The sequence below is a fragment of the Candidatus Karelsulcia muelleri genome, from assembly GCF_002243425.1.
GTDB classification, from domain to species: Bacteria; Bacteroidota; Bacteroidia; order Flavobacteriales; family Blattabacteriaceae; genus Karelsulcia; species Karelsulcia muelleri_E.
The window spans coordinates 1-57,671 of record NZ_CP021172.1 but is presented as its reverse complement, the minus strand read 5'-3'; the positions used below and the strand labels follow the sequence as shown (position 1 = coordinate 57,671).

Here is a 57,671-nt window from a genome sequence, read left to right as displayed (position 1 = left end):
ACAGCAATTATTATAAATAATTTTAAAAAATTATATTCTTTAAAGAAAGAATATTTAAAAGCAGCTTATATAGAAAATAAGTTATATTTAGGGGATAGATCATTAAATGATTTAATCAATCTTAAATCAAAGAATGATCTATTAATAGAAATCTTTTTTTTAATAAAAAAAAATATAATTAATATTATAAAAAATTTAAAAACCATGAAAGAAATAAAAGAGATCAAAAATACAGATACAGCTAAAATAGCAAATTTAGCAAAAGAATTAGTAAATTTAACTGTGACAGAAGTTAATGAATTAACAATTATTTTGAAAAAAGATTATGGATTAGAATCTGATAATTCTGTCAAAAAGATAACAGAAACCGATTCTATAAATCAAGAACAAAAAAAAGAAAATAGAAAATATAATGTGATTCTTAAATCATCAGGCCCCTCAAAACTAGCAGTAGTTAAATTAATAAAAGAAATTACTGGAAGAGGACTTAAAGATTCTAAAGAATTAGTAGATTCTGTTCCAACAACTATAAAAGAATCTCTAAATAAAGAAGAAGCAGAATTATTTAAGAAAAAATTTGAAGAAATAGGTGCTGAAATTGAATTATTTTAATTGTGAAAAAAATAATAAAAATTATTAAATTCCCTTTCCCTAAGGAAAAAACTATAAATTTTGCTTCAGTTAGAAATAAAATTTCATCTCCGGATTTTTTAGATATTCAAATCAAATCTTTTACTAATTTTTTTTGTATAAATTCTTCTTATAAAAAGATAAGTAATAAAGGTTTTTATAAAGTTTTTATAGAATATTTTCCTATTTCAGATGCAAAAAATAAATTGATTATAGATTTTATATCTTATAAGATATACGATCCTATTTATTCAATAGAAGAATGTCTAAAAAGAGGATTAACATATAATGTCTATATAAGAGCAAGATTCAAAATATATCGTACAAGAAAAAGAAAAGTAACAAGAGAAAATAAAAGAACAAAATTTTTTGAAACAATATATCAAGATGTGTATTTTGGAACATGTCCGTATATGACGCCATCAGGGTCTTTTATTTTTAATGGATCGGAGAGAGTAATTGTTTCTCAATTACATAGATCTCCTGGTGTGTTTTTTGGACAATATGATATACCAAATCTAAAAAAAATATCTTATGCAAGGATTATTCCCTTAATCGGAGCTTGGATAGAATTGTCAACAGACATTAATAATGTTATGTACATTTATTTAGATATAAAAAAAAGATTACCGATAACTACTTTACTTAGAGCATTAGGTTATACTAGGGATATTGATATATTAAATATATTTAATATAGCAGAAGAAGTAAATATAAATAAAGTAAATTATAAAAATTTCTTAGGAAGAACTCTTGCAGCTAGAATATTTAAAACTTCGTCTGAAAAAGTAGATATTCTCTTAGAAAGAGATATAAAATTAAAAAAATATCATATAGATATAATACTTTCTTATAAGATAAAAGTTATTAGTTTATATAAAAAAAATGAAAATAATTTTTATTATTCAATAATCCATAACACTTTAAAAAAAGATCCTACAAATTCTCAAAAAGAAGCTAATATATATATATATAAAGAATTAAAAGATTCATTTCCTAAAAATGATAAAAAAGCAAAATTATTTATAAATAAGTTTTTTTTTTCTGAAACTAACTTAGGTGAAGTTGGAAGATATAGATTAAATAAAACTCTGAAATTAGATTTTCCATTAAAGAATAAAATTCTAAATATAGAAGACATAATTTCTATTATAGAAAATTTAATTGCATTATGTAATAATAAAAAAGAAGTAGATGATATAGATAATTTAGCTAATCGTAGGGTTAAAACAGTAGGAGAACAATTATATACACAATATACAATAGGAATAGCAAGAGTATCAAGAATAATAAAAGAAAGAATTAATGTAAAAGATAATGAAACTTTAACTCCTATAGAGTTAATAAATTCAAAAACTTTAACATCTGTTATTAATTCTTTTTTTGGTACCGATGAATTATCTCAATTTATGGATCAAACTAACCCATTAGCTGAAATGACACATAAAAGAAGAATATCTTCTTTAGGTCCTGGGGGCTTGTCAAGAGAAAGAGCTGGATTTGAAATACGCGATGTTAATTATTCTCATTATGGTAGATTATGTCCTATAGAAACACCAGAAGGTCCGAATATTGGATTAATATCTTCTTTATGTGTTTTTGCAAGAATTAATTCTATGGGGTTTATAGAAACTCCTTATTTCAAAGTTAAAAAAGGAAAAGTAGTTATAAATGAAGCACCAATATATATTAGTAGTGACCAAGAATATGGTAAATTCATAACACAAGCTAATGCTATATTAAATTATAAAACAGGTGTATTAAAAAATAACATTATAGTTCGTGTAAATGCTGATTTTCCTATGGTTAATTATAAAAAAATAAATTATATAGATGTTTCTACTAATCAAATAGCATCTATATCAGCATCTTTAATTCCATTTCTTGAACATGATGATGCCAATAGGGCCTTAATGGGATCAAATATGATGCGTCAAGCTGTACCTTTATTAAATCCTAAAGCTCCTATAGTGGAGACTGGATTAGAAAAACATTTAGCACAATATGTAAATGCATTAATATATGCAGAAGGAGATGGTATAGTTGAATCAGTAGATGCAAATAATATTAAAGTTAAATATTTTAATTCTGAAAAAGAAAAATTACTTTCTTTTGAAAAGAGAAGAAAAACTTATAAATTAATAAAATTTAGAAAAACTAATCAAAATACTTGTATTAATATAAGACCAATAGTAAAAAAAGGAATGTATGTTACTAAAGGTCAAGTTTTATGTGAAGGATTTGCAACTAAAAATGGAAAATTAGCATTAGGTAGAAATATAAAAGTTGCTTTTATGCCTTTCAGAGGATATAATTTTGAAGATGCTATAGTAATTTCTGAAAAAGTAGTACGTGAGGATTGGTTTACATCAATTCATATAGATGAATATTCATTAGAAGTACGTGAGACTAAATTAGGAATGGAAGAATTCACATTTGATATACCGAATATTAATGATGAAAATAAAAAAAAATTAGATAAAGATGGAATTATCAAAATAGGGTCTGAAGTTAAACCTGGAGATGTACTTATAGGAAGAATAACTCCTAAAAAAGAAGGATATCCTTCTTCAGAAGAAAACTTTTTAAAAGCAATTTTTGGAAAGAAAGTAGGAACTATTAAAAATACTTCTTTAAAAGCTGATTCCTCTTTATTTGGAGTAGTAATAGATACAAAAATTTATTCAAAAGAATATGAACAAAAACAATTTAAAATAAAAAAATTAAAGATAAAAGAATTAAATAATCAATTTATTCAAAATTTAAAAATATTAAGAAAATTATTAATTAATAAACTAATTCTTGTATTAGAAGGTTCAGTATCTGAAGGAATATTAAATTCTTCTTATAAAGAAATAATACCAAAAGGTAAAATTTTTAATAAATTAAATATAAAAAAATTATTAAAAAATAAAGAGATTATATATCAAAATTGGGTAAATAATAAATATAAAAATAATTTAGTATTTAAAATCATAAAACTTTATTATTTAAAAATAAATGAATTAAAAATGAAGTTAAAACGTAAAAAAAATAGATTATTAATAGGAGATGAAATGACATCAGGGATTATTAAAATCGCTAAAGTTTTGATTGCTAAAAAAAGGAAATTAAAAGTAGGTGATAAAATGTCTGGAAGACATGGAAATAAAGGAATTGTAGCACGTATTGTTAAAGAAGAGGATATGCCATATTTAGAAGATGGAACTTCGGTAGATTTAGTTTTAAATCCATTAGGTGTCCCTTCCCGTATGAATCTAGGCCAAATTTATGAAACAATTTTAGGTTGGGCAGGAGAAAAACTGGGAATAAATTTTTCAACACCAATATTTGATGGAGCTTCTATAGAAGAAATATCAAAATATACTGATATAGCTAATCTCCCTCTTTTTGGAAATACTTATTTATTTGATGGAGAAACAGGAGAAAAATTTTATCAACCTGTTACAGTAGGGGTAATTTATATGTTAAAATTAAACCATATGGTTGATGATAAAATGCATGCTAGATCAATTGGTCCATATTCATTAATTACTCAACAACCTTTAGGAGGAAAATCTAAATTTGGAGGACAAAGATTGGGTGAAATGGAAGTTTGGGCTTTAGAAGCTTTTGGAGCAGCAAATATTTTACGTGAAATACTTACTGTAAAATCTGATGATGTAAAAGGCCGTACAAAAACTTATGAAGCTATAGTAAAAAGGGAAACAATTCCCAATCCAGGAATACCTGAATCATTTCATGTATTGTTAAAGGAATTAAAAGGATTAGGTTTAAGTCTTAAATTAGAAGTAATAAAAAAAAAAGAAAAAAAAAATCAAAAAATCAAAGTAAGAATAGAGATTAAGGAAAAGGATATAATAAAATATAAAAAAAAAGTTAAAGAAATAAAACTAAAAAAACTTAAAGAAAAGCTAAGTAATAAAACTAAGTAATAAAAAAAAACTAAGCAAATGAAAACTAAGCAAATGAAAATAAAAAACCCAATGAATCTGAGGAATCAAATTCAAATATTGAAAGTTATTAATTTTATTAATAAAATGAGTAAAAAACAATATAAAATTAGTCATTTTATGACTACTAAAATTAGTCTTAGGATTTCTTCCCCTGAAGATATTTTAAAAGATTCATATGGAGAAATAAGAAAACCTGAAACAATAAATTATCGTACTAATAAACCTGAAAGAAATGGTTTGTTTTGTGAGAAAATTTTTGGACCAATAAAAGATTATGAATGTTTTTGTGGCAAATATAAAAAAAAACTTTATAAAGAAATAATCCGTTTAAGAAAATTAAACAAAGACTTAAAAGGATTATTCTGTAATAGATGTGGCGTAGAAATAACAAAAAACACAGTTCGTAGAACCAGAATGGGGCATATTAATTTAGTAGTACCTATAGTACATATCTGGGGATTTAGATCTACTTCTACTCCAAATAAAATCGGTTCTATTTTAGGATTATCATCTCAACAACTTGATCTGATCATTTATTATGAACGTTATGTAGTAATTCAACCAGGAATTGCTAATAGTTATAAGAATTTATCTATAAAAAAATTAGATTTCTTAACTGAAGAAGAATATACATATATCTTAAATAAGATTCCAATAGGAAATAAATATTTATATGATAATGACCCCAACAAATTTATAGCTAAAATGGGAGCTGAATGTTTAGAAGAATTATTAATACGTGTTGATTTAGAAGTTTTATTATCTGATTTAAAAAAAGAAATTACAAATGAGGAATCAAAACAAAGAAAAATTGAATTATTTAAAAGATTAAATGTAGTAGAATGTTTTATAGAAGGTAAAAAAAAAGGAAACAAAATTGAATCTATTATTTTAAAAGTTCTTCCTGTTATTCCTCCAGAATTACGTCCTTTAGTTCCTTTAGCTGGAGGAGGGTATGCTAGTTCTGATTTAAATGATTTTTATAGAAGAATATTAATTCGTAATAATAGATTAAAAAGATTAATACATATTTCAGCTCCTGAAATAATATTACGTAATGAAAAAAGAATGTTACAAGAAGCTGTAGATTCCCTTTTGGATAATTCTAAAAAAATTTTAGCAGTAAGATCAGAATCTAATAGACCATTAAAATCTTTATCTGATTCATTGAAAGGAAAACAAGGTCGTTTTAGACAAAACCTTTTAGGGAAAAGAGTAGATTATTCAGCAAGATCAGTAATAGTAGTAGGTCCAAAATTAAAATTACATGAATGTGGATTACCTAAAGAAATAGCAGCTGAAATTTATAAACCTTTTCTTATTAGAAAACTTCTTGAAAGAAAAATTGTAAGAACAGTAAAATCAGCTAAAAAACTGATATCTAAAAAAGATCCTATTATTTGGGATATATTAAAATATCTTTTAAGAGGTCATCCTGTCTTATTAAATAGAGCCCCCACACTTCATAGATTAGGAATTCAATCATTTCAACCTAAACTTATTGAAGGAAAAGCGATACTATTACATCCATTAGTTTGTTCGGCATTTAATGCTGATTTTGATGGAGATCAAATGGCAGTCCATTTACCATTATCAAATGAAGCAATTTTAGAAGCTAAATTATTAATGTTAGCATCACAAAATATTTTAAATCCTGCTAATGGATATCCTATTACAGTTCCATCACAAGATATGGTTTTAGGTTTATATTATATGACTAAAGAATTAAAATCTACTTATGAAAGTAAAATTAAAGGAGAAGGAATGTGTTTTTCTTCTCTTGAAGAAGTTGAAATAGCTTATAATAATAAAGTTGTAGAAATTCATGCAATAATAAAAGTAAAAGTTAAAATATTAGAAAATATTGGATTAATATCAAAAATTATAAAAACAACAGTAGGTAGAGTATTATTTAATAAAGTGGTTCCACAAAAAGTAGGTTATATAAATAAATTATTAACAAATCAATCTTTAAGAGAAATAATAAATTATATTTTATATAAAACAAATATACCTACTACAGCAAAATTTTTAGATAAAATCAAAGATTTAGGATATTATCATGCCTTTAAAGGAGGTTTATCATTTAATTTAAATGATATAAGTATTCCAAAAGAAAAAAAATCTCTTGTAAAAAGAGCTATTGAAAAAGTCTCTTTGGTAAAAGACGATTATAATATGGGATTAATAACTAATAATGAACGTTATAATAAAATTATAGATATATGGACTAATACTAATGTTAGTTTAACAGAAAAAGTTATTAATTATATGCGAAAAAGTAAACAAGGATTTAATTCAGTATATATGATGCTTGATTCTGGAGCTAGAAGTTCAAAAGAGCAAATACGTCAATTATCTGGAATGAGAGGACTTATGGCTAAACCTCAAAAAACTAGTTCATTAGGTGCAGAAATTATAGAAAATCCAATTTTATCTAATTTCTTAGAAGGATTATCTATATTGGAATATTTTATATCCACTCATGGAGCAAGAAAAGGATTAGCTGATACTGCTTTAAAAACAGCAGATGCTGGATATTTAACAAGACGTTTAGTAGATTCAGCACAAGATGTAATTATACAAGAAGATGATTGTAAAACTTTACTAGGAATAAAAATATCTGCAGTAAAAAAAAAAGAAAAAATAATAGAAACATTATCATCCAGGGTTTTAGGTCGTATAGCTCTAAATCATATTTATGATCCTACTAATAATAAGGTTTTAATAAAATCATCTCAAATGATAGATGAAAAAAATATTAATCTTCTAGAAAAGGCTTCAATAGATACTATTGAAGTAAGATCTCCTCTTACCTGTAAATCTAAAACAGGTATTTGTATAAAATGTTATGGAAGAAATCTTGCGAACGGTTTAATGATTCAAAAAGGAGAAGCAATAGGAGTAATAGCTGCACAATCAATTGGTGAACCAGGTACACAACTTACACTTCGTACTTTTCATGTTGGAGGTACAGCTGGTAATATATATGAATATTCAAAAATAAAAGCTAAATATGATGGAATAATAGAATATGAAGATATTCAAGTAGTTAAAAATCTAGTGATTTCTAGATCATCTGAAATTAGATTATTAAATAATAATAAAGAGAAAGTGATTTTAATGAAAAAAAAAATTCCATATGGAGCTAAATTATATGTTTATAATAAACAATTAGTTAAAAAAAATGATATTATCTGTAGTTGGGATCCATATAATGCTGTTATAATAGCAGAATTTACAGGAAAAATAATATATGAAAATCTTGAAAAAGACGAACAAACTGGTTTTAAAGAAAAAGTAATATCGGAAGGAAAAACACCTACTTTAAAAATAGTAAATAAAAAAAATGAAATATTAAAAAGTTACAAGATCCCTGTAGGTGCACATTTAGTAGTAAATGATGGAGACATTATAAATGAAGGAAGTATTTTAATAAAAATACCTCTAAAAGATTTAAAATCAGGAGATATAACAGGTGGATTACCCCGTTTATCCGAATTATTTGAAGCAAGAAATGATGATGAATATGATTCAAATGATTATAATTCACATAATGCACATGCACATTATAATGCACATTATAATGCACATGCACATTCAAATGCACATTATTCTTCAAATGATAATAATTCTTCTGATGATGATTATTATTATGATTCTTCTGATGATTCTTCTGATGATGGAGATATAAATGAGATTTTAGACATAAAAGGATTAAGAGCTGCTCAAAAAAAATTTATTAATGAAATACAAGAAGTCTATCGTTCACAAGGTGTAAAAATTAATGATAAACATTTTGAAGTTATAGTAAGACAAATGACGCAAAAAGTAGAAATTATAAAATCAGGAGATACTTCTTTTTTAGAAGGTAATATTGAATATACAGATGTCTTTTTAGAAGAAAATAAAAGAATTTTGAACATGAAATTTATTGAAGAATCAGGTGATTCTAAAAAATTTTTTAAAGGTCAATTAGTTAATTTTCATGAATTAAAAAAAGAAAATTATTTATTAAAACTTTCAAATAAAAATCAAATCTTATTTAGAGATGTAATTACTGCTATATCTAAACCAATAATTCAAGGTATAACTAAAGCTGCTTTACAAACTAAATCTTTTCTTTCTGCTGCGTCTTTTCAAGAAACTACAAAAGTTTTATACGAGGCAGCTATAAGTAATAAAACAGATTATTTAAATGGATTAAAAGAAAATGTTATATTAGGCAATAAAATTCCTGCAGGAACTGGATTAAAAAAATCTTCTTATGAAGAAATTATAATTGGTGATGGTAATCAAAAACTTAAAAAAAAATATTCAGAAATTAATAAAAAACTTAAAATAAATAAATATTTAATGGATAATTAATTTTTGTTAAAAACAGACCTTTTGCTGGTGCAGAAATTCCTGCAAAATTTCTATCTTTAGCATATAAAATGTTAATAAAATCTTTTATTGTTATTTTTCCTATTCCTAACTCAATTAAAGTACCTACTATAGATCTTACCATATTTCTTAAATATCTATTTGCTTCAATATTAAAATATAATATATTATTTTTTATATGCCATTTAGCATTAAATATATTACATATATATGTTTTATAATTACATTTGTTTTTACAAAAACTAGTATAGTCTTTAGATTTTTTAAGTATTTTTGCACCTTGATTTAAAGTATTTAATTTTATTTTTTGTTTTGATAACCATTGCCAACTTTTATCAAGATAAAAAGTATTTTTACCTAAAGAGATCCTATATTCATATACTCTACTTATAGCAGTAAAACGAGCATGAATTTGTTTTTTTACAGGAAAAATATTTATAATATTAATATTTAAAGGTAAAAAAGAATTTAATTTAAATAGAAAATTTCTATATAATAGAATTTTTTTTTCATAAAACTCAAAATGAGCAAACATTTGTATAGCATGTACACCAGTATCAGTCCTTCCTGCTCCTATAATTTTTATACTTTTTTTTAATAAAAAACTTAAACAGTTTTCTATTGTTTCTTGTACAGAAATATTTTTTTTTTGTATTTGCCATCCATAAAATGATGCACCATGATAAGATATTTCTAAAAAAAATCTCAATTTTAATTAAAATAAATTAAATTATTAATTTTTTTTATGATAAAAAAAAAATTTTAGTAAAAAAAAAAGAAAACTTAATAAGAATTGATACATATATCAAATTTATTTTACATAAAACAAATAGAAATTTTATACAAAAAATTATAGAAAAAGGATTTGTTTATGTAAATAACATTTTAATAAAAAAAAATTATATAGTTAAAATAAATGATGTAATAGAAATTTTTCTTCCTGAAAAACAAAAAAATATTATACCTGAAAATTTAAAAATAAATATCTTTTATGAAGATGAATACGTTATTATTATTAATAAACAATCTGGTTTAGTTGTCCATCCAGGTAAAGGTAATGAATCTATGACTCTAATTAATGGTTTACATTTTTATTTCTTAAAAAAGAATTTAAAAAATAATATTTATAATAAAATTCCAATTCTAGTACATAGAATAGATAAAGGAACAAGTGGATTAATTTTAGTAGCAAAAGATAAAAAGATTTTAGAAAAAATTTCTAAACAGTTTTCTATTAATCATATAAAAAGAAAATATATTACTTTAGTATGGGGATATATTAAAAATAATAAAGGAACTATTATATGTAATATAGGTAGAAGTTTAAAAAACAGAATATATATGAATGTTTTTCCTAATGGAATTTATGGAAAATTTTCTATTACACATTATAAAGTATTAGAAAGATTTAAGTATGTTACACTTTTAAAGTGTACTTTAGAAACTGGACGAACTCATCAAATTAGAGTACATTTAAAATATATTGGGCATCCAATTCTTAATGATAAAGATTATGGAGGTATTAATACTTTTAAAGAAAAAAAATATATAAAAAAATTATTTATTAATATGAAATCTCAAGCTTTACATGCTTATTATATAGAATATATACATCCTATATATCGAAAAAAAAATTATTTGATATGTCCTATTCCTGATAGGATAAAATTTTTAATAAAAAATTTACGTTTATTTAAATAAATAAATTTATTTATATATATTTGTATTGGTGAACGTAGCTCAATTGGTTAGAGCATTAGATTGTGGTTCTAATGGTTGCCGGTTCAATTCTGGTCGTCCACCCTTCCTTCTAAAAACTTATTTACATCATTAGAATTAACTATTTTTTCTTTAAAAGAATAATTATTGTGTTTTTTAAACATAAATATTATTTTAGTCATTCTTTTATATTTTTCTTTTTTCATATTAAATTATTTTATTTCTTTATGAATTGTATTTCTATTTAAAATAGAATTATATTTTTTTAATTCTAATCTTTCTGGATTATTTTTTTTATTTTTTGTAGTAACATATCTAGATGTACCAGATAATCCACTATTTTTATGCTCTGTACATTCTATTATTACTTGAATTCTAATATTTTTTTTTGACATTAATTTTTTTTAAAGTTTTTTCAATTCCAAATTTATTAATTGTTTTTATTCCTGCAGAAGATACTTTTATAAGTATCCATTTGTTTTTAATAAAAAATCGTTTTTTACTTAAATTTAAATTAAAAATACGTTTAGTTTTATTATTTGCATGTGATACTTGATTTCCCATCATTGGCTTTTTACCTGTTATTTGACATAATTTTGACATAAATTAAAAAATTTTATCAATTTTCATATATTTAATCAAAACTTTAGGAATTATTATATAATTTTTATATTGATTATTTTCTAATATAGCTGAGATTATTCTGGGAATAGCTAAAGAACTACCATTCAATGTATGACATAATTTAATTTTTCCATCAAATGTACGATATCTTAATTTAAGCCTATTTGATTGAAAATTTGTACAATTTGATACTGAACTAACTTCTAACCATTTTTTTTGTCCAGGAGAATAAACTTCAAAATCATAAGTTAAAGCTGAAGTAAATCCTAAATCTTTTCCACATAACCTAATTATTCTAAATGGTAAATTTAATGATCTCAATAAAGATTTAATATGATTAACCATATCATTAAATGATAAATATGAATCTTTACAGGTACTTATTTGTATAATTTCAACTTTATCAAACTGATGCAGTCTATTTAATCCACGAACTTTAGATCCATATGATCCTGATTCTCTTCTAAAACAAGAAGTATAAGTTGTTGCTTTTATAGGTAATTCTGATTCTTTAAAAATTGTTTTTTGAAAAATATTGATTAACGGAACTTCTCCTGTTGGAATAAGATATAAATTATCATAATTTATATTATACATTTGATATTTTTTATCTGGAATTTGACCTGTTCCATAAACAGAATTTATATTTACAATATATGGAAGAATATATTCCATGTATCCTGATGATATATTTTTTTCTAAAAAAAATTGTATTAAACTACGTTGTAGTAAAGCTCCTTTATTAAAAAAAACATTAAATCCATTTCCAGAAATAATAGCACCTTTTTTTGTACTAAAAAGTTTAAATTTTTCTCCTAATTCCCAATGATAGATTTTATTTTTATAATTATTAATAATTTCTCTTTTATAAAGAATATATAAAACCTTTTTTTGTACTTCTTCAAAAGGTAAATTAGGAATTTTAATAATTATTTCAAAAATTTTATTTTTAATTTTCTTTATAAAAAAAAGATTTATTTTTAATTTTTCTTTTAAGAAAGAAGAGTAATTACGTATTATTTCTTCATTTTTTTTTATTTTTTTAGAAAAAAATTTAATATAATAAATTAAATTATCTAATTTAGATTTTATTTTTTTTTTCTTCTTATAAAGAAAAAGAATATAATTTATTAAATATAATTTATAAAAGTTTCTTTTTATTAAACCAATAATAATTATTTTTTTATTCTTTTCTATAAAAGAAACTTTTAACATTTGTTTTTATTAAAAAATTTATCATAAGTATCTATTTTTCTTTTATAAAGAACCCCAAAAGGACATGGAAATCTTTTTTTTTCATAAAATAATTTTGATAAAAAAAATGCTTGATTTATATCATAAATATCATGTATCCATATTTGTTTTTTTAAAAAATTATTATTTCTAATAATTTTTATCTTATTATTATATAATAATATACATTTACTTTTTCCAAAAAATAATGGTTTTTTTTGCTCAAGATATAATGTATTTGACTCTTTCGTAAAAGCTTTCGTAAAAGAGTCAAATACACCATTATTAAAAATGTTACAATTTTGATATATTTCTAAAAATGAAGTACCTATATGGTTATTACTTGCTATAAGCATTTTTTTTAAATGTTTTATATTTATATCTATACTACGTGCCACAAAAGTAGCTCCAGCTCCTAAAGCTAATGATAAAGTATTAAATGGTCTTTCAATAGTTCCTAAAGGAGAAGATTTTGTTTTTACTCCCAAAGAAGATGTTGGAGAATATTGTCCTTTTGTTAATCCATAAATTTTATTATTAAATAGTAATATATTAACATTTATATTTCTTCTAAATAAATGAATAAGATGATTACCTCCTATAGATAACCCATCTCCATCTCCTGTAATAATCCATACACTCAAATTTGTTTTTGATAATTTTATTCCTGTAGCAATAGCAGTAGCTCTTCCATGAATTCCATGTATTCCATATGTATCTAAATCATATGGTAATCTAGAAGAACATCCAATCCCTGATACAAAAACTATTTTATGTTTATTAACACCTATTTCTGGTAAAATAGATTGTATTTGTTTTAAAATAGAAAAATTTCCACATCCTGGACACCAGTTACTATTATTCATTTTATACCTGATCTAAATCTAATGTGGTATCTCCTGGAATTGAACCAGGGACACACGAATTTTCAGTCCGTTGCTCTACCATCTGAGCTAAGATACCATTATTTCATACCATAGGAAATATTACTAATTCTGAAGCTCCTATCTTTTAAATTGCTAAAACATTATGATGATTGAAGAATACCTTGTTCTAAATTAACTTTAAATAACAATATTTATAATTTTATTACGTAATATAAATATTTTTTTAGGTTTATTATTATTTAAATAAGTATTTTGATTATTTAATAAAATCTTTTCAAGATTATTGATCTTTTCACATTTGTTTAATTTTATTTTAAAACGTAATTTTCCATTAAATGTAACAGGATAATTAAATTCATCTTCTAAAATAGAATTTAGATAAAAATCTGGAAATTTAGCAAAAAATATAGATTTTTTTTTTCCTAATTTATACCAAATTTCTTCAGAAAGATGGGGGGCATAAAAACTAAGTAAAATAGTTATTGGTTCTAATATCTGTCTTTTATAACATTTAATTTTTATTAATTGATTTAATCTTATCATAAATTCACTTATAGGTATATTAAAAGAAAAAGATTCTATATTAGATTTTATTTTTTTTATAGTTTTATTTAAAAATTTTAATTCTTCTATAGAAGGAGAATTTTCATCTACATAAAATTTACCTTTTATATGAAAAAAATTACAAAATCTTTTTAAGAAATTAAAAATTCCATTTATACTTTTTATATCCCAAATTTTAGATTTTTCTAATGGTCCTAAAAACATTTCATACATACGTAATGTATCAGCACCATATTTCTCATAAATAAAATCTGGATTAACTACATTATACTTAGATTTAGACATTTTTTCAATTTTACGATCACATCTAAATTTTCCATTATCTAATATAAATTTATAATTATTAAATTCATAACGCAAATTATTTATTTTTTTTATATCTACCTCATTATTATTTTTAATAAATTTAATATCTATATTAATTTCTTGTAGCTTTTTTTTTTCTTTTAAGTCTAAAAGACTAGATGAAATATATTCTTTTTTATTATTATTACAATAAATAATAGCTGATTTTCCTAAAATCATTCCTTGATTCATAATTTTTTTAAAAGGTTCTTCTGAACTTACAAATCCATAATCTTTTAAAAATTTATGCCAAAATCTTGCATAAATTAAATGACCTGTTGCATGTTCTATACCTCCTACATAAAGATCAACATTTTTCCAATATTTTTCTTTTTTTTTTTTTACAAAAAAATATTTATTATTAGGATCCATATATCGTATATAATACCAACTAGAACCTGCCCAACTAGGCATAGTATTAGTTTCTAAAGAAAAAATAGTTTTATTATTTATTAAATATGTATATACTATTTTATTGATCTTTTTATCCCAAGCCCAAAATTTAGCTCTAGTTAATGGAGAATTACCATTAGGTAAATATGTATCAAGATTTGGTAATAATAAAGGTAATTTATTTACTTTTATTGTTTTAGGTATTTTTTTTTTAAAAAAAATTGGAATTGGTTCCCCCCAATATCTTTGTCTTGCAAAGATAGCATCTTTTAATTTAAAATTAAAACTTATTTTTCCAAAATTATTATTTACTATTATTTTAGTAATATAATTAAAAGCATTTTTTAGATTTAATCCATTTAAAAATGAAGAATTTCTACAGATTTTTTTTTTATAAAATACTTCAAGTATTTTTATTCCAAATTTTTTAGCAAATTTATAACTATTAATCTCATTAGCTGGAACACACATAATAGAATTGAAATTATAATCATCTTTTATAAAAGAACTTATATAAAGTGGAATTTCATTTTTAGTAAATGGATGTATCACGTAGTTTCCTGTAAAAATTCCAGATATCTTTACATCTTTTTTTTTAAAAGCTAAAATAGATTTTTTAACTTTATTAAGATTTTGTTTATCAACAATATTTTGTATATTTTTTTGTTTTAAAAAATAACTTTCTAATGGAATTATTATAAATGTTACCCCAAAAATACTATAAGGTTTATTCGTAAAAATTTTTAATTTTATATTATTATTATTTTTTAATGTAAAAAAAATGTTTATACCATATTTTTTACCTATCCAATAGATTTGAGATTTTTTTAAATTTTCAGTAAAATTTACTTTTTTTAAACCATTTAAAAGTCTTTCAGAATATGCACTAATTCTAATACTCCATTGTAGCATTTGTTTTTTATAAACAGGATATCCTCCTCTTTTACTTAAATTATTTTTGATTTCATCATTTGCTAATACTGTTCCTAATTCAGGACACCAATTTACTGATCTTTTTGATAAAAAAGCTATACGATAGTTTTGTAATATATCTTCTTTCTCAAAAGAATTAAATTTTTTCCAGGTATATGCATTAAAATTTATTTTACTTGTAGAAAAAGCATTTATATTAAAATTTCCATTTATATTAAATTCATAAATTAATCTCTTAATAGATCTAGCTTTTTTTAATGTCTTATCATACCAAGAATTAAACATTTTAATAAACATCCATTGAGTCCATTTAAAATATGAACTATCACTAGTATTTATTTTTCTTTCCCAATTAAAAAATATACCTAATTTTAATAATTGTAATTTATATCTTTTAAGATTAATTCTTGTTGTAATGTTAGGAGAAATTCCTGTTTGTATTGAATATTGTTCTGTGGGTAATCCAAATGAGTCAAATCCTATAGGATTAATTACATTATATCCTTTAGATTTTTTATAACGTGCATATATATCAGATGCAATATATCCTATAGGATGACCAACATGTAATCCTTCTCCAGAAGGATAAGGAAACATATTTAATATATAATATTTTTTTTTTTTATAAAAAAATTTTTTATTTAAAAAATTTTTATATCTCCAATATTTTTGCCATTTTTTTTCTAATTTTTTAAAATTATAATCCATAGATTTTTTAATAATCATACAATATAAATTTTTATCATAAAAAATGTTTTTTTACCTCTTTGCAAAAGAACATATGTTCCTGATATCAAATCATTTTGATTTAAAATAAATTTTTCATCTATCTTTTTTTTATTTATATAAATTGAATTTAATTTTAATTGTCTAATAGCTTCTTTTTTAGATTTTAAAAATTTACTTTGATTTACTAATAAATCTATTATTGGAATATTAAAATTCTTATAAAGATATATATTTTTATGAGGAATATTTTTATAAATAAAAATAATATCATTTTTATTTATTTCGTTTATTATTTTTTTTTTATTAAAAAGAAGATTTGATATCAATTTTATTTTTTCAAAAGTTTTTTTTCCATGTATAAAAATAGTTATTTCAGAAGCTAATTTTTTTTGAATTAATTTTAATTTTGGATCATTTTCATGATAAAAAATAATTTCTTTGATTTCTTCTTTTTTAAGAAAAGTATATATTTTTATATATTTTTTTGCTTGTTCATCAGAAATATTTATCCAAAATTGATAAAATTCATATGGAGAAGTTAAATTTGGATCTATCCATATATTTTCTCCATTTTCAGTCTTTCCAAATTTTGATCCATCAAGTTTAGTAATTAATGGAAATGTTAATCCATTTACTTTAACTCCTAGTTTTTTTCTTATAAGTTCTATTCCACTTGTAATATTTCCCCATTGATCCGAACCTCCTATTTGTAATGAACAATTTTTTTCTTTATATAAATAAAGAAAATCATATGCTTGTAATAATTGATATGTAAATTCTGTAAATGATATACTATTATTATTAGATATCCTTCTTTTTATTGAATCTTTTGTTAACATATAATTAATTGTAAAATATTTTCCTATTTTTCTAGCAAATTCAATAAATAATTGGTTTTTTAACCATTCATAATTATTTAATATTTCATTTTTTTTATAATTAAAATCTATATATAAAGATAATTGTTTTTTTAAATAATATATATTATTATATAATAATTCTTTTTTTTTTAAAATTCTTTCACAATTTTTTCCAGATGGATCTCCGATCATTCCTGTTCCACCTCCAATAACTGATATTATATTATTACCTGATTTTTGAAAATGTATTAACATAATTATAGCTACTAAATTACCTATATGTAAAGATTTATAAGTTGGATCAAATCCTGTATATAAAGTAATTATTTCATTTTTTATTTGTTCACTATAAGTAGTATCATGTATTAATCCTCTCCACAATAATTCTTGTATTAAATTATTCAATTATATAGTTTTAATTATAATATAATTTATTATTTTTATGATGTAAACAAATTATATGTTTTTTTTATTCGTAATAAAATTTATTTCCTATGTTAAAAAACAACTACTAATTTTAGTTATTATGTCGTTTTATTAAATTATAATTGTTTATTATATATAAATTTTCATAATTATACAATTAATTATTGTAGTTTAATTATTGTAGTTTAATTATTGTAGTTCAAAACTTATAGAAATAAAAAGCATATTTAGGAATATGAAAAAAAAAAGGATTAAAATCTTGGATACTACATTACGTGATGGAGAACAAGTTCCAGGCTGTAAATTAAACACATCAGAAAAAATAAAAATAGCTCGTCAATTAGAAATAATGGGAGTAGATATCATAGAAGCTGGTTTTCCTATTTCTAGTCCAGGAGATTTTCATTCAGTTGAAGAAATATGCAAATCTATATATGAACCAATAATATGTAGTCTTTCAAGAGCTGTAAAAAAAGATATAGAAATTGCAGCATTAGCATTAAAATATGCTAAAAATCCTAGAATTCATACAGGAATAGGAACATCTCCATATCATATTAAATATAAATTTAATAGTACTCCTAAAAAAATAATAGACATAGCAATAGAAGCTGTAAAGTATGCAAAAAAATTTGTAGAAGATGTAGAATTTTATGCAGAGGATGCTGGTCGTACAGAAAATCTATTTTTAGCACAAATTTGTGAAGCAGTTATAAAAGCAGGAGCAACAGTAATTAATATCCCAGATACTACAGGTTATTGTTTACCTGAAGAGTATGCTGAAAAAATAAAATTTTTAAAAGAAAATGTTAATTCAATAGATAAAGTTACAATATCAACTCATTGTCATGATGATATGGGATTATCTACTGCAAATTCAATAGCTGGAATAATTAATGGAGCTCAACAAATAGAATGTACTATTAATGGAATTGGAGAAAGAGCAGGTAATACTTCTTTAGAAGAAGTAGTAATGATAATTAAACAACATAAAGATTTAAATTTTTATACAAAAATAAATACAAAACTATTGTATAAAACAAGTAAATTGGTATCTGAATGTACCAGTATGTTTGTACAGTCTAATAAAGCAATAGTAGGAGCTAATGCTTTTTCACATTCTTCAGGAATCCATCAAGATGGATTAATAAAAAAAAGAGAAACTTATGAAATAATTGATCCAAAAGATGTAGGAGTTAATAAATCATCTATTATATTAACAGCTAGAAGTGGACGTTCAGCTTTAGCTTATCGTTATAAAAAATTAGGTTATTCATTTAATAAATCAAAATTAAATGTAATATATAGTTTTTTTTTAAAGTATGCAGATAAAAAAAAAGAAATATATGATGAAGATTTAAAAAAAATATTAAAGAAAATTAAATATTCATAAAATGAATAAAACCCTTTTTGAGAAAGTTTGGGAATCACATGTAGTTTTTAGTTTAAATAAAAAAATAGATGTTTTATATATTGATAGACATTATATACATGAAGTAACTAGTTCACAAGCATTTGAAGAACTAAAAAAAAGAAAAATTTCAATATTAAGAAATAATAAAATTATAGCTACTACAGATCATAATGTTCCTACAAAAAATCAACATTTACCAATAAAAGATGTTCTTTCTAAATTTCAAATAGAAACATTAGAAAAAAATTGTGATGATAATGGAATATTATTTTTTGGATTAAAACATGATTTTCAAGGAATAGTACACGTTATTGGTCCTGAACTTGGAATTACACTTCCTGGAATGACAATAGTTTGTGGAGATAGTCATACTTCTACTCATGGTGCTTTTGGATGTATAGCATTTGGTATAGGAACTAGTCAGGTTGCTATGGTAATGGCAACTCAATGTTTACTACAAACAAAACCTAAACAAATGCGTATAAAATTAGAAGGTAAATTAAATTTAGGAGTAACTGCAAAAGATATAATTTTATATATTTTATCAAAATTAGGTCCAGATGGAGGAACAGGTTATTTTATAGAGTATAGTGGATCTGTCTTTAAAAGAATGAATATGGAAGAACGTATGACAGTGTGCAACATGAGTATAGAAATGGGGGCTAGAGGAGGTATGATAGAGCCCGACTCAACTACTTTAAAATATTTAAAACAAAAAATTTTTTCCCCAAAAGAATTTAAAAAAATAAAAAAAATATGTAAAAATCTTAAAACAGATAAAAAAGCTCTTTTTGATAAAGAATATAAATTTAATTCAGATAATATTTATCCGATGATAACATATGGGACTAATCCAAGTCTGTGTATAAACATATCTGATCCTATTCCAATAGGAAGTAAAAATATTCAAATAAAATATATGGGATTAAAAGAAGGAGAGTATTTATTAGGATTAAAAATCAATTATGTTTTTATTGGAAGTTGTACTAATTCTAGAATAGAAGATATTAGATTAGTATCTAAACTAATAAAAAATAAAAAAAAAGCAGATAATGTTTATGTTATGGTAGTACCTGGATCAAAACAAGTATATAAAAAAATTATAAATTCTGGAATAGATTTAATTTTATTAAATGCAGGATTTGAGTTACGTAAACCTGGATGTTCAGCCTGTCTAGGAATGAATGAAGATAAAATACCTTATGGGGAATATTGTTTATCTACATCAAATAGAAATTTTGAAGGACGTCAAGGTAAAGGAGCACGTACTTTGTTAGCTAGTCCTTTAGTTGCTGCAATTACAGCTATTGAAGGCAAAATTGTTAATATTACAGAATATATTAAACCTAATACAATTAAAAATTGTATGTAAATAAATTATGGAAAAATTTACTACTTTATTTAGCACAGCAGTTCCTCTATTTATAGATAATATAGATACTGATCAAATTATACCAGCTAGATTTTTAAAATTAACAACTAAATCCGATTTTGGAAAAAATTTATTTAGAGATTGGCGGTATGATTCAAATGGAAAAATAAAAAAAAATTTTATATTAAATAAAAAAAAATATTCTGGAAATATATTAATAACTGGAAAAAATTTTGGATGTGGTTCTAGTAGAGAACATGCAGCATGGGCAATTAGAGATTATGGATTTAAAGTTGTAATATCAAATATTTTTGCTGATATTTTTAAACAAAATGCTTTAAATAATGGATTATTAACTATAGAACTGAAAAAAGATTTTATAAATTTAATTTATCAAAACATTTTTTTAAATCCAAATCTTTTATTTGAAATAAATTTGGAACATCAATATGTTAAATTTGAAAACAATAAAGAATTATTTAAAATAGATGATTTTAAAAAAAAATGTTTTATAAATGGATATGATGATATTGAATTACTTTTTAGTATAAAAAACAAAATAGAAATTTTTGAAAAAAAAAATATTTATAATTAAATATGGAAAAAAATATAGCTGTTTTATCAGGAGATGGGATAGGACCCGAAGTAATTAATCAATCTTTAAGAGTATTAGATGCTATAGGTAAAAAATATGATCATAAATTTATATATCATAAGTGTTTAATAGGAGGAATTTCTATAGAAAAAACTGGTATTCCTTTAACAAAAGAAACTTTAGATACTTGTTTAGGATGTGATTCTATTTTGTTGGGAGCTATAGGAGATCCTAAATATGATAATAATCAGAATTTAAAAAATAGACCTGAACAAGGTCTATTAAAACTTAGAAAAAAATTGGGATTATATTGTAATATAAGACCTATTAAAGTTTATAAATCTTTATTATATAAATCTCCAATAAAAAAATCTTATATAAAAGATGTAGATTTTCTTATCTATAGAGAACTTACTAATGGTATATATTTTGGTAAAAAAAGAATTTCTAAAAGTAGAAAAAGAGCATATGATATATGTTCTTATAATAAAAAAGATATATCACGTCTAGCTATTTATGCTTTTAAAGCAGCTTTAAAACGTAAAAAAAAAATAACATTAGTTGATAAAGCAAATGTTTTAGCAACTTCTAAATTATGGCGTGAAACTTTAAAAGAAATAAATATAAAATATAAAGAAGTACAAATAGATTATCTATTTATAGATAATGCCTCTATGCAAATGATTATTAATCCTAAACAATTTGATATATTATTAACTGAAAATATGTTTGGAGATATTCTTTCAGATGAAGCTAGTGCTATAGTTGGATCATTAGGATTAATACCTTCTTCTTCTATTGGTGAAAAAACTACCCTGTATGAACCGATACATGGATCATATCCAAAAGCTGCTGGTAAAAATATTGCAAATCCATTGGGGGCTATATTATCTGTATCTATGATGTTAAAAGATTTTGGTATGAAAAAAGAAAGTTTATTGATAAATAAAATTGTAAAAAATTCATTAAAAAATGGAATTTCTACTAAAGACATAAATTCTAAAAATCCTTCTACAACTAAAGAAGTAGGAGATTTTTTAATTAATTCTATAAATTTAAAAAAGGAGAGTGAGGATTAATAAATAAATTTTTAATATGCAAAACATAAGATTATTATGTACATGTTTTATGGTATTATTTAGTATTATAGATGTAATAGGAAATGCTCCTATTATTATAGGATATAAAAATAAAGGAGATATAATAAATCCTAATAAAGTTACTTTAGTATCATTGGGAATATTTTTATTTTTTATTTTTTTAGGAAATTTTCTTTTAAATACTTTTGGTATTGATATATATACTTTTTCATTAGCAGGCTCAATAATCTTATTTTTAATTTCATTAGAAATGATTCTAGGAATAGAATTCTATAAAAGAGATAAAAGTACTAGTACTCAAGTATCAATTATTCCTATATCATTTCCATTAATAGCAGGACCAGGTTCTGTAACAACTTTAATGTCTTTAAAAAAGAATTATGATATGCAAACAATATTAATATCATTAATATTAAATATAATAATTGTCTTTTTTGTAATAAAAAAAATTTATTATATAGAAAATCATATTAGTAATGATAATTTAAATATTATAAAAAAAGTATTTGGAATAATATTATTATCTTATTCAATAAAATTATTTGGACGTAATATATGTAATATATTTAATACTGAAAGTGTCATAAAAATTGTTTAATAAGAATTTAATAGTATTTATTTTTTACTTGAAAAAGTAATAAAAAAATATAATTATAAAATATATATGTTAAAACATATTTATTTTAAATAAATAAAATGAAAATATATAAATTTGGAGGCTCTTCTGTAAAGAACTCTAAAAGAGTAAAAAATTTATATAAACTTCTAAAAGAAGTAGGTTATCAAAATACTTTAATTGTAATTTCAGCTATTGGTAATACTACTAATAAGCTTGAAAAAGTAGTAAATAAATATTTTTTAAAAAAAAATACAGAGATTCAAATCTCTGAAATAGAAGAGAATCATTTAAAAATAATTAATGATTTATTTCCTTATAATCATAATATAAATATATATATAAAAAATCTTTTTCAGGGAATAAAATTTTTTTTAAAAAAAAATAAATATAAGAAATATAATTTTCTATATGATCAAGTAGTTGGATCTGGCGAATTAATTTCAACTAAATTAATTAGCGAATATTTAAATTTAATAGGAATTAAAAATATTTGGTTAGATTGTAGAAATTATATAAAAACTGATAATTCATATTGTGAAGCACATGTTAATTGGACAAAAACAAATCAAAAAATAAAACAATTAAAAAAAAACTATTTATATATAACTCAAGGTTTTATAGGAGCTGATTCTAATTATTTTACTACAACTTTAGGAAGAGAAGGATCAGATTATACTGCATCAATTTTTTCATATTGTTTAAATGTAGAAAGTCAAACTACTTGGAAAGATGTTCCTGGAATTTTAAATTCAGATCCTAGATTTTTTTTAAAAAACAATTTATTAAATAGTCTTTCTTATGACGAAGCTCTTGAATTATCTTATTATGGTGCATCAGTTATACATACTAAAACTTTACATCCTTTAAAACAAAAAAAAATACCATTATATGTTCGTTCTTTTATTTACCCTAAAAAAAAAGGAACCTTAGTAAGTAAAAAAATAAATAAAGAAATTAGAAAACCTTGTTTTATAGTAAAAAAAAATCATAAATTAATATCTTTTTATATGAAGAATTTTTCTTTTTTTTTAGAAAAAAATATTAGTGATATATTCACTATAATATCAAAATATAAAATAAAAGTTTTTTTAATTCAAAGTTCCTCAATTAGTATTTCAATTTGTGTAGAAGATAAATTTAATAATTTAAATATTATAATTAATAAATTAAAAAATTATTTTATAATAAAATTATTAAATAATGTGTATTTATATACAATATTACATTATAATGTAAATTCTGTTAATTTTTTTTTAAAAAAAATTAAAATAATTTTAAGACAAATTAATTCTGATACAGCTCAATGGATTATAAAATTCTAGATTAAATCTTTTATTGAAAAAGTAAGAAAATTTTATTTCATCTGAACCCTATTTCTTATAAGATAACTAATCATATTTTAATATAAATTTCTTTGCTTATCACCTTTACGATAAATATCACTATATCTACCCAACCCAAATCCCAGATATAAGTAAATATTATACGATAAGGAGCAATTTAAAATCTTTTTCGGGATCATATATATATTTTTATTATTAATAGAATTATTATAAAATGCTATATAAAAAAAAAATAAGTTTTTTATTTATATTTTTTTTTTGGTTTAGTAATTTAACCTGTTTACATTCTCAAAAATTAAATTCTAATAAAAATATTACGTTTAATACAGCTTTTTTTATAAAAAGTCATATTAATGATTCTCATGAATGGCATTTAAAAAAAAATGTTTATATTTCATTACCTATAATCCTTTTTGATAAAGGATTTAAATTATTTATGTCATCAAAATTTGATCATGGAAATAATTTAGTAAATATAAATAATAATTATTATAGATTAATAAATAATAAAATATATAAAACAAATCAATTTGGTTTCTTAAAAATAGATAATAATGGTAATATTCTTAATAATATGCCTTTAGATTTTTCTATTACAAAAAATGTATTAACATTAATTATCTCTATATTTATTTTATGTTTAATTTTTATTAAATTATCTCTTTCTTATAAAGAAAAAAAAAATAATTCTAAAACCGGTCTATTATTAGAATATATTATTTTTTATATAAAAAATGAAATAGCTATTCCTAATTTGGGTATAAAAAAATATAAATTGTATTTTACTTTTTTTTTAACACTATTTTTTTTTATATTAATCAATAATTTGATAGGTATATTCCCTATAGGGCCTAATATTACAGGTAATATTAGCGTTACTTTATCATTATCAATGATAATATTTTTTCTAATAATTTTTAGTGCTAAAAAAAAATATTGGAAACATATTTTTTGTATGCCAAAGGTTCCATTAATAATCAAATTATTATTAATTCCAATAGAAATATTTGGTATATTTATTCGTCCGTTTACTCTTTGTATACGTTTATTTGCAAATATTACAGCAGGACATATAATTTTAATTAGTTTTATTTCTTTAATTTTTATATTTAAAAATATTTATTCAATAATTATATCTATACCTTTTTCTATTTTTATTTTATTATTAGAAATAATGGTAGGTTTTTTACAAGCATTTATATTTACATCTTTATCAGCATTATTTTTAGGTATAGCAATAAAAGATTAATAAAATGGAAATTCATTTATATGTAGGATTATCAGCTATAGGGGCAGGTATAGCAGTATTGGGAGCCGGATTAGGAATTGGAAAAATTGGTAGTTCTGCTCTGGAGGCAATAGCTAGACAACCAGAAGCTTCAAATAAAATACAAACTGCTATGATTATATCTGCTGCTCTTTTAGAAGGAGCATCTTTATTTGGAATAGTAACTGTTTTGTTAGCAGTATTAAAATAAAAAAAGAATAACAATTTATGGATTTAATGACGCCTTCTTTAGGTTTAATATTTTGGCAATCAGTAATCTTTTTAATATCATTTATTATTCTTAGCAAATTCGCATGGAATCCTATAAATAAATTGTTAGAAAAACGTGAAAAATATATTATTGATTCAATCAATAATGCAGAAAAAGCAAAAGAATCTCTAAAAAAGAGAAAACTTAAAAAAATAAATATTTTAAAAAAAACAGAAAAAATTAAAAATTTCATTATAAATGAAGCTTTAAAAAAAAAAGAACAAATAGAAAAAGAAGCTAAAAAAAAAGCAAAATTAGAAAGTTATTTAATAATAAATAAAACTAAATTATTAATTGAAAAGAAAAAAAAACTAGCAATAGAAAAGATAAAAAATGAAATATTAAATATGTCTATTATCATTTCAGAAAAAATTTTAAATAAAGAATTAGAAATTAATGAAACAAATCATAATGATTTTTTAAATAAAATTATTAATAATTATGAAGTTTAAAAGATATGCAAAAGGATTTTTTTTTTTAGTTTTTAATTCTAAAAAAGAAATTTTTCTAAAAAATGAAATAGAACAAATTTTTTTTCTTATAAGAAAGAATTATATCAAAAAAATTATTTTCAATACACATTTTTTTAAAAAAAAAGAAAAGATAATTTTTTTCAAAAGATTAATGATATCTAATTTTTTATTAAAATTAATTAAATTGTTAATTAATGATAATAGAGAATTATTATTTATATCTATTTGTTTAGAATATCTCAAAATTTTTAAAAAAAAATTATCTATAATAGATTTCTTTTTTTTATCTAAAAAACCTATTATTAAATATAATATAATTTTTCTTTTAAAGAAAATAGATAAAACTTATATTATTAATAATAATATAGATAATAATAATCTAGATAATAATAATATAGATAATAATAATCTAGATAATAATAATATAGATAATAATAATCTTATTGGTGGTTTACTCATAAAAGTAGAATATCAATATTGTAATTTTACAATTAATAATTTTTTAAAAAAAATAAAAAATTATGTTGGATCTAAAATATGCTGAGATCTCAGCTTTAATAAAAAAACAAATTTCAGACTTTCATTATAAAAATGAAATAATTGAATCAGGAATAATAATTAATATAGGAGATGGAGTAGCTAATGTCTATGGATTATTTAATGCAATATATGGAGAAATAGTTGAATTTGAAAATGGAGTAAAAGGAATTGTTCTTAATTTAGAAGAAGAAAATGTAGGAATTATATTAATTGGGTCATCGAAAGGAATAAAAGAAGGTGATCAAGTTATAAGAACAGGGATGATATCGTCTATAAATGTAGGAGAATGTCTGTTAGGTCGTGTTATAAACAGTTTAGGTGTTCCTATTGACGGAAAAGGCCCTATATCTGGAAATTTATTTCTAATGCCATTAGAAAGAAAAGCTCCTGGGGTAATTTATAGAGAACCAGTAATAGAACCTCTCCAAACTGGGATAAAATGTATAGATTCTATGATACCTATAGGTAGAGGGCAAAGAGAATTAATAATAGGAGATAGACAAACTGGAAAAACAACTCTAGCTATAGATACTATAATTAATCAAAAAAAATTTTATGATATGGGAAATCCCGTTTATTGTATTTATGTATCAATTGGTAAAAAAGCATCTACTATAGCTAGTATAGTAAAATTATTAGAAGAAAATGATGCTCTATCGTATACAGTTATATTAACAGCAAATGCTTCAGATTCTGCAGCTATGCAAGTGTTTGCTCCTTTTTCTGGAACTGCAATAGGCGAATTTTTTAGAGATACTGGACGTTCAGCTTTAATTATATATGATGATTTATCTAAACAAGCAGTAGCATATAGAGAAATATCTTTATTATTACGTAGACCACCTGGTAGAGAAGCATATCCAGGTGATATTTTTTACTTACATTCTCGTTTATTAGAACGTTCATCTAAAATAATAAGTGATAATAAAATTGCTTATAAAATGAATGATGTACCAAAAAGTATAGAAAAAAAAATTTTAGGGGGAGGTTCTTTAACTTCTTTACCAATAATAGAAACCCAATTTGGTGATGTATCCTCATACATTCCTACAAATGTTATATCTATAACAGATGGACAAATTTTTTTAGAAACAAATCTTTTTAATTCAGGAATCCGTCCTGCTATAAATGAAGGAATATCAGTCTCAAGAGTAGGTGCTTCAGCACAAATTAAATCAATGAAAAAAATATCAGGTACTTTTAAATTAGATCAAGCACAATTTAGAGAATTAGAATCTTTTTCTCAATTTGGTTCTGATTTAGATTCTACAACAAAAAATATTATTGAAAAAGGAAAAAGAAATATAGAAATATTAAAACAATCAATTAATTCTCCTTATAGATTAGGTTATCAAATAGCAATAATATATGCTGGGACAAATAATCTTCTTAAAGAAATACCTCTTAATAAAGTTAAATTTTTTGAAAAAAAATATTTAAATTATTTAAATGATAAATATTCATCTATTATAGATTTATTAGAAGAAGGTGAAATAAATGAAAATATATTTTCAATATTAAACAATGTTGCATTAAAAATCATTAATAAATTTTTTAAATAAAATTAATGTATAATTTAAAAGAAATAATAGGTAGAGTTAAGACTGTAAGTTCTATTGTAAAAATTACAAATGCCATGAAAATGGTTTCATCTGTAAAATTAAAAAAATATCAAGATAAAATATATAAATGTAAAATTTATAAAAAAAAAATAGAAGAAATATTTAGATTAATAAATAATTATCCTTATTATCCTTATAATCCTTATAATCCTTATAATCAGAAAAAACCTATATTATTAATAGTTATTACCTCAAATCGTGGACTTTGTGGATATTTTAATAATTTATTATTAAAAAAAACAGATCAATTAATTGAATCTTTTTTATGTAAAAAACAAATATATATATTATCTATTGGAAAAATAGGTAAGGATTTTTTAGAGAAAAAATATCCTATCTATTTATATAATAGTGATTTAATTGAAAAGATAAATTATATTAATTTATCTACTATAATAGATGATATTTATAAAAAATTTTTAAATGGTTATTTTAGTAATATAAAAATTATATATAATAGTTACAATTGTAACAAATTAATTTCAATTAAACAAATTTTACCATTTAAAATTGAAAATAATGAAAATAATGAAAATAATAAAAATAATTATATTTTTGAACCTTCTGAAGAAGAAATATTAAAATCTTTATTTCCGGAAATAATAAAAATTAATATATATAAATCTATATTAGAATCAATAACTTCAGAACATTTATCAAGAATGATAGCTATGCATAAAGCAAAAGATAATGGTATTAAAATAAATAATGAATTATTATTTATTTATAATAAATTAAGAAAAGAAAATATTACAAAAGAAATACTTGAAATAATTGGAGGTATATAAGGATAACCAGGAATAAATTTATAAAAAAAATAAAGAAGATTCTTTATGAATTGGGAATATTGCTTCAATATAAAAAATTACATGTTCTTGCTCCTATAATAATTTTTATTATATCTGCTTTTTAATCTCCTTCTTTTATAGAAGTTTTAGACGATTTTACTGATGCTATTACATCATTCCAATTATGAAGTATAATATACTTAGGATTATATATATTTTTTATAGATAAATTATCTCCTATATCTAAATTACTAATATCTAGATCCATCTGATATAATAGAAATTCAGGAATGACTTTTAAGTTTATTTTTTTTATAAAAATTTGATATTCACCTCCTTTAGAGACTCCTAAAGAATGGCCTACAGATATTATTGGTACTGAAATAATAATATATTTCTTTTTTTTTAATTCATAAAAATCTACATGTATGACATCATCATTTATTGGGTTAAATTGTATTTCTTTTAGAAGAGCTTCAATTTTATATTCATTTTTTATTTCTAAAATAACTTTATATACTTTAAAAGTATAAATAACTTTTTTTAGTATTGATAATAAAATATAAAATTTTCTATTTTTATTTAGACCATATACTATGCAAGGAATATAACCAGAATTTCTTAATTCACGATTATTTATCTTTTTTAAAAAATGTTTTTTTTTTCCTTGAAGGTTTACACAATTCATATTTTTGAGTTTTTATGCATAAATTGTGCTAAAAGTTTAGCACAATTTAAAATTGTTATTTTTTTTGAAAATTTTTTATAATTTAATTTAATTGTATTAGTAACTACAAGTTCTTGTAGAGAAGAATTTTCTATTTTCTCATATGCATACCCTGACAATATTGGATGAGTGGCAATTGCACGAATACTTTTAGCACCTTGTTCTTTCATAAGATTTGATGCTATTAAAATTGTGTCTGCTGTATCTACTAAATCATCTACAATAATTACATTTTTATTTTTTACATTTCCAATAAGATTCATTAAATCTATATTATTAGCTTTTTTTCTTTCTTTATAACATATTACTACATCAGCATTTAAATATCCAGCATAGCTTCTTGCACGTTTTACTCCTCCCAGATCTGGAGAAGCAATTGTTAAACAATCTAATTTCAATTGTTTGATATACTCTATAAATAAAGTAGAAGCATATAAATTTTCTAGAGGAATTTCAAAAAATCCTTGTATTTGATCAGCATGCAAATCCATTGTAATTACTCTTGTAGCTCCAGAAGCTGTAATTAGATTAGATACTAATTTTGCTCCAATAGGAACTCTGTTTTTTTCTTTTCTATCTTGTCTCCCCCACCCAAAATATGGTATAACCAATGTAATATTTCTTGCAAAAGAACGCTTTGCTGCATCGCACATAAGTAATAGTTCCATAAGATTATCAGCTGGAGGCATAGTAGATCCAATTAAAAATACACTAGCCCCTCTAACAGATTGTTCAAAAGATGGTTCATATTCTCCATCACTAAACTCCAAAAAATTGATTTTACCTAAAATATCACCATAATAATGAGCTATTTCTTTTGAAATGTGTAAACTTTTTCTGGTAGAAAATAAAATAGCTTTTTTATTCATATAAAAAAAATTAATTATATATAATTAAATATATTACTTTTTACAATTATACATTTATTTTACAAAAAGGCACTGTGGCCGAGTGGCAAGGCAGAGGTCTGCAAAACCTTTTACAGTGGTTCAAATCCACTCAGTGCCTCTGTCTAGTCTTACCTTGTAAGATTATAACAAATTCATTCTAGATATATATATTCTGTAACAGAATACCTATAATAGTTTGTTTTTCTATATTTCCTATATAATTTTTTATTATATATAAAGTATTTAAAATAGGACTTTCATAAATAATTATTGTTTTGATTTTTTTTTCTTTACCTTTTTTATGCGGTAAAAATCCAATAAATGGAAATTCATTTATCGAAAAACCTATTAATGCTGGGTGATTTCTACTGGAAGACAAGTTATATTATTTTTTATGCAATGTCTTACTAATAAAAAACCTGGATCAGATATAATAGGTGTACCAGCATCAGCAATTAAAGCTATATTATTATATGTTATGTTCAGTTATGTTCATTATATATATGATAATATATTATTTTTTATTTTAAAAAAATTTAATAAATTTTTATAATACGAACTGCTCTAAAAGTGAGATCTTCTAAATTACCTATAGGTGTAGGAACAAGATGGATTAATGATAAATTATTATTATGAAACAAAATTTCATTTATATAATGAATTTTATTTTTCAAAATGGATTTTTTTTGTTGTAAGTAAAGAAAATAAATTTATAAAAGAACTAAATTTTATTTTTTGTGATGATCAATATTTGATTAATATTAATAATAAATATCTTAATAAAAATTATTATACAGATGTTATAACTTTTGATAATTCTGAAGATAAAAATCTAGATGGAGATATATTTATTAGCATAAAAAGAATTAAATATAATTCTTTAAAATTGAAAAAATCATTTTATGATGAATTAAAACGTGTTATTATACATGCTGTATTACATTTAATAGGATATAAAGATAAAAAAGAAACTGAAAAATATATAATGTCTAAAAAAGAAGATATTTATTTATTTTTTTTAAAAAAAAAATATGTTTGTTAAACAATATGATGTAATTGTAGTAGGTGGTGGACATTCTGGATCAGAAGCAGCTTTAGCTGCTTCTAATCTAGGATCAAATACTTTATTAATTACAACAAATTTCTATAATATAGGACAAATGTCATGTAATCCAGCAATTGGAGGAATTGCAAAAGGGCAAATGATTAAAGAAATTGATGCATTAGGAGGTTATTCTGGAATAATAACCGATAAAAGTATGATTCAATTTAGAATGTTAAATAAATCTAAAGGGGCTGCAATGTGGAGTCCAAGAGCACAATGTGATAGACTAAAATTTTCTAAAGAATGGCGTTTAACTTTAGAAAAAAAAAAAAATTTAGATTTTTTTCAATCTACAGTTGTTGATTTAATTATAAAAAATTATAAAGTCATTGGAGTTAAAACAATTCTTGGGATTTATATTAAAAGTAAATCAGTAATTCTTACAAATGGAACATTTTTAAATGGTATTATTCATATAGGAGATAAAAAAAATAGTGGAGGAAGAATTTCAGAAAATTCAGTAAAAGGATTAACAGAAAAATTAAAAAAAATTGGATTTTTCTCAGGAAGAATGAAAACGGGAACCTCTCCTAGATTAGATAGCCGTTCTTTAGATTTTTCTAAAATGATTGAACAATTAGGAGATTTTCCAATAGAACCTTTTTCTTATTTAAGTAATTTAAATATTTTAAAACAAAAAAAATGTTATATTACACATACAAATTTAGAAACTCACAAATTATTAAGTAAAGAATTTAATAGATCTCCTATTTTTAATGGAAAAATTAAATGTGTAGGTCCTAGATATTGTCCTTCTATTGAAGAAAAGGTATATAGATTTTCTAATAAAGAAAATCATCAAATCTTTGTAGAACCAGAAGGGGTCAACACTATAGAAGTTTATATTAATGGATTTTCTACTTCTATGCCAGAAGAAGTTCAATATAAAGCATTATTAACAATTCCTGGTTTTGAAAACGCAAAAATGGTTAGGCCAGGATATGCTATAGAATATGATTATTTTCCTCCTACACAATTAAAAAATAATTTAGAAACAAAATTAATTGAAAATCTTTTTTTTGCTGGCCAAATAAATGGAACTACAGGATATGAAGAAGCAGCAGCACAAGGATTAATAGCAGGAATAAATGCTAATTTAAAAATTAATGAAAAAGATCCATTTATTCTTAAACGTAATGAAGCATATATAGGTGTACTTATTGATGATTTAATTTATAAAGGTACAGAAGAACCATATAGAATGTTCACTTCAAGAGCTGAATATAGAATATTATTAAGACAAGATAATGCTGATGAAAGATTAACCCCTATGGGGATTAATCTAGGATTAGTTAGTTATGATAGAATCAAAAAACTAAAAAATAAAAATAAAAATAAAAAACAATGTTTTTTATTTTTTAAAATTAATAAAGCAAATCATTTAATTTTAAAAGAAAATATTAAAATATGTGATTTATTATCTAGGCCAGAAATATCTATATATGATATAATTAAATTATCTTTAATAAAAAATTTTATAAAAAAAAATAATATAGATAAAAAAATTTTAGAACAAATATCTCTTTATATTAAATATAAAGGCTATCTTCTAAAAGAAGAAGAAAATGTAAAAAAAATGTATAGATTAGAATCTATACGTATACCAAATGATTTTGATTATAATCAAGTAAAATCAATATCAATAGAAGCTAGGGAAAAATTATTAAATTATAAACCAAATTCTATAGGAGAAGCATCTAGAATAAGTGGAGTATCTCCTTCAGATATAAGGATTTTAATTCTTTTTTTAATAAAAAAATAAATATTATGAAAATAAAAGATATTTTCGATAAAATTATAGAAAAAGATTTAGAGTCAGGATTTCCTAAAAAAAAATTAATTTTTAGATTTCCTCCAGAACCTAATGGTTATTTACATATTGGTCATGCTAAATCTATTTATTTAAATTTTAAATTAGCAGAAAAATATAAAGCTTCAGTAATATTAAGATTTGATGATACTAATCCAATAGAAGAAGAAAAAAAATTTATTAATTATATAAAAAAAGATATTTTTTGGTTAGGTTTTAAATGTAATAAAGTAACTTATGCTTCTAATTATTTTTATAAACTTTATGACTTAGCTAAAGTAATTATAGAAAAAGGAAAAGCTTATGTAGATGATCAAAAACAATATAAAATACAAGAACAAAGAAAAAATCCTTATGAAGATGGTATAGAGAGTCCCTATAGGAATAGATCTATAAAAGAAAATATTTTTTTATTTAAAAAAATGAAAAATGGATATTTTGATGACGGTGATTGTGTTTTACGTGCTAAAATAGATATGAAATCACCAAACATGAATCTTAGAGATCCTATAATGTATCGTATTATAAAAAAAAAATTACATTATAGAACAAAAAATAAATGGTGTATTTATCCTACTTATGATTGGACACATGGGCAATCAGATTATATAGAAAATATATCACATTCTTTATGTTCTTTTGAGTTTGAAAATCATAAACAATTATATAATTGGTATATTTATAATATAAAGAAAAAAAATAGTCTAACACCTAGACAATATGAATTTTCTAGATTAAATCTAAATTATAATGTTTTAAGTAAAAGAAAGTTACAAATTTTAGTAAAACAAAATCTTGTAACTGGATGGGATGATCAAAGAATGCCTACCCTATCAGGACTTAGAAGAAGAGGTTATACTCCAGAATCAATTAAATATTTTATTAAAAAAATTGGAATATCCAAACGATATAATCATATCGATATATCTATTCTAGAATTTAGTATTCGAAAACATTTAAATAAAATTTCATCTAGAGTAATGGTTGTAATAAATCCATTATTAATAATAATTGAAAATTATCCTACTTTTAAAGTAGAATGGTTAAATGCTGAAAATAATCCTGAAGACAGAAAAAAAACTTATAGAAAAATACCTTTTTCAAAATTTCTCTATATAGAGAGTGAAGATTTTATGGAAAAAAATAAAACAAATTTTTTCAGATTATCTTTAGGGAAAGAAGTACGTTTAAAAAATGCTTATATATTAAAAGCTAATAATATATCTCGTAATCTAGATGGTAGCATTAAAAGTGTATATTGTACTTATGATAAAAATAGTTTATCTAAAACTGGTTTATCAAGTAAAAGAAAAATAAAATCTACATTACATTGGGTATCTAAAATTCATGCTTTAAAAATTAAAATAAATATATTTGATAAAATCTTTATAGAAAAAATTCCTGAAAAATCTAAAAAATTTATTGATTTTCTCAATCATGATTCTTTAAAAACTAAAATGGCATATGCAGAACCTTCGTTAAAGACAGCTACTATTAAAGATAAATTTCAATTTCAACGTATTGGATATTTTTGTTTAGATAAAACAAGTAATAAAAAAACAATTATATTTAATAAAACAGTAAGTTTAAAATAAAAAAATATATGATAAAAAAATTAATTTTAGTGTATTTAATAATACAACTAGTTTTCCAACTAGTTATGTTATTTTTTAAAAATTACATTAACAATAATATCTATTTATTTGTATACATGTTATTAATATGTTTTTATATCTATGTTACTAAAATAGTTGTTTAATAAATATTCTTTTAATTATATAAAAAAAGATAATACTGAGATTTTTAAATCAAAATTAAGAGCTTATAAATCAGAAGGAGCTTTCAAATTATCAAATAATATACAAGATTTAGAATCTAATTTTGTTTCCTGGATCAGAAATAAATTTTTGGAGTAAAGAAAAACAAAAACAATTTTTAAGATTTTTATTAGAAATTTTTATAAAAGCTTTTATTTACAATGTTATAAAAGATATACATATACCTATTACTTATAATAGATTTAAGTGGTCTAATTTTTGTTTATATATAAACATAAAAAATCTATAAAAAATAAGCATGTAAATAAATAAAGCGATTTTCGATATTGAAAATCATGCTATTGTTAAAATAGTTTTTTTAGATTTTTCATTAAAAATAAATGAAATACTTTTAAAAAAATCTAAATTATATTTGTAATATAACAAATCAAATTCCTCAGTAGCTCAGTTTGGTTAGAGCACCTGACTGTTAATCAGGGTGTCGCTGGTTCGAATCCAGCTTGAGGAGCTTTAACCCCTCTACAAGTAGCGGGTACAGGATTCGAACCTGTGAACCTTCGGGTTATGAGCCCGACGAGCTACCAACTGCTCCACCCCGCAATTATAAATATACAATTTTGTTTTTAAAAAACAAAATTTTTTAAAAGCTAGCATATTTTGTAAGTAAAATAAAATCATTTACAGATAATTGTTCAACTCTTTTTTTCAAAAGAGGATTTTTATAAAACTCAGAAGATAACGATAATTTTTTTAATGAATTATATAATTTTTTTCTTCTATAAAGAAAAGCTGTTTTAACTATTTTAAGAAAAATATCTTCTTTAATAAGAAGATTATCTTTTCTTTTTAACATTCTTACAACTGCTGATTTTACCATAGGTTTGGGTATAAAAACAGTATTATTAACTGTAAATAAGTATTCTATTTTATAGAAGGCTTGCATTATTACAGATAATTTTCCATATGATTTATTCATATGTTTGGAAGTGATACGATCAGCAACTTCTTTTTGAAACATTCCTATACATTCTGGTATATATTCACGATATTTAATTATATTAAACAATATTTGTGATGATATCTTATATGGAAAATTTCCAATTAATGTAAAAGAATCTAAAAAAAAATCCTTTGGAGTCCAAATTAAAAAATTTTTATTAAAAATATTATTTTTTATAATAGGATATTTAATTTTAAGATATTCAACATATTTTTTATCTATTTCTAGAAGAAATAGATTTTTATTATTTAATAATAAATATTGTGTTAATATTCCCAGACCTGGACCAATTTCTACAATAGTTTTTGATTCTTTAAAAGAAATACTATTTACTATTTTTTTAGCAATATTTTTATCATGTAAAAAATATTGACATAATTTTTTATTAAAAAACATATATATTTTTTTTTATAATATTAATAAATGTTTAAAAAAATGATTAACAAAGTTAAAGGTCAAATTATACAGATTATAGGTCCAGTAATTGATGTTTTATTTGAAAATGTTTCATCATTACCTATGATATATGATTCTTTAGAAGTTTTTAATCCTAAAGGAAATAAAATTTTACTTGAGGTCCAACAGCATATTGGAGAATGTACGGTCCGTTGTATATCCATGGATCTAACTGATGGATTAAAAAGAGGACAAGATGTTTTTTCTCTAGGAACTCCTATTAGTATGCCAATAGGGGAAGAAATAAATGGAAGAGTATTTAATGTTGTAGGAAATACTATAGATGGTTTAGGTGACTTAAATAATTCTAAAAGAATTTCAATTCATAGAAATCCCCCAAAATTTGAAGATTTATCAACAAATATTGATATATTATATACAGGTATAAAGGTAATTGATTTAGTAGAACCTTATATAAAAGGTGGAAAAATAGGTTTATTTGGTGGTGCTGGTGTTGGAAAAACTGTCTTAATACAAGAGTTAATTAATAATATTGCTAAAGGATATGGAGGATTATCTGTTTTTGCAGGTGTAGGAGAAAGAACTAGGGAAGGAAATGATCTCTTAAGAGAAATGATTTCTTCTGGAATTATAAAATATGGTGATTCTTTTTTAGAAGATATGAAAAATGGAAAATGGGATATCTCTAAAGTTGATAAAAACAAATTAAAAAATTCTAAAGCAACATTTGTATTTGGCCAAATGAATGAGCCACCTGGTGCAAGAGCAAGAGTAGTATTATCTGGATTAACATTAGCTGAATATTATAGAGATAGTTTTATTTCTGGAAAAGGAAGAGATGTTCTATTTTTTATAGATAATATATTTCGTTTTACTCAAGCAGGATCTGAGTTATCTGCATTATTAGGTAGAATGCCTTCAGCAGTAGGTTATCAACCTACTTTAGCATCTGAAATGGGAACTATGCAAGAACGAATAACATCTACTAAAAATGGATCTATAACATCTATACAAGCAGTTTATATTCCTGCAGATGATTTGAGTGATCCAGCCCCAGCAACTACTTTTTCTCATTTAGATGCTACAACTGTTTTATCAAGAAAAATATCATCTTTAGGTATATATCCAGCTGTAGATCCATTATCTTCTACATCACGTATTTTATCTATAGAATTTATAGGTAATGATCATTATTTATGTGCACAACGTGTAAAACAAATCCTTCAGCGTTATCAAGAATTGCAAGATATAATCGCTATATTAGGAATAGAAGAATTATCTGAAGAAGATAAAATTATTGTTCATAGAGCTAGACGTGTACAAAGATTTTTATCTCAACCATTTAATGTTGCTGAACAATTTACAGGAATTACTGGAAAATTAGTAAATATAAAAGATACAATAGAAGGATTTAATCTTATTTTAGATGGTAAACTTGATAATATAGCAGAAGTTCATTTTAACTTAAAAGGAACAATAAGTGAAGTAATTGATTCTTCAAAAGAAAATATATAATGAAAATATTAATTTTAAAAAAAGAAAAAACTCTCTTTGATATAGAAGGATACGCCGTTTTTTTACCTTCTGAAAAAGGTCAATTTGAAATTTTAAATAATCATTGTTCAATTATATCAATGATATCATCTGGAATAATTAAAATTTATAGTAGTTTTTTTATTAAAAAGAAAATATATCATAATAATGAGATAAATATATCATATAATGATAATACAACAATTATAAAATTAAAAATTAATTATGGTTTTTTAAATTTTCAAAAAAATATATTAAATATAATAATATAGTTTTTATTAAAAATATAATTTATGAATGAAATTTTATCAAAAATCAAATCTATTATAATCGAAAAATTAGGGGTAGATGAAAAAAAAGTTATTCCTGAAGCTAGTTTTATAAATGATTTGGGGGCTGATTCATTAGATTCAATAGAACTAATTATGGAATTTGAAAAAGAATTTGATATCATTATATCTGATGATATAGCTGAAAAATTAATTACTGTCGATGATGCAAATAAATATATAAAAAAATATCTCGATTATAAAAAATCATATTAATTTGAATAAAAAAGTTGTTATAACTGGAATGGGGGCAATTACTCCTATTGGAAATAATATTAAAGAATATTGGTATTCATTAATAAATGGAATAAGTGGATCTACTCCTATTAGTTATTTTAATACTGAGTATTTTAAAACAAAATTTGCATGTCAAATTAAAAATTATGATCCTGATAATTTTTTTTCTATAAAAGAAAAAAAAAAATTAAATCCTTGTGCTCAATATGGATTAATAGCATGTGAAGAAGCTATATTTGATAGTGGATTAATTTTAAAAAAAGAAAAAAAAGATAGAATTGGAGTTGTTTGGGGATCTGGACTTGGAGGAATATCAAATTTTGAAAATGAAGTATTTAATTATGTAATTAATAAAACACGTTTTAATACTTTTTTTATACCTAAAATTTTAATAGATACTATTGGAGGCTTAATATCTATTAAATATGGAATATTGGGTCCTAATTATTCCACAGTTTCTTCTTGTGCTTCATCAGCTAATGCTATAATTGATGCATATTATTTAATATGTTTAGATAAAGCAGATATTATAATTACTGGAGGATCAGAGGCAGCTATAACACAAACTGTAATCGGTGGTTTTAATGCATTAAATGCTTTATCTACAAAAAATTTTAATTATAAAACTGCTTCTAGGCCATTTGAAAGAGATAGAGATGGATTTGTTTTAGGAGAAGGATCTGGATGTCTTATTCTTGAAGAATATAATCATGCAGTCTCTAGAGGAACTAAAATCTATGCTGAAATAGGTGGGGTTGGGATGTCTTCAGATGCATACCATATAACATCACCAGATCCAAATGGATTGGGAATAATTCAAGCTATGAATTTAGCAATAAAAAGTGCTAAAATTAGTAAATCTAAAATAGATTATATTAATACACATGGGACTTCTACTATAAGAGGAGATATTACTGAAATTAAAGCTATAAAAAAAGTTTTTGGAGAAAAAATATATAATATTAATATTAGTTCTACTAAATCTATGACAGGTCATTTACTTGGAGCGTCAGGTGTTATAGAATCAATAGCATCTATTTTAACTATGAATTATAATATAATTCCACCTACTATTAACCATAATAATTCTGATTATAGAATAGATATTAAAGTTAATTTAACTTTAAATAAAGCACAAAAAAAAAATGTTTTAATTAGCATATCTAATACATTTGGGTTCGGAGGTCATAATATATCTATTTTATATAAAAAAATATATGAAAATTTATAATTTTTTAATAAAACTAAAAATTCCTAATTTATAAGAATTTAATCCAAATCCAAATATACTGCCTTTGCAGACTTCTGTAATAAATGATTTATTTCTAATTTTTTCTCTAGAAAAAATATTTGTAATATGAACTTCAATTACAGGAGTGGATATAGATTTTATAGCATCTGCTATAGCTATAGAAGTATGAGTATATGCACCTGGATTAATTATAATGCCATGGTATTCAAAACCTATATTATGTAATATATCAATAATTTCACCTTCATGATTACTTTGATAAAAAAAAATCTTAGCAAGATTATTTATTTTTTTTTTAAATTTAAAAATAAATTCTTCAAATTTGGTTTTACCATATATTTCTGGTTCTCTTTTACCTAAAAGGTTTAAATTTGGGCCATTTATTATAGCTATTTTTTTCATATATTTTTAAATAATTTATTAAATAATTGTATTATCCAATATGGAATAATAAAAACACCAGATATTCTTAAAAAGAAGAGAAAACCTATAAATTTATGTAACATAATTATTTTCTTTTTCAAGAATTTTAAGAGCTGTTATCATTTCATTTATTTTTCCATTCATGAATTTATCTAAATAATAAATTGATTTATTAATACGATGATCTGTTACTCTACATTGGGGATAATTATATGTTCTTATTTTTGCAGACCTATCACCTGTAGATATAAGAGATTTTCTCTCTTTAGAAAGTTTTTCATTTTTTATTTTCAATTCTGATTGATAAATTCTAGCACGTAAAACTTTTATTGCTTTTTCATAATTCTTATGTTGTGAACGTTCTTCTTGACATTCTGCTATTATACCAGTAGGGATATGAGTTAAACGTATTGCAGATTCTGTTTTATTAACATGTTGACCTCCTGCTCCACTAGCTCTAAAAGTCTCTCTTTTTAGATCTGATAAAACTATATTAATATTATTGTTATAATCTTCTTCTGGAAGAATTGCTACTGTTATTGCAGATGTATGTAATCTACCTTGTGATTCAGTATAGGGAACTCTTTGTACCCTATGTACACCTGATTCGAATTTTAATGTTCCATATACATTTTTTCCTTGTATTTCTATAATTATTTCTTTATAACCTTTTATTGTACCTTGCTGCATATTTAAGATTTCATATTTCCAACATAATTCTTTAAAATACATAGTATACATTCGAAATATATTTTCTACAAAAATACATGCTTCATCTCCTCCTGTTCCTGCCCTTAATTCCATAAGAACATTATTATGATTCGTATTATTATTCTTCTTTAAGAGATATTCTATCTTATTTAGAAGAAATTCTAATTCTAATAGATTTTTTTTTGTTTCAAAAATTGCAAATTCTAATAATTCGGAATCTAATTTAATTAAAGATTCTATTTCTTTTAAATATTTTTTTTTTTCTTTATAACTATTATAATAGTTAATTATTTTATAAATAATTTTATATTCCTTAGAAAGTTTAACAGATTTATCATGTCTCATTTCAGGTTTTCTAATTAAAAACGATAGTTCAGAAAATCTTTTTTTTAAAACTTCTATTTTTTTTAATAAAAATTTATCAATAATCATTTTTAATTGAAATTAATATTATCTTTTTAAATACAAACAAAAATATTTAATAAATTATTTTATGTTTGAAATGAATAACCTAAGATATAAAAATATAAGTGAATATAAATTTGAAGGACTAGTAATTAGTGAAGGAGTATTAGAAATAATGCCTGAACATTATGGATTCTTAAGATTTTATTATTATAATTATTTATCATCAGATGATGATGTTTACGTATCACAATCTCAAATAAGACTTTTTGGAATGAAAACTGGTGATACTATAAGAGGAGAAATTCGTACTCCTAAAAACGGAGAAAAATATTTTACTTTAATAAAAATATTCCAAATAAATGGACGTTTTCCTTCTTCTATAATTTTTAGAAAGTCTTTTGAACATTTAACTCCATTATTTCCTAATGAAAAATTCAAAATTTCAGAAAAAAAAGTAACTCTTTCTACAAGAATTGTAGATTTATTTTCTCCTATAGGAAAAGGACAAAGAGGAATTATAGTAGCACCTCCTAAAACTGGAAAAACAACTTTATTAAAAGAAATAGCAAATACAATATCTTATAATCATCCAGAAGTATATTTAATAATTCTTTTAATAGATGAAAGACCAGAAGAAGTTACAGATATGCAAAGAAACGTAAATGGGGAAGTAGTATCTTCAACTTTTGATGAACCAGCAGAAAAACATGTAAAAGTTGCTAATATTGTTTTACAAAAAGCAAAAAGAATGGTTGAATGTGGGCATGATGTAGTTATTTTACTAGATTCTATAACACGTTTAGCTAGAGCATATAATACTGTTTCTCCTACATCTGGAAAAGTTTTATCAGGAGGAGTTGATTCAAATGCATTACATAAACCTAAAAGATTTTTTGGGGCTGCTAGAAATATTGAATATGGTGGGTCTCTTTCTATAATTGCTACAGCAATTATAGAAACTGGATCAAAAATGGATGAAGTAATATTTGAAGAATTTAAAGGTACAGGTAATATGGAACTACAATTAGATAGAAAAATTGCGAATAAAAGAATATATCCAGCTATAGACTTAGTTGCTTCTAGCACAAGAAAAGAGGAATTATTATTAAATGATAACACATTAAAAACAATTTGTTTTCTCAGAAAACGTCTTTCTGAGATGACTACTGTAGAGGCTATTGAATATATAATATTTCGTTTAAATAAAACAAAAAATAATAAAGAATTTCTATTAATGATATTGAGTTAAAATGTTATTATAATTAATATATGGACGTATACTTTGATTATCCATGATTTCTAAATACTTTAATTTTCATTAAATGAATAATCATCCAGAGATAAAATAAGATAAATCACAACTACCTATAATTGCCATATAACCTTTATTTTTCAATTTGTAAAAACAATCTATTAAAAGCTAAATTAATTCCTTGTTGAATAGCAGGTAGAGCTCATCATTTATTATCTTCTTTTATAACTGCCCTACTATTGCAAATCAATTCCTTGCACTTTATGATATTTATCTACTTCTATTATTTGCTATATATTTAAATACCTTTTGCTGCCTTTTTCTAAAGCATATTCAATACTATGTAAGATACCGTATCTTAAATTAAATTTAGAGCTTCTCCAATATTTGAATATACTTTAGCTAAACGAAACAAAAAATTTTTTCTTATAAGAAATCTTATAGATTTTGCTATTGAATCAGTAGCTACTTGATACAAAAGAAATGTATGATAATTATTTTTATCTATCAAAACAATTTGATAAAATCTAAGTTTAGTAGCAACTTGTAATCCACCAAAGAATTTGTAAGAACTTTCTTAGATAGGAAACATAAGGTTTTTTTTTTCTTCTACTTTTAATTTATATTTTTTTATAAAATTTTCTGTATGAGAAACATAAAATGTTTTAATTTTAAAATTAAAATATATAATTTTAAATTTAGTATTTTTTTTAAGTTTTACACCATGTTTTAAACAAAAAATAGGCGCAAAAATTTTTATATTTTTAAATTTAATTATAGCTCCTTTATAAAAAAATTTTATAATTTTTCCAGTATGGATACTACCTATAATATTTTCATACCAAAAAGTTTTTATTAGTTGTTTACTACCTAAAGTAATTTTACCTAGGTCTAAACCTAACACAATTAGTTTAACTAAATCTCCTTTTTTATATATATTTATAGAATGATTTAGATTTTTAATCCATGAAATCTCATCATTGTATAATAAATATTCTAATTCTTCTAATTCTGATTCTAATTCTGATTTTGATTCTGATTTTGATTCTGATTTTGATTCTAAACGAACCCCAAAATTAGTAAAGCTTTTAACAGTTACAATATGAATTGAGCCTATTTTATATTTTTTTTCTATATTTTCAAATGGATTAGGTGTAAGTCTTTTCAGACTTAAAGACATTTTTTGATCTGAAATATCGTAATTTAATATTAAAACTTTAATTTTATCTCCAATTTTTACAAATGAAGATCTTAATTTTTTAGACCAAGACATTTCAGAGACATGTACTAATCCTTCTACACCTGGAAAAATTTCAACAAAAGCTCCATAATCTGTTACAACAGTTACTGTACCTATAACTACTTTACCTTTTTTTATTTCTTCTTCTAAAGAATTCCAAGGATTAGACTGTAACTGTTTTAAACCTAATTGAACTCTATTTTTTATTTTATCAATTGATAAAATAACAAAATTAATGGTTTGACCAATTTCTAATTTTTCTGAAGGATGCTCTATTCTTTCCCAACTTATATCTGTAATGTGACATAATCCATCTATTCCACCACCTATATCTATAAAACTTCCGTAATGGGTTATATTTTTTACTATACCTCTTAAAACTTGACCTTTTTCTAATTTAGAAATTAATTTTTGTTTTTTTTTTTCAATATATTTTTCTATTAAAATTTTATGTGAAACAACAACATTTTTTTTTTTATTATTTATTTTTACTATTTTTCCTTCCATTGTTTTACCTACATAAAAATCAAAATCTTTTACAGGTTTTATATAGATTTGTGATCCTGGTAAAAAACATTCAATTCCAAATAAAACTACTATTAAGCCTCCTTTTGTACGAGCTGCAACAAAAAATATTATTATTTCATTTTTAATAAATTTTTCTTGTATTATTTCCCAGGATTTTAATTTTTTTGCTTTATTATAAGATATAATACATCGTCCTTTATAATCAAGTTTCTCGACAATTACTTCAATTATATCATTTACTTTAGGTAGTTTTTTTTCATCACGAAATTCATTTAATGATATTACTCCTTCAGCTTTAAATCCAAAATCTATTACAACATTTCTATCAATTATTTTAATAATTTTACCATTATATATATAAAATTCATGTATACTTGAAATAGTATCAGAATACAACTTTTCAATTTGTTTTCTCTCTTCTTGTTCTTCTTTACTTAAACCAAGTTCATAAGAACTCCAATCAAAATCTGATAATTTAACATTTTTATTTATATGAATTATATCTTTTAATATAAGAGATTCATTTTTCTCTTCTACAGACATATTTTTTTTATTGAAAATTATATTCATTTAATATAATTAATTAATTCTAAACTAGAAAAAAACCCATATTTTATAGTTCTAAAAGATTTACTTTTTTTTTTATCCTTTTTAATATCATTTTTATAAAAAAATTATATTGTCGGATGTTATTGGAGGATAAATTAAATCATATGATATAATTGTCTTTTTTCTTAAAAAAGAAAAAACATCATATTTCATTACATGAATATTTTTGATTAAAATCTACACATAAAATAGATTTAGCTCCCGCAAATTCATAACTTAGATTTCCTGATCCACAAAATCATTCTAATATATTTTTTCTATCAATTAAATAGATTACCTTCTTTTGCTGTAGGTATAATCTCTTTAAATCCCTTTCGCATTATTTAAAATACTATCATAGTCTACTTTTGCTACAGATGCTATTTTAGATTTTAAGTTTATTAATTTGATTCCTTTAGTTGCTCTTACTATTATTTCTGATACGGGAATACGAAGAGTTAAACCAGATTGATTAATTATCATTATATCATCTTTATTAACAACATTTTTAATAGCAACTAAACATCCAGTTTTGGAAGTAATATTAATAGTTTTAATACCTTGGTCAGTTTTACGATAATGTGATAAATTTGATATTTTTACAAACCCGTTTTCAGAAATTACTAATATATATTCTTTTTTAGGATCATTAATACAAATCATTCCTATAACTTGATAATTTAACTTTGATAAAACCCCTATCCTTGTAATTGTACGTACTGTGGATTCAGAAAATCTTATCGCTTTTCCACTTTTGACTGCAATTAATATTTCACTTTTTCCATTAGTTAGTTTAGCCTCAATAAGAGCATCTCCTTTTTTAATTTTAATTGCATTAATTCCATTTTTGTTGGGTTTTGAATATTGTTCAAGTGTTGTTTTTTTTATTATACCAGATTTTGTAATCATTATTACATAATTATTATTTATGTAATTTTTATTAAAAAAATCTTTAATTAATATTGAAGAACAGATTTTATCTTTTTTATCTATCTTAATAAGATTTTGTATAGCTCTCCCTTTTGAGCTTTTATATACTTCTGGAATTTCAAATACTCTTAACCAAAAACATTTCCCTTTTTCAGTAAAAAAAAGCATATATTGATGAGTATTTGCAACTAGAATATGTTCTAAAAAATCTTTTTCACGTTTATAAGTTCCCATATTTACAATTACTCCTATCTTTTGAATTTTATATTCATTTAAATCAGTTCTTTTCATATATCCAGCAACTGATGTTGTAAGTACAACTTGTTTATTAGGTTCTTCTAAAGAAGTTTCCAATCCTAAATAATCTATTTCTGTTCGTCTTGAATCTCCATATTTTTCTTTAATTATTTTTAATTCTTTTTTTATTATTTTTTTTTGTAAAAATTTATCATATAATATTCTTTTATAAGAAGAAATTTTTTTATTTAGTTTTATAAACTCTTCTTTTATTTTTTCACTTTCCAATTTAGTAAGAGAATTGAATTTTAATTCTAAAATTGATTGAACTTGTATTTCTGATAATTTATATTTATTTAATAATTTTATTTTTGCATCTTCTCTATCTTTAGAAGATTTTATTAATTCAATTACACTTTCTAAGTGTTCTAAAACTATAAAAAAACCTTCTATTATATGAGCTCTATATTTAGCTTTATTTAAATCATATTTTGTTCTTCGAATAATGACATTATGTCTATGATTTACAAAATGTTTTATTAAATATTTTAAATTAAGTTTAGTTGGTTTACCATTAACTAATGCAATATTATTAACACTAAATGAAGTTTCTAAATAAGTCTCTTTATAAAGATTATTTAATAATAATTGTTTATTAACATTCTTTTTAAGAAAAAAAACAATTCTCATACCATTTCTATCAGATTCATCTCTAATACTAGAAAGTCCTTCTAATCTTCCTTCTTTAACTAATTCTAATGTTTTATTTATAAATTCTGCTTTCTTAATTTGATAAGGAATTTCATCAATAATAATACAAGTACGAAATTTTATTTTTTCAAAATGAACTTTAGATCTCAATAAAATTTTTCCTCGTCCTGTTAAAAAAGCTTCTTTTACACCTTCATATCCATATATTATTCCACCTGTAGGAAAATCAGGAGCTTTTATATACTTCATAAGTTCTTCTATAGTAAGATTTTTATTATCTATATAAGAACAAATTGCTTCTATAGATTCAACAATATTATGAGGAGGCATATTAGTTGCCATTCCAACAGCTATACCTGAAGATCCATTAATTAATAAGTTAGGTATACATGTTGGAAGAACTATAGGTTCTTTACAAGAATCATCGAAATTAAGTTTCATATCTACTGTTTCTTTTTCAAGATCCATTAACATATCTTCAGATATTTTTTTAAGCTTAATTTCAGTATATCTCATAGCAGCAGGAGGATCATTATCTATAGATCCAAAATTACCTTGACCATCTATTAAAAGATAACGTAAAGACCAACTTTGTGCCATACGTACTATAGCATCATATACTGAACTATCTCCATGAGGATGATATTTACCTAAAACTATACCTACAATACGAGCAGATTTTTTATAATATCTATTCGCTCCTTGTTCATACATACCATATAAAACACGTCTATGTACAGGTTTTAATCCATCTCTAACATCAGGTAAAGCTCTTGAAACAATAACAGACATAGAATAATCTATATATGAAGATTTCATTTCATTTTCAATATTGATTGAAATCATTTTTTCATTTTCTATCATAGATAAAATGATTTTTAATACTTTCTTTTATTAATTCATAATCTACTTCAATATTATATAAACAATATCCTATTTCTTTTATTAAAGAAAATTTCATTTTTTTATTTTGATTTTTTTTATCATGTTTCATAAAATATAAGATTTTATATATATCTGAATTATATATTTTAATTTTTTTATATAAAATTGATAATACGTTATATATTTCTTCAAATTCAGTTTTTTTTATAATTTTCATTTTATATGAAATCCAAGATTCACATATCATTCCTATAGCTATACTATGTCCATGGGATAATCTTTTATTTAAATTATAAATAAAATAACTTTCTATTGCATGTCCAATAGTATGACCAAAATTTAAAATTTTTCTTAATCCTTTTTCTTTATAATCTTTTTCTATTATATTATTTTTTATATTTATAGATTTATATATAATCTCATATAATAATTTCTCATATAATAATTTATCATATAATAATTTATCATATAAAAATTTGCTAAAAACTCTAATTTTTAATAAATTCCATAAATTAATATCATATATTAATCCATATTTTATGATTTCTGATAATCCTGATTTTATTTCATCTTCCGATAAGGTTTTTAAATAATTTTTATCTATTAAAATTATTTTAGAATAGTTAAATAATCCAATTTCATTTTTTAATGAAAAAAAATTAATAGCTGTTTTTCCACCTATAGAAGCATCTATCATACTAAGAAGAGTAGTAGGAATATTAATAAAATTTAAACCTCTTTTAAAAACTGAACAAGCAAATCCTCCCATATCTGTAATTACTCCTCCTCCTAAATTTATAACAATACTATTTCTATCTGCATTTAGTTTTATTAATTTTTTCCATATTTTTTTACAAGTATAAATATTTTTTTCCTCTTCTCCTGAGAATAGATTTATAATATAATATTTATTAAATAAATTTGTTTTAGATAAAAAATAATGTAAACAATATTTTTTTGTATTTATATCTAATAAAATTATTTTTTTTGAAAAAAAATTTTTATTTAAAAAATAATTTTTTAATAATTTATAATAATTTTTACCAAAATATATACCATAATATGGTTTATTTAAAATTTTCATAATTTTATTACTTTTTGTAAAGTTATATACAAAATAATTTTTAAAACAAATTATCTTATTTTCGCTTTTAGTTTTTTTATAAATTTTAGTTTTAAACTATTAATAGTATTCTCAATGAGAGCATCAGTTAAATTATTGTTTTTATCTTTAAAGAAAAAACTTATAGTATAAGATTTTTTACCAAAAGGTAAATTTTGTGATTTATATTCATCTAATAAACAGATTTTTATTATTTTTTTTTCTGAAAAAGAAATTTTTTTAATTTCTTCAAAAGAAATATTATTCTCAATAAGTAAAGATATATCTCTTCTATAAAGAGGATCTATTTTTTTATAGATTGTTTTATCATTCTTCTTAAAAAGAATATTAATTAGATCCCAATTTATATCTGCATATAATATTTTATTTAAAATTTCAAATTCTATTAAAATTTTGTTTTTAACATATCCAATAATACAAAAAATATAATTCTTATAAGAAAATGATACACCATTTTCTAAAATAGAATCTTTATATATTTTTTGATTAAAAAATTTTATTCCACATCTTATTATTAATTGTTCTAAAATTCCTTTAAAATAAAAAAATATATTATAATTTTTTTTTATTTCATATGAAATAATTATTCCAAGAGTTTTGTTTTCTATAATATTTTTTTTATAAAAAAAATATTTTTTACCCCATTCGAATAATTTTAAATTATTTAGATTTCTATTTAAATTATAGGAAATATTTTCAAGTATACCAAATAAAAGACTGAACCTTAAAATAGATAAATCTTTATTATAAGAATTTAATATATTGATTTTTTTATATAAATTATTATTAAAATAATTTATATATTTCTTTTTATTTAAAGAAATATTTAACGTTTCATAAAAACCATGTGAATTTAATTGATTGGAAATCATATTTTCTATTTTTAGATTTTTATTTAAATTAATTTGTTTTAAAAAAATTTCATGTTTAAAACAAAAATTATTATATCCATATATTCTTAAGATTTCTTCAATAACATCAATTTCCCTAGTTATATCTTTTCGATATAACGGAACTTTAATTTTTAATCCATTGAAATTTTCAAATAATATAGAAATTTCTAAAAGAAATAATATTTCTTTAATTTTTTTTTTATTTATATTAAATCCAACTATATTATATAGTCTTTTATAACGTAAAAAGATTTCTATATTATTTATTTTATTTGGATAAATATCTATAACATTTGAAGTTATTTTTCCCCCAGATATTTCTTTAATTAATAATGCAGCACGTTTTAACGCATATATAATAAGATTAGGATCTATTCCTCTTTCAAATCTTATAGATGAATCATTTTTTAAATGATATTTTTTTGCAGTTCTATATATAGATTCTGATGCATAATATGCACTTTCAATAAAAAGATTTTTAGTTTGTTTATTAACTACAAAATCTTGATTAACTAATATACCTGCTATACATATAGGATTTTGATAGTTAAATAAAACTAAATCTTTTTCATTTAAAAAAATATCTTTATTATCATTTAATTTAAATTTAAGTTTTTTTTTTGAAAATTTTATTTTTAAAAACAAATCTATGATTTTATCTAAATCAAATATTTTGATAGGTTGACCTAATTCATACATAATAAAATTTTCTATATCTAATATGTTATTTCTTGTGTTACAACCTATAATATTTAAATATTGTTTTAACCATTTAGGTGAATCATAAACATTAATATTACATATAGTAGTATATGTATATCTTATACATTTTTTATTATGTTTTATTTTAAGATTTTGAAAATCAAAATCTTTCTTAAAAAGAGAAACAGGTGGTAAATCTCTAATTTTAGATAGAAATCCTCTATATTTTAAAGCAATATTTAAATCTCTAGCTATACCATAATGACTCATTACATCTCCTTTATTAGGTGGAATATTTAATTCTATTAAATAATCTTCTTTTAAAGAAGAGTATTTTTTTTTAAAAAAAAAATTATAAATAATATTATAAATTTTTTTATATTTTTTTTTTTTTAAAATAAAAAAATATTTCACTATCCTCTGAGATTTTATTATTTTACAAATAATGAATTTTTCCTTTTTTTTTTCTGAAAAAGAAATTTTTTTTAACTTTTCAACATTAAAACCAATATCCGTTAATAGATTACAGATAAGTTTAATATCTACTGAAGTATAAATATATTTTTTTAACCAATTGTAAGATATTTTCATTATTATTAATATTTAATAGGCATTATTAAAATCAAGATTTCTTCTATATTAGATAAATTAATAATGGGTGTCAATTTACAAGAAGATTTATTGTCTAATATTTCAAATTTGATATCATCACAATTAATATTTGATAATATATCAATTAAAAATTTTGAATTAAATCCTATTTTTATAGGATCTCCTTCATAAGAACAAAATAAATATTCAAATGCTTTATTATTATAATTTATATCCCATGATGAAATTTTAGATTGGTTTTTAGATAGATTTAAAATTATTTGAGTTATTATATTTGAAAAATATGTAACACGTTTAATAGAATTAATAAAATAATTCCTATTTATAATTAAAATTTTATTATAAAAATTATTAATTATAGATAAATAATTTGGATAAATACCATTTATAAGAGTACATATAATTTTTTTTTTTTTAAATAAAAAAGATGTATTCAGTTTATTATATGATATATATACATATTCATCTGAATTTTCCAAATTATTTTTTAATATATTTAATGTTTTTTTTGAAATAATAAATTTTATATTATTATTAGATAATATATCTTTTCTAGTATATTTTACTAATATATTAGTATTTGTTGATACAAAATTTGACATTTTTGAATTTATTTCAAATAAAACTCCATTGATAACTGGACGAATCTCATCATTTCCTACTGCAAATAAAGTATTATTTATAATATTTAATAATTTGTTTTCAGAAATTAATATAGAATTTGTATTTTCTAATATAGAATATTTTGGATATTCTTCTGAAGAATATATAGATATATTGTATTCACCGTTTTGGTATATAATTTTTAATTTATTATCAATTTCTTTAATAAAAGTTAAAGGTTGTTCAGGAATATTTTTTAAAATATCTATTAAGATTTTATAAGGTATTGCTGCACTACCATAATTAATTGAATTAATTCTTAATTTAGTAGTCATAGTGATTTCTAAATCAGAGACTGTTATATTTAATATATTTTTTTTTTTTATTTTTAAATAAAAAGTTTCTAAAATCGGTAATTTATTATTAATAACATTAAAAAGAGCTTTTAATTCTTTTAAAAGATCATTACTAGAGGTTATAAATTTCATTTAATAAAATTATTTAATTTTATATTTTTTTTAATAGAGGCAAAATCTTCTTTAAAAAGAACTTCTTTTTTAAATAATTTTTCCGCTAAAAAAATTAATTTATCATAGTTTTTTTTTAAAATTTCTAATGCTCTTTTATATTGTTCTTTTATAATTTTATTTATTTCTTTATCTATAATTTCTGATGTTTTTTCACTATATGCTTTTTCTAAATAAAAATCATTTCTTCCTGTTGAATCAAAATAAGAAATATTCCCTAAAGAACTAAGCCCAAAAAATTTTACCATAGATTGTGCTTGTTTAGTAATTCTTTCAAGATCATTTAATGCTCCTGTGGATTTATTATTAAATATAAGATATTCAGCAGCTCTTCCACCAAGAAGAGTACAAATTTCATCTTTCATTTGATCTTCTGTAGTTATTTGTCTTTCCTCTGGAATATACCATGCTGCCCCTAATGATTTACCTCTTGGTGTTATTGTTATTTTAAATACAGAATGAGCATATTCAATCATCCAACTAATTATAGCATGACCAGTTTCATGATAAGCAATACGTTTTTTTTCATTTTTTTTTATTAAAATATTTTTTTTTTCAATTCCACCTATTCTACGATAGATCGTATCTATCAAATCTTTAGTTTCTACTTTAACTTTATTTCTTCTTGCAGCAAGAAGAGCTGCTTCATTACAAATATTTGATATATCAGCTCCACTAAAACCTGGTATTTGTCTAGATATCAAATCTAAATCAATAGATTTAGAAAATTTTATTTTCTTTAAATGAACTTTCATTATATCCTTTCTTTCCTTTAATGAAGGTAGATCTATAAATATAGTTCTATCAAAACGACCTGACCGTAATAATGCATCATCTAAAATATCATACCTATTAGTAGCAGCTAAAACAATAACATTAGTTTTAGTACTAAATCCATCCATTTCTGTAAGCAGTTTATTAAGAGTATTTTCTCTTTCATCATTTCCTACAGGTATCTTATTTTTTACACGGGCACGTCCTATTGCATCTATTTCATCTATAAAAATTATAGAGGGAGATTTTAATTTTGCAATATAAAATAAATCTCTAACTCTAGAAGCCCCTACACCTACAAACATTTCCACAAAATCAGATCCAGAAAGGTAAAAAAATGGAACTTGGGCTTCCCCAGCAACAGCTTTTGCTAATAATGTTTTTCCTGTTCCAGGTGGGCCTATTAATAATGCTCCTTTAGGTATTTTACCCCCCAATTTAGTATATTTATTAGGAGATTTTAAAAAATCTACTATTTCTTTTATTTCTTCTTTAGGTCCTTCTAATCCTGCAACATCTTTAAATGTTATATTATTATAATAATATAATTTTGCTTTTGATTTTACAATATTAAATACTGATGATCTTGAGGCAATTTTTCTAAAAAGAAAAATACAACAAATTATTATTATCATTAAAAAAAAAACGTAATCGTAAAAAAAATTTAAAACAGTATATATTTTATAATTTTTGAATTCAAAATTAGTATTTATTTCATATAATTCTTTATAAAAAGAAATTTTTGTTTTAAATAATTGTAAATCACCTATTTCAAATTCATAACGTGATAAATGTGATTTAAAATTAGAATTTTTATCATTTAATGTAAAACTAACTTTAGTCTTATTAATTACAAGAAATTTGTTTATTTTATTCTTTGATAATAATTCAAAGAATTTCTCTTGTGTAGTATGTGTAATGTTTTTAGGATTTTTTATAATTTTTAAAAAATAAAAAAAAAAAAATAATTAAAAAAAATATTATTTTTTTAAAAACAGTTTTAATTATAAATTTTGATTGTTTATCCATTTTCATTTCTATTTTTTTTAAGAAGAAAAAGATTTTTAATACAATCTAATTCTTTTTTTTTTTCTTTTTTAACTATATCTAATGAAGCATGTTCTAAAAATTTTTTATTATTAATTTTATTTTTAATTTTTTTTAAAAACATTTTTTTTATAAAAATTTTTTTTTGTTCTAAATTATTAGAATTTAATAATTTTGGTATAAAATATTCTTTCGTTTCGAATATTAAAGAATAATATTTTTTTTTAGGTTTTTTTTTAAAAACATGTAAAGAACTTATATTTCCTAATTTTAAAATTAAAGAATAAAATAATTTTTTTTTATTTTCGGATAAAATTAATAACTTGATTTTTTGATTATTAGAAATATTATTATTAATACGTAAATTACGTATTATACTTATAAAAGTAATAGATTTTTTAAATTTTTTTATTAATTTATTATTAAATAAATATTTTTTTGGCAAATTTGTAATAATTAAATCATTTTCATTTTTTTTTGATTTAAAATTTTGCCAAATTTTTTCTGTTATAAAAGGCATATAAGGATGAAATAATTTTATTATTTTTTTAAAAAAAAAAATAGTTTTATTTATTATTTTTTTATTTAAAATTTTTGAATTTGATTTTATCAATTCTAAATATAATGAACAAAAATCATGCAAAAATAATTTATATATCATCATAAATGATTCAGAAAATCTATATTTTTTTATATAAAATTCTATTTTATAGAAAAATTTATTAATTTGATTATCAAACCATTTGATAGCTAATTCAGCATAAATATTTGTTTTTAAAAAATTTACTGATTTGAAAGTATTAATTAATAGAAATGCATTCCAAATTTTATTAGCTAAATTACGTCCTTTTAAACAAATATTTTCATCAAATATTAAATCATTTCCTGCATTAGCACTTAATAAAATCCCAACACGAACAGCATCAGCTCCATATTTATCTATCAAATCAATAGGATTAGGGGAATTACCTAAAGATTTAGACATTTTTATATTTTTTTTATCTTTAACAACTCCAGTAAAATATATTTTTTTAAAAGGTGGAGTCCCCATTAGATAATATCCTGACATTATCATACGAGTTACCCAAAAAAATAATATATCAGGTGCAGTAACTAAATTTTGAGTAGGATAATAATATTTTATTTCATTATTATTAGGAAACCTAATTCCATCAAATACAGAGATCGGCCATAACCATGATGAAAACCAAGTATCTAAAACATCATTTTCTTGTCTAAGATCTTTATAAGATAAAAAATTATTATTACTTTTTATACGTGCTTTTTTTAAAGCTCCTTCAATTGTTTCAGAAACTACAAAATCTTCATTATTATAATAATAAACAGGTAGCCTATGACCCCACCAAAGTTGACGTGATATATTCCAATCATGAATATTATAAAGCCAATGATTAAATTTTTTTTTTATCTTTTTTGGATAAAAATTAATTTTTTTATTATTTATAAAATTTATAGTGGGAATAATCAAATCCTTCATATTTACAAACCATTGTATAGATAATTTTGGTTCAATAATAGATTTTGTACGTTCAGAAATACCTATATTATATATATAATTATCAATTTTTACTAATCTTTTTTTCTTTTTAAGAAATTCAATAATTTCTTTTCTAGCTTTAAATCTTTCTTTACCAGAAAAAATTAATCCATTTTTATTTATTATAGCTCTATCATCAAAAATATTAATAACTGATAAATTATGCCTATCTGCAATTAATTTATCATTTTTATCATGAGCCGGAGTGATTTTTAAACATCCTGTGCCAAAATTCATATCAACGTAATCATCTTCAATGATAGGAATTGATCTTGAACATAAAGGAATAATAACTCTTTTATTTTTTAAATTAAAATATCTTTTATCTTTTGGATTTATGCAGATTGCAGTATCTGCTAGTATAGTTTCTGGCCTTGTCGTAGCTACTGTTAAAAAGTGATTTTCTCCTTCAATTTTATATTGAATATAAAATAATTTACCATTAGATTTCTTATAAATTATTTCTTCATTTGACACTGTAGTTTTAGCATATGGATCCCAATTAACAATACTATAATCTCTATATATTTTTCCTTCTTTATATAGTTTAACAAAAATTTTTGTTACAGATTCATTCATAATACTATCCATCGTAAATTTCTTCCTATTCCAATCACAAGAACATCCTATTTTTTTTATTTGGTTAATAATAACTTTTTCATATTTATTTTTCCATTTAAATGCTATTTTTAAAAATTCTTGTCTACCTATTTTTTCTTTAGAAAGACATTTTTTCTTTAAGTAAGAAACTATTTTTGCTTCAGTAGCAATAGAAGCATGATCTGTTCCTGGAATCCAACATGCATTATATCCTTTCATTCTAGCATAACGTATTAAAATATCTTGTATTGTGTTATTAAGAATATGTCCCATATGTAATATACCTGTAATATTAGGTGGAGGCATTATTATAGTATATGGTTTTCTCTTATCTGGATAAGATGAAAAATAATTTTGATCAATCCAATATTGATATATTTTATTTTCTACATTTTTATGATCATATACTTTTATATTATTCATATTTATAAAATATTCTTAATTAGAAATTAGATATAGATAAATATTAAATCAATTTAATTTGAAATAAAAAATTTATTTTTTTTTTTAAAATGAATTTTACTTCATACATATCAATTTTATGATTTATTTTTTCTACATTTATTGATGTAACACTTTTATTTTTTATTCCACATGGAATTATATTATTAAAATAACTTAAATCTGTATTTACATTTAAAGCAAAACCATGCATTGTTACAAATCTACTTACTTTAATACCAATTGCACATATTTTCCTAGTATATACCCATATCCCTGTTTCATTAGATATTCTATATCCTTTAATACAATAATTATATATAAGTTTAATTATAACTTCTTCAATAATACGTAAATATTTATTTATGTCTAAATAAAAATTAATAATATCAAATATAGGATAACAAACTAATTGACCAGGACCATGATATGTAATATCTCCTCCTCTATCAATTTTATAAATTATAAGATTTTGATTATTCAATAATAAATTTTTATATGATCCTATTTTACCTAATGTATAAACATTGTTGTGTTCTACAAATAATAAATAATTAGGTACAATTTTTATTTTTTTTTTTAAAAATCTATTATAGATTTTAATATTAATTATAATATTAAATATTTTGTTTTGATAAACCCAAGTTTCTTGAAAATCTTTTTTATTCAAGTCTTCAAAAAAAACTTTTATATTTATTTTATACAAATTTA

45 protein-coding genes, 5 tRNA genes and 4 pseudogenes (1 of these 54 running past the window's edge) are annotated in these 57,671 nt (G+C 21.9%); 30 read left to right on the top strand and 24 right to left on the bottom strand.

Annotated elements, in window-relative coordinates; translation table 11 throughout:
• The 4 genes and pseudogenes from rplJ to rpoC form a co-directional block, all read left to right on the top strand.
• A pseudogene (rplJ, locus tag CA211_RS01260) lies at nt 1-150 on the top strand (50S ribosomal protein L10); its annotated part reaches 264 nt to the left of the window's first position; the annotation flags it as partial.
• A 54-nt stretch (nt 151-204) separates the two neighbouring features.
• Entirely contained in the window at nt 205-612 is a 408-nt protein-coding gene (rplL, locus tag CA211_RS01255) for a 50S ribosomal protein L7/L12 (RefSeq protein ID WP_192940299.1), read from the top strand.
• Nucleotides 613-614: 2 nt separating this feature from the next.
• A complete protein-coding gene (rpoB, locus tag CA211_RS00255; RefSeq protein WP_094248502.1) occupies nt 615-4,565 on the top strand; it encodes a DNA-directed RNA polymerase subunit beta in 3,951 nt (1,316 codons plus the stop codon).
• 105 nt (nt 4,566-4,670) lie between these two features.
• Nucleotides 4,671-8,954 carry a DNA-directed RNA polymerase subunit beta' gene (rpoC, locus tag CA211_RS00250; RefSeq protein ID WP_094248501.1) on the top strand — a complete coding sequence of 1,428 codons (4,284 nt, stop codon included), beginning with the start codon at nt 4,671-4,673 and terminating at the stop codon, nt 8,952-8,954.
• Here rpoC and truA read toward each other — a convergent pair.
• Nucleotides 8,923-9,681 carry a tRNA pseudouridine(38-40) synthase TruA gene (gene truA / locus CA211_RS00245; protein ID WP_094248500.1) on the bottom strand — a complete coding sequence of 253 codons (759 nt, stop codon included), beginning with the start codon at nt 9,679-9,681 and terminating at the stop codon, nt 8,923-8,925. The two genes, rpoC and truA, sit on opposite strands and share 32 nt — an antisense overlap.
• Before the next feature lie 20 nt (nt 9,682-9,701).
• Between truA and CA211_RS00240 the strand changes: the two genes are divergently transcribed.
• Nucleotides 9,702-10,673, top strand: a complete 972-nt coding sequence (locus CA211_RS00240; RefSeq protein ID WP_317045027.1) for an RluA family pseudouridine synthase — start codon at nt 9,702-9,704, stop codon at nt 10,671-10,673.
• Between the two features lie 27 nt (nt 10,674-10,700).
• Nucleotides 10,701-10,776, top strand: a tRNA-His gene (locus CA211_RS00235).
• Here CA211_RS00235 and CA211_RS00230 read toward each other — a convergent pair.
• The 8 genes from CA211_RS00230 to tyrS all read right to left on the bottom strand — a co-directional run bounded on the left by CA211_RS00230 (nt 10,757) and on the right by tyrS (nt 17,664).
• A complete protein-coding gene (locus CA211_RS00230; RefSeq protein ID WP_094248498.1) occupies nt 10,757-10,897 on the bottom strand; it encodes a DUF4295 domain-containing protein in 141 nt (46 codons plus the stop codon). The two genes, CA211_RS00235 and CA211_RS00230, sit on opposite strands and share 20 nt — an antisense overlap.
• A 6-nt stretch (nt 10,898-10,903) precedes the next feature.
• A complete protein-coding gene (gene rpmG, locus CA211_RS00225) occupies nt 10,904-11,086 on the bottom strand; it encodes a 50S ribosomal protein L33 (RefSeq protein WP_094248497.1) in 183 nt (60 codons plus the stop codon).
• Nucleotides 11,067-11,294, bottom strand: coding sequence for a 50S ribosomal protein L28 (gene rpmB / locus CA211_RS00220; protein WP_094248496.1), 228 nt, complete (start codon nt 11,292-11,294; stop codon nt 11,067-11,069). Before rpmB ends, rpmG begins: the two co-directional genes overlap by 20 nt.
• A gap of 3 nt (nt 11,295-11,297) precedes the next feature.
• Nucleotides 11,298-12,530: a serine--tRNA ligase gene (gene serS / locus CA211_RS00215; protein ID WP_094248495.1), complete on the bottom strand. Its 1,233-nt coding sequence runs from the start codon at nt 12,528-12,530 to the stop codon at nt 11,298-11,300.
• Nucleotides 12,524-13,414 carry a 2-oxoacid:ferredoxin oxidoreductase subunit beta gene (locus tag CA211_RS00210; protein ID WP_094248494.1) on the bottom strand — a complete coding sequence of 297 codons (891 nt, stop codon included), beginning with the start codon at nt 13,412-13,414 and terminating at the stop codon, nt 12,524-12,526. Before CA211_RS00210 ends, serS begins: the two co-directional genes overlap by 7 nt.
• Before the next feature lie 24 nt (nt 13,415-13,438).
• Nucleotides 13,439-13,511: transfer RNA gene (locus CA211_RS00205), tRNA-Phe, on the bottom strand.
• A 101-nt stretch (nt 13,512-13,612) separates the two neighbouring features.
• On the bottom strand, nt 13,613-16,378 hold the full coding sequence (locus tag CA211_RS00200; protein WP_094248643.1) for a class I tRNA ligase family protein: 2,766 nt from the start codon (nt 16,376-16,378) through the stop codon (nt 13,613-13,615).
• 14 nt (nt 16,379-16,392) lie between these two features.
• The gene (gene tyrS, locus CA211_RS00195) at nt 16,393-17,664 is read right to left on the bottom strand and encodes a tyrosine--tRNA ligase (protein WP_094248493.1); all 1,272 of its coding nucleotides are present in this window, start codon (nt 17,662-17,664) and stop codon (nt 16,393-16,395) included.
• Nucleotides 17,665-17,920: 256 nt separating this feature from the next.
• Between tyrS and CA211_RS00190 the strand changes: the two genes are divergently transcribed.
• The 12 genes from CA211_RS00190 (at nt 17,921) to atpG (ending at nt 29,089) form a co-directional block, all read left to right on the top strand.
• Nucleotides 17,921-19,078, top strand: coding sequence for a 2-isopropylmalate synthase (locus CA211_RS00190; protein ID WP_094248492.1), 1,158 nt, complete (start codon nt 17,921-17,923; stop codon nt 19,076-19,078).
• Nucleotide 19,079: 1 nt separating this feature from the next.
• Nucleotides 19,080-20,471 (top strand): 3-isopropylmalate dehydratase large subunit, encoded by a 1,392-nt coding sequence (gene leuC / locus CA211_RS00185; RefSeq protein WP_094248491.1) that lies wholly within the window; start codon nt 19,080-19,082, stop codon nt 20,469-20,471.
• Between the two features lie 7 nt (nt 20,472-20,478).
• Entirely contained in the window at nt 20,479-21,066 is a 588-nt protein-coding gene (gene leuD / locus CA211_RS00180; protein ID WP_094248490.1) for a 3-isopropylmalate dehydratase small subunit, read from the top strand.
• 2 nt (nt 21,067-21,068) lie between these two features.
• Nucleotides 21,069-22,145, top strand: a complete 1,077-nt coding sequence (leuB, locus tag CA211_RS00175) for a 3-isopropylmalate dehydrogenase (RefSeq protein WP_094248489.1) — start codon at nt 21,069-21,071, stop codon at nt 22,143-22,145.
• Between the two features lie 49 nt (nt 22,146-22,194).
• Nucleotides 22,195-22,764, top strand: coding sequence for a MarC family protein (locus CA211_RS00170; protein WP_237985487.1), 570 nt, complete (start codon nt 22,195-22,197; stop codon nt 22,762-22,764).
• A gap of 98 nt (nt 22,765-22,862) precedes the next feature.
• The gene (locus tag CA211_RS00165; protein WP_094248487.1) at nt 22,863-24,107 is read left to right on the top strand and encodes an aspartate kinase; all 1,245 of its coding nucleotides are present in this window, start codon (nt 22,863-22,865) and stop codon (nt 24,105-24,107) included.
• A gap of 235 nt (nt 24,108-24,342) precedes the next feature.
• Nucleotides 24,343-25,377: a F0F1 ATP synthase subunit A gene (gene atpB, locus CA211_RS00160; protein ID WP_094248486.1), complete on the top strand. Its 1,035-nt coding sequence runs from the start codon at nt 24,343-24,345 to the stop codon at nt 25,375-25,377.
• A 4-nt stretch (nt 25,378-25,381) separates the two neighbouring features.
• A complete protein-coding gene (gene atpE, locus CA211_RS00155; protein ID WP_012221027.1) occupies nt 25,382-25,606 on the top strand; it encodes an ATP synthase F0 subunit C in 225 nt (74 codons plus the stop codon).
• Nucleotides 25,607-25,623: 17 nt separating this feature from the next.
• Nucleotides 25,624-26,118, top strand: coding sequence for a F0F1 ATP synthase subunit B (gene atpF, locus CA211_RS00150; protein WP_237985486.1), 495 nt, complete (start codon nt 25,624-25,626; stop codon nt 26,116-26,118).
• Nucleotides 26,108-26,683, top strand: a complete 576-nt coding sequence (locus CA211_RS00145) for a F0F1 ATP synthase subunit delta (RefSeq protein ID WP_237985485.1) — start codon at nt 26,108-26,110, stop codon at nt 26,681-26,683. Before atpF ends, CA211_RS00145 begins: the two co-directional genes overlap by 11 nt.
• A complete protein-coding gene (gene atpA, locus CA211_RS00140) occupies nt 26,661-28,241 on the top strand; it encodes a F0F1 ATP synthase subunit alpha (protein ID WP_094248484.1) in 1,581 nt (526 codons plus the stop codon). The genes CA211_RS00145 and atpA overlap by 23 nt, the downstream gene beginning before the upstream one ends.
• A gap of 5 nt (nt 28,242-28,246) precedes the next feature.
• The gene (gene atpG, locus CA211_RS00135; RefSeq protein ID WP_094248483.1) at nt 28,247-29,089 is read left to right on the top strand and encodes an ATP synthase F1 subunit gamma; all 843 of its coding nucleotides are present in this window, start codon (nt 28,247-28,249) and stop codon (nt 29,087-29,089) included.
• 121 nt (nt 29,090-29,210) lie between these two features.
• Here the strand turns inward: atpG and CA211_RS00130 are convergent, their stop codons facing one another.
• Together CA211_RS00130 and CA211_RS00125 are read right to left on the bottom strand one after the other, a co-directional pair.
• Nucleotides 29,211-29,777: a 50S ribosomal protein L25 gene (locus CA211_RS00130; protein WP_094248482.1), complete on the bottom strand. Its 567-nt coding sequence runs from the start codon at nt 29,775-29,777 to the stop codon at nt 29,211-29,213.
• Nucleotides 29,774-30,685: a ribose-phosphate diphosphokinase gene (locus CA211_RS00125; protein ID WP_094248481.1), complete on the bottom strand. Its 912-nt coding sequence runs from the start codon at nt 30,683-30,685 to the stop codon at nt 29,774-29,776. Before CA211_RS00125 ends, CA211_RS00130 begins: the two co-directional genes overlap by 4 nt.
• A 68-nt stretch (nt 30,686-30,753) precedes the next feature.
• Between CA211_RS00125 and CA211_RS00120 the strand changes: the two genes are divergently transcribed.
• The 7 genes from CA211_RS00120 (at nt 30,754) to CA211_RS00090 (ending at nt 35,907) form a co-directional block, all read left to right on the top strand.
• Nucleotides 30,754-30,824: transfer RNA gene (locus CA211_RS00120), tRNA-Cys, on the top strand.
• 240 nt (nt 30,825-31,064) lie between these two features.
• On the top strand, nt 31,065-31,259 hold the full coding sequence (locus tag CA211_RS01210; RefSeq protein ID WP_192940296.1) for a hypothetical protein: 195 nt from the start codon (nt 31,065-31,067) through the stop codon (nt 31,257-31,259).
• A gap of 63 nt (nt 31,260-31,322) precedes the next feature.
• Nucleotides 31,323-31,748, top strand: coding sequence for an rRNA maturation RNase YbeY (gene ybeY / locus CA211_RS00110; RefSeq protein ID WP_094248480.1), 426 nt, complete (start codon nt 31,323-31,325; stop codon nt 31,746-31,748).
• Entirely contained in the window at nt 31,738-33,573 is a 1,836-nt protein-coding gene (gene mnmG / locus CA211_RS00105) for a tRNA uridine-5-carboxymethylaminomethyl(34) synthesis enzyme MnmG (protein WP_094248479.1), read from the top strand. Before ybeY ends, mnmG begins: the two co-directional genes overlap by 11 nt.
• A gap of 5 nt (nt 33,574-33,578) precedes the next feature.
• The gene (glnS, locus tag CA211_RS00100; RefSeq protein ID WP_094248478.1) at nt 33,579-35,216 is read left to right on the top strand and encodes a glutamine--tRNA ligase; all 1,638 of its coding nucleotides are present in this window, start codon (nt 33,579-33,581) and stop codon (nt 35,214-35,216) included.
• A gap of 156 nt (nt 35,217-35,372) precedes the next feature.
• Nucleotides 35,373-35,537 carry a hypothetical protein gene (locus CA211_RS01205; protein WP_192940295.1) on the top strand — a complete coding sequence of 55 codons (165 nt, stop codon included), beginning with the start codon at nt 35,373-35,375 and terminating at the stop codon, nt 35,535-35,537.
• A 295-nt stretch (nt 35,538-35,832) separates the two neighbouring features.
• Nucleotides 35,833-35,907: transfer RNA gene (locus CA211_RS00090), tRNA-Asn, on the top strand.
• An 18-nt stretch (nt 35,908-35,925) separates the two neighbouring features.
• Here the strand turns inward: CA211_RS00090 and CA211_RS00085 are convergent.
• Nucleotides 35,926-35,999: transfer RNA gene (locus tag CA211_RS00085), tRNA-Met, on the bottom strand.
• Between the two features lie 40 nt (nt 36,000-36,039).
• Complete coding sequence (gene rsmA / locus CA211_RS00080) at nt 36,040-36,795, bottom strand: 16S rRNA (adenine(1518)-N(6)/adenine(1519)-N(6))-dimethyltransferase RsmA (protein WP_094248476.1); 756 nt, start codon at nt 36,793-36,795, stop codon at nt 36,040-36,042.
• 39 nt (nt 36,796-36,834) lie between these two features.
• Between rsmA and atpD the strand changes: the two genes are divergently transcribed.
• From atpD to fabF, 4 genes are read left to right on the top strand one after another with little or no spacing between them, the layout of a single operon-like run.
• Nucleotides 36,835-38,331 (top strand): F0F1 ATP synthase subunit beta, encoded by a 1,497-nt coding sequence (gene atpD, locus CA211_RS00075; protein WP_094248642.1) that lies wholly within the window; start codon nt 36,835-36,837, stop codon nt 38,329-38,331.
• Nucleotides 38,331-38,621, top strand: coding sequence for an ATP synthase F1 subunit epsilon (locus CA211_RS00070; protein ID WP_094248475.1), 291 nt, complete (start codon nt 38,331-38,333; stop codon nt 38,619-38,621). The genes atpD and CA211_RS00070 overlap by 1 nt, the downstream gene beginning before the upstream one ends.
• A 21-nt stretch (nt 38,622-38,642) precedes the next feature.
• Nucleotides 38,643-38,894: an acyl carrier protein gene (locus CA211_RS00065; protein ID WP_094248474.1), complete on the top strand. Its 252-nt coding sequence runs from the start codon at nt 38,643-38,645 to the stop codon at nt 38,892-38,894.
• Nucleotides 38,895-38,922: 28 nt separating this feature from the next.
• Nucleotides 38,923-40,146 (top strand): beta-ketoacyl-ACP synthase II, encoded by a 1,224-nt coding sequence (fabF, locus tag CA211_RS00060; RefSeq protein ID WP_394798002.1) that lies wholly within the window; start codon nt 38,923-38,925, stop codon nt 40,144-40,146.
• Here fabF and aroQ read toward each other — a convergent pair.
• Together aroQ and prfA are read right to left on the bottom strand one after the other, a co-directional pair.
• A complete protein-coding gene (gene aroQ, locus CA211_RS00055) occupies nt 40,141-40,569 on the bottom strand; it encodes a type II 3-dehydroquinate dehydratase (protein WP_038471329.1) in 429 nt (142 codons plus the stop codon). The genes fabF and aroQ overlap by 6 nt on opposite strands.
• 93 nt (nt 40,570-40,662) lie before the next feature.
• Complete coding sequence (gene prfA / locus CA211_RS00050; protein ID WP_094248472.1) at nt 40,663-41,733, bottom strand: peptide chain release factor 1; 1,071 nt, start codon at nt 41,731-41,733, stop codon at nt 40,663-40,665.
• 97 nt (nt 41,734-41,830) lie between these two features.
• Between prfA and rho the strand changes: the two are divergent.
• Nucleotides 41,831-42,958 (top strand): annotated as a pseudogene (gene rho / locus CA211_RS00045) (transcription termination factor Rho); the annotation flags it as partial.
• Between the two features lie 379 nt (nt 42,959-43,337).
• Here the strand turns inward: rho and CA211_RS01200 are convergent.
• The 9 genes and pseudogenes from CA211_RS01200 to lipB form a co-directional block, all read right to left on the bottom strand.
• Nucleotides 43,338-43,520, bottom strand: a pseudogene (locus CA211_RS01200) (NAD(P)/FAD-dependent oxidoreductase); the annotation flags it as partial.
• A gap of 18 nt (nt 43,521-43,538) precedes the next feature.
• The gene (locus CA211_RS00040) at nt 43,539-45,299 is read right to left on the bottom strand and encodes a S1 RNA-binding domain-containing protein (RefSeq protein WP_237985484.1); all 1,761 of its coding nucleotides are present in this window, start codon (nt 45,297-45,299) and stop codon (nt 43,539-43,541) included.
• A 342-nt stretch (nt 45,300-45,641) separates the two neighbouring features.
• Nucleotides 45,642-48,059: a DNA gyrase subunit A gene (gene gyrA, locus CA211_RS00035; RefSeq protein ID WP_094248470.1), complete on the bottom strand. Its 2,418-nt coding sequence runs from the start codon at nt 48,057-48,059 to the stop codon at nt 45,642-45,644.
• Nucleotides 48,046-49,164: a 3-dehydroquinate synthase gene (aroB, locus tag CA211_RS00030; RefSeq protein ID WP_094248469.1), complete on the bottom strand. Its 1,119-nt coding sequence runs from the start codon at nt 49,162-49,164 to the stop codon at nt 48,046-48,048. The genes gyrA and aroB overlap by 14 nt, the downstream gene beginning before the upstream one ends.
• A 50-nt stretch (nt 49,165-49,214) precedes the next feature.
• Nucleotides 49,215-51,389 (bottom strand): phenylalanine--tRNA ligase subunit beta, encoded by a 2,175-nt coding sequence (gene pheT, locus CA211_RS00025; protein WP_094248468.1) that lies wholly within the window; start codon nt 51,387-51,389, stop codon nt 49,215-49,217.
• Nucleotides 51,390-51,394: 5 nt separating this feature from the next.
• A complete protein-coding gene (gene dnaN, locus CA211_RS00020; RefSeq protein ID WP_094248467.1) occupies nt 51,395-52,501 on the bottom strand; it encodes a DNA polymerase III subunit beta in 1,107 nt (368 codons plus the stop codon).
• Nucleotides 52,498-54,343, bottom strand: a pseudogene (gene ftsH / locus CA211_RS00015) (ATP-dependent zinc metalloprotease FtsH). Before ftsH ends, dnaN begins: the two are co-directional and overlap by 4 nt.
• Nucleotides 54,336-56,942 (bottom strand): valine--tRNA ligase, encoded by a 2,607-nt coding sequence (locus CA211_RS00010; RefSeq protein WP_094248466.1) that lies wholly within the window; start codon nt 56,940-56,942, stop codon nt 54,336-54,338. The pseudogene ftsH and the gene CA211_RS00010 overlap by 8 nt, the downstream one beginning before the upstream one ends.
• Before the next feature lie 43 nt (nt 56,943-56,985).
• Nucleotides 56,986-57,666 carry a lipoyl(octanoyl) transferase LipB gene (gene lipB, locus CA211_RS00005; RefSeq protein WP_094248640.1) on the bottom strand — a complete coding sequence of 227 codons (681 nt, stop codon included), beginning with the start codon at nt 57,664-57,666 and terminating at the stop codon, nt 56,986-56,988.
• Nucleotides 57,667-57,671 lie beyond the last annotated feature (5 nt).

What these genes read in the sequence shown, in the direction of transcription:
- leuD (WP_094248490.1), top strand. Translation starts at nt 20,479, where the DNA reads ATGGAAAAATTTACTACTTTATTTAGCACAGCAGTTCCTCTATTTATA.
- atpD (WP_094248642.1), top strand. Translation starts at nt 36,835, where the DNA reads ATGATTAACAAAGTTAAAGGTCAAATTATACAGATTATAGGTCCAGTA.
- rpoC (WP_094248501.1), top strand. Translation starts at nt 4,671, where the DNA reads ATGAGTAAAAAACAATATAAAATTAGTCATTTTATGACTACTAAAATT.
- CA211_RS00065 (WP_094248474.1), top strand. Translation starts at nt 38,643, where the DNA reads ATGAATGAAATTTTATCAAAAATCAAATCTATTATAATCGAAAAATTA.
- gyrA (WP_094248470.1), bottom strand. Translation starts at nt 48,059, where the DNA reads ATGATAGAAAATGAAAAAATGATTTCAATCAATATTGAAAATGAAATG.
- dnaN (WP_094248467.1), bottom strand. Translation starts at nt 52,501, where the DNA reads ATGAAATTTATAACCTCTAGTAATGATCTTTTAAAAGAATTAAAAGCT.
- CA211_RS00190 (WP_094248492.1), top strand. Translation starts at nt 17,921, where the DNA reads ATGAAAAAAAAAAGGATTAAAATCTTGGATACTACATTACGTGATGGA.
- aroQ (WP_038471329.1), bottom strand. Translation starts at nt 40,569, where the DNA reads ATGAAAAAAATAGCTATAATAAATGGCCCAAATTTAAACCTTTTAGGT.
- rpmG (WP_094248497.1), bottom strand. Translation starts at nt 11,086, where the DNA reads ATGTCAAAAAAAAATATTAGAATTCAAGTAATAATAGAATGTACAGAG.
- atpG (WP_094248483.1), top strand. Translation starts at nt 28,247, where the DNA reads ATGTATAATTTAAAAGAAATAATAGGTAGAGTTAAGACTGTAAGTTCT.
- CA211_RS00230 (WP_094248498.1), bottom strand. Translation starts at nt 10,897, where the DNA reads ATGAAAAAAGAAAAATATAAAAGAATGACTAAAATAATATTTATGTTT.
- CA211_RS00070 (WP_094248475.1), top strand. Translation starts at nt 38,331, where the DNA reads ATGAAAATATTAATTTTAAAAAAAGAAAAAACTCTCTTTGATATAGAA.
- CA211_RS00210 (WP_094248494.1), bottom strand. Translation starts at nt 13,414, where the DNA reads ATGAATAATAGTAACTGGTGTCCAGGATGTGGAAATTTTTCTATTTTA.
- CA211_RS00125 (WP_094248481.1), bottom strand. Translation starts at nt 30,685, where the DNA reads ATGAATAAAAAAGCTATTTTATTTTCTACCAGAAAAAGTTTACACATT.
- leuB (WP_094248489.1), top strand. Translation starts at nt 21,069, where the DNA reads ATGGAAAAAAATATAGCTGTTTTATCAGGAGATGGGATAGGACCCGAA.
- aroB (WP_094248469.1), bottom strand. Translation starts at nt 49,164, where the DNA reads ATGAAAATTTTAAATAAACCATATTATGGTATATATTTTGGTAAAAAT.
- rpmB (WP_094248496.1), bottom strand. Translation starts at nt 11,294, where the DNA reads ATGTCAAAATTATGTCAAATAACAGGTAAAAAGCCAATGATGGGAAAT.
- fabF (WP_394798002.1), top strand. Translation starts at nt 38,923, where the DNA reads ATGGGGGCAATTACTCCTATTGGAAATAATATTAAAGAATATTGGTAT.
- atpE (WP_012221027.1), top strand. Translation starts at nt 25,382, where the DNA reads ATGGAAATTCATTTATATGTAGGATTATCAGCTATAGGGGCAGGTATA.
- prfA (WP_094248472.1), bottom strand. Translation starts at nt 41,733, where the DNA reads ATGATTATTGATAAATTTTTATTAAAAAAAATAGAAGTTTTAAAAAAA.
- CA211_RS00200 (WP_094248643.1), bottom strand. Translation starts at nt 16,378, where the DNA reads ATGGATTATAATTTTAAAAAATTAGAAAAAAAATGGCAAAAATATTGG.
- mnmG (WP_094248479.1), top strand. Translation starts at nt 31,738, where the DNA reads ATGTTTGTTAAACAATATGATGTAATTGTAGTAGGTGGTGGACATTCT.
- CA211_RS00170 (WP_237985487.1), top strand. Translation starts at nt 22,195, where the DNA reads ATGGTATTATTTAGTATTATAGATGTAATAGGAAATGCTCCTATTATT.
- CA211_RS00130 (WP_094248482.1), bottom strand. Translation starts at nt 29,777, where the DNA reads ATGAATTGTGTAAACCTTCAAGGAAAAAAAAAACATTTTTTAAAAAAG.
- serS (WP_094248495.1), bottom strand. Translation starts at nt 12,530, where the DNA reads ATGTTAAAAGTTTCTTTTATAGAAAAGAATAAAAAAATAATTATTATT.
- atpA (WP_094248484.1), top strand. Translation starts at nt 26,661, where the DNA reads ATGTTGGATCTAAAATATGCTGAGATCTCAGCTTTAATAAAAAAACAA.
- atpB (WP_094248486.1), top strand. Translation starts at nt 24,343, where the DNA reads ATGCTATATAAAAAAAAAATAAGTTTTTTATTTATATTTTTTTTTTGG.
- rplL (WP_192940299.1), top strand. Translation starts at nt 205, where the DNA reads ATGAAAGAAATAAAAGAGATCAAAAATACAGATACAGCTAAAATAGCA.
- CA211_RS00145 (WP_237985485.1), top strand. Translation starts at nt 26,108, where the DNA reads ATGAAGTTTAAAAGATATGCAAAAGGATTTTTTTTTTTAGTTTTTAAT.
- ybeY (WP_094248480.1), top strand. Translation starts at nt 31,323, where the DNA reads ATGATAAATTATTATTATGAAACAAAATTTCATTTATATAATGAATTT.
- CA211_RS00010 (WP_094248466.1), bottom strand. Translation starts at nt 56,942, where the DNA reads ATGAATAATATAAAAGTATATGATCATAAAAATGTAGAAAATAAAATA.
- glnS (WP_094248478.1), top strand. Translation starts at nt 33,579, where the DNA reads ATGAAAATAAAAGATATTTTCGATAAAATTATAGAAAAAGATTTAGAG.
- rsmA (WP_094248476.1), bottom strand. Translation starts at nt 36,795, where the DNA reads ATGTTTTTTAATAAAAAATTATGTCAATATTTTTTACATGATAAAAAT.
- CA211_RS00040 (WP_237985484.1), bottom strand. Translation starts at nt 45,299, where the DNA reads ATGAATATAATTTTCAATAAAAAAAATATGTCTGTAGAAGAGAAAAAT.
- CA211_RS00165 (WP_094248487.1), top strand. Translation starts at nt 22,863, where the DNA reads ATGAAAATATATAAATTTGGAGGCTCTTCTGTAAAGAACTCTAAAAGA.
- pheT (WP_094248468.1), bottom strand. Translation starts at nt 51,389, where the DNA reads ATGAAAATATCTTACAATTGGTTAAAAAAATATATTTATACTTCAGTA.
- leuC (WP_094248491.1), top strand. Translation starts at nt 19,080, where the DNA reads ATGAATAAAACCCTTTTTGAGAAAGTTTGGGAATCACATGTAGTTTTT.
- atpF (WP_237985486.1), top strand. Translation starts at nt 25,624, where the DNA reads ATGGATTTAATGACGCCTTCTTTAGGTTTAATATTTTGGCAATCAGTA.